Source organism: Paenibacillus sp. 01T424 (assembly GCF_056398745.1).
Genome location: NZ_JBFTPZ010000049.1, coordinates 1 through 53,016 on the forward strand (window position 1 = coordinate 1; position 53,016 = coordinate 53,016).

Annotated in this window: 47 protein-coding genes and 1 other annotated feature; of the genes, 8 read left to right on the forward strand and 39 right to left on the reverse strand. The window is 45.6% G+C overall.

Annotation, left to right across the window (positions count from 1 at the left end; genetic code table 11):
• Window positions 1-131: 131 nt before the first annotated feature.
• From AC1DPK_RS28310 to AC1DPK_RS28385, 16 genes are all read right to left on the reverse strand, one after another.
• Window positions 132-893: a Stp1/IreP family PP2C-type Ser/Thr phosphatase gene (locus tag AC1DPK_RS28310; protein ID WP_076268271.1), complete on the reverse strand. Its 762-nt coding sequence runs from the start codon at window positions 891-893 to the stop codon at window positions 132-134.
• 7 nt (window positions 894-900) lie between these two features.
• Window positions 901-1,947, reverse strand: coding sequence for a dual-specificity RNA methyltransferase RlmN (rlmN, locus tag AC1DPK_RS28315; RefSeq protein WP_076268270.1), 1,047 nt, complete (start codon window positions 1,945-1,947; stop codon window positions 901-903).
• A 101-nt stretch (window positions 1,948-2,048) separates the two neighbouring features.
• Window positions 2,049-3,563: a 16S rRNA (cytosine(967)-C(5))-methyltransferase RsmB gene (gene rsmB / locus AC1DPK_RS28320; protein WP_477512341.1), complete on the reverse strand. Its 1,515-nt coding sequence runs from the start codon at window positions 3,561-3,563 to the stop codon at window positions 2,049-2,051.
• Window positions 3,560-4,516, reverse strand: a complete 957-nt coding sequence (gene fmt / locus AC1DPK_RS28325) for a methionyl-tRNA formyltransferase (protein WP_477512342.1) — start codon at window positions 4,514-4,516, stop codon at window positions 3,560-3,562. Before fmt ends, rsmB begins: the two co-directional genes overlap by 4 nt.
• A 4-nt stretch (window positions 4,517-4,520) precedes the next feature.
• The gene (gene def, locus AC1DPK_RS28330) at window positions 4,521-5,006 is read right to left on the reverse strand and encodes a peptide deformylase (RefSeq protein ID WP_218639590.1); all 486 of its coding nucleotides are present in this window, start codon (window positions 5,004-5,006) and stop codon (window positions 4,521-4,523) included.
• 42 nt (window positions 5,007-5,048) lie between these two features.
• Entirely contained in the window at window positions 5,049-7,541 is a 2,493-nt protein-coding gene (priA, locus tag AC1DPK_RS28335; RefSeq protein WP_477512343.1) for a primosomal protein N', read from the reverse strand.
• Window positions 7,541-8,752, reverse strand: coding sequence for a bifunctional phosphopantothenoylcysteine decarboxylase/phosphopantothenate--cysteine ligase CoaBC (gene coaBC, locus AC1DPK_RS28340; protein WP_477512361.1), 1,212 nt, complete (start codon window positions 8,750-8,752; stop codon window positions 7,541-7,543). The genes priA and coaBC overlap by 1 nt, the downstream gene beginning before the upstream one ends.
• Window positions 8,753-9,008: 256 nt before the next feature.
• Window positions 9,009-9,533: a YfiT family bacillithiol transferase gene (locus AC1DPK_RS28345; RefSeq protein WP_076268265.1), complete on the reverse strand. Its 525-nt coding sequence runs from the start codon at window positions 9,531-9,533 to the stop codon at window positions 9,009-9,011.
• 111 nt (window positions 9,534-9,644) lie between these two features.
• Entirely contained in the window at window positions 9,645-10,190 is a 546-nt protein-coding gene (locus AC1DPK_RS28350; protein WP_477512344.1) for an NUDIX domain-containing protein, read from the reverse strand.
• A 24-nt stretch (window positions 10,191-10,214) separates the two neighbouring features.
• On the reverse strand, window positions 10,215-10,475 hold the full coding sequence (locus tag AC1DPK_RS28355; protein WP_477512345.1) for a hypothetical protein: 261 nt from the start codon (window positions 10,473-10,475) through the stop codon (window positions 10,215-10,217).
• Between the two features lie 267 nt (window positions 10,476-10,742).
• Window positions 10,743-10,952 (reverse strand): DNA-directed RNA polymerase subunit omega, encoded by a 210-nt coding sequence (gene rpoZ, locus AC1DPK_RS28360; protein WP_053375625.1) that lies wholly within the window; start codon window positions 10,950-10,952, stop codon window positions 10,743-10,745.
• 16 nt (window positions 10,953-10,968) lie between these two features.
• A complete protein-coding gene (gene gmk / locus AC1DPK_RS28365) occupies window positions 10,969-11,586 on the reverse strand; it encodes a guanylate kinase (protein ID WP_441886903.1) in 618 nt (205 codons plus the stop codon).
• A gap of 13 nt (window positions 11,587-11,599) precedes the next feature.
• A complete protein-coding gene (remA, locus tag AC1DPK_RS28370; RefSeq protein ID WP_005548256.1) occupies window positions 11,600-11,860 on the reverse strand; it encodes an extracellular matrix/biofilm regulator RemA in 261 nt (86 codons plus the stop codon).
• 326 nt (window positions 11,861-12,186) lie between these two features.
• Entirely contained in the window at window positions 12,187-14,076 is a 1,890-nt protein-coding gene (locus AC1DPK_RS28375; protein WP_441886910.1) for a bifunctional homocysteine S-methyltransferase/methylenetetrahydrofolate reductase, read from the reverse strand.
• A gap of 30 nt (window positions 14,077-14,106) precedes the next feature.
• The gene (gene dapF, locus AC1DPK_RS28380) at window positions 14,107-14,937 is read right to left on the reverse strand and encodes a diaminopimelate epimerase (protein ID WP_441886898.1); all 831 of its coding nucleotides are present in this window, start codon (window positions 14,935-14,937) and stop codon (window positions 14,107-14,109) included.
• 121 nt (window positions 14,938-15,058) lie between these two features.
• Complete coding sequence (locus AC1DPK_RS28385) at window positions 15,059-17,842, reverse strand: calcium-translocating P-type ATPase, SERCA-type (RefSeq protein ID WP_477512346.1); 2,784 nt, start codon at window positions 17,840-17,842, stop codon at window positions 15,059-15,061.
• A 178-nt stretch (window positions 17,843-18,020) separates the two neighbouring features.
• Between AC1DPK_RS28385 and AC1DPK_RS28390 the strand changes: the two genes are divergently transcribed.
• Entirely contained in the window at window positions 18,021-19,784 is a 1,764-nt protein-coding gene (locus tag AC1DPK_RS28390) for an Rqc2 family fibronectin-binding protein (protein ID WP_430055100.1), read from the forward strand.
• Between the two features lie 157 nt (window positions 19,785-19,941).
• Here AC1DPK_RS28390 and AC1DPK_RS28395 read toward each other — a convergent pair whose 3' ends face one another.
• The 10 genes from AC1DPK_RS28395 to AC1DPK_RS28440 all read right to left on the reverse strand — a co-directional run bounded on the left by AC1DPK_RS28395 (window position 19,942) and on the right by AC1DPK_RS28440 (window position 31,654).
• On the reverse strand, window positions 19,942-21,045 hold the full coding sequence (locus tag AC1DPK_RS28395; RefSeq protein ID WP_477512362.1) for a glycoside hydrolase family 18 protein: 1,104 nt from the start codon (window positions 21,043-21,045) through the stop codon (window positions 19,942-19,944).
• A gap of 118 nt (window positions 21,046-21,163) precedes the next feature.
• On the reverse strand, window positions 21,164-22,270 hold the full coding sequence (locus tag AC1DPK_RS28400) for an acyltransferase (RefSeq protein ID WP_477512347.1): 1,107 nt from the start codon (window positions 22,268-22,270) through the stop codon (window positions 21,164-21,166).
• A gap of 15 nt (window positions 22,271-22,285) precedes the next feature.
• Window positions 22,286-23,635 (reverse strand): glycosyltransferase family 2 protein, encoded by a 1,350-nt coding sequence (locus AC1DPK_RS28405; RefSeq protein WP_477512363.1) that lies wholly within the window; start codon window positions 23,633-23,635, stop codon window positions 22,286-22,288.
• A gap of 630 nt (window positions 23,636-24,265) precedes the next feature.
• Window positions 24,266-25,132 carry a PHP domain-containing protein gene (locus AC1DPK_RS28410; RefSeq protein WP_477512348.1) on the reverse strand — a complete coding sequence of 289 codons (867 nt, stop codon included), beginning with the start codon at window positions 25,130-25,132 and terminating at the stop codon, window positions 24,266-24,268.
• Window positions 25,123-26,034 carry a selenium metabolism-associated LysR family transcriptional regulator gene (locus tag AC1DPK_RS28415; RefSeq protein WP_477512349.1) on the reverse strand — a complete coding sequence of 304 codons (912 nt, stop codon included), beginning with the start codon at window positions 26,032-26,034 and terminating at the stop codon, window positions 25,123-25,125. Before AC1DPK_RS28415 ends, AC1DPK_RS28410 begins: the two co-directional genes overlap by 10 nt.
• Before the next feature lie 132 nt (window positions 26,035-26,166).
• Window positions 26,167-26,592 (reverse strand): hypothetical protein, encoded by a 426-nt coding sequence (locus AC1DPK_RS28420; RefSeq protein ID WP_372238996.1) that lies wholly within the window; start codon window positions 26,590-26,592, stop codon window positions 26,167-26,169.
• Between the two features lie 287 nt (window positions 26,593-26,879).
• On the reverse strand, window positions 26,880-27,143 hold the full coding sequence (locus AC1DPK_RS28425; RefSeq protein WP_053375618.1) for a YlbG family protein: 264 nt from the start codon (window positions 27,141-27,143) through the stop codon (window positions 26,880-26,882).
• A 200-nt stretch (window positions 27,144-27,343) separates the two neighbouring features.
• The gene (locus AC1DPK_RS28430) at window positions 27,344-27,838 is read right to left on the reverse strand and encodes a YlbF/YmcA family competence regulator (protein ID WP_477512350.1); all 495 of its coding nucleotides are present in this window, start codon (window positions 27,836-27,838) and stop codon (window positions 27,344-27,346) included.
• 70 nt (window positions 27,839-27,908) lie between these two features.
• Entirely contained in the window at window positions 27,909-29,954 is a 2,046-nt protein-coding gene (locus AC1DPK_RS28435) for a helicase-associated domain-containing protein (RefSeq protein ID WP_477512351.1), read from the reverse strand.
• The gene (locus AC1DPK_RS28440; RefSeq protein ID WP_477512352.1) at window positions 29,951-31,654 is read right to left on the reverse strand and encodes a DNA repair helicase XPB; all 1,704 of its coding nucleotides are present in this window, start codon (window positions 31,652-31,654) and stop codon (window positions 29,951-29,953) included. The genes AC1DPK_RS28435 and AC1DPK_RS28440 overlap by 4 nt, the downstream gene beginning before the upstream one ends.
• 197 nt (window positions 31,655-31,851) lie before the next feature.
• Between AC1DPK_RS28440 and AC1DPK_RS28445 the strand changes: the two genes are divergently transcribed.
• The gene (locus AC1DPK_RS28445) at window positions 31,852-32,697 is read left to right on the forward strand and encodes a thermonuclease family protein (protein WP_339208820.1); all 846 of its coding nucleotides are present in this window, start codon (window positions 31,852-31,854) and stop codon (window positions 32,695-32,697) included.
• A gap of 57 nt (window positions 32,698-32,754) precedes the next feature.
• Here the strand turns inward: AC1DPK_RS28445 and AC1DPK_RS28450 are convergent, their stop codons facing one another.
• Together AC1DPK_RS28450 and AC1DPK_RS28455 are read right to left on the reverse strand one after the other, a co-directional pair.
• Window positions 32,755-33,177, reverse strand: a complete 423-nt coding sequence (locus AC1DPK_RS28450) for a CBS domain-containing protein (protein WP_477512353.1) — start codon at window positions 33,175-33,177, stop codon at window positions 32,755-32,757.
• Window positions 33,178-33,266: 89 nt separating this feature from the next.
• Complete coding sequence (locus tag AC1DPK_RS28455; protein WP_477512364.1) at window positions 33,267-34,412, reverse strand: amidohydrolase; 1,146 nt, start codon at window positions 34,410-34,412, stop codon at window positions 33,267-33,269.
• A gap of 335 nt (window positions 34,413-34,747) precedes the next feature.
• On the opposite strand from AC1DPK_RS28455, the gene AC1DPK_RS28460 reads away from it, so the two are divergent.
• Window positions 34,748-35,092 (forward strand): YugN family protein, encoded by a 345-nt coding sequence (locus tag AC1DPK_RS28460; RefSeq protein WP_076268251.1) that lies wholly within the window; start codon window positions 34,748-34,750, stop codon window positions 35,090-35,092.
• 10 nt (window positions 35,093-35,102) lie between these two features.
• Window positions 35,103-36,251: a putative lipid II flippase FtsW gene (gene ftsW / locus AC1DPK_RS28465; RefSeq protein ID WP_477512354.1), complete on the forward strand. Its 1,149-nt coding sequence runs from the start codon at window positions 35,103-35,105 to the stop codon at window positions 36,249-36,251.
• A 50-nt stretch (window positions 36,252-36,301) separates the two neighbouring features.
• On the opposite strand, the gene AC1DPK_RS28470 is transcribed toward ftsW, so the two are convergent.
• Window positions 36,302-36,685, reverse strand: coding sequence for an Asp23/Gls24 family envelope stress response protein (locus AC1DPK_RS28470; protein ID WP_076268249.1), 384 nt, complete (start codon window positions 36,683-36,685; stop codon window positions 36,302-36,304).
• Between the two features lie 540 nt (window positions 36,686-37,225).
• On the opposite strand from AC1DPK_RS28470, the gene cax reads away from it, so the two are divergent.
• Window positions 37,226-38,284, forward strand: coding sequence for a calcium/proton exchanger (gene cax, locus AC1DPK_RS28475; protein ID WP_076268247.1), 1,059 nt, complete (start codon window positions 37,226-37,228; stop codon window positions 38,282-38,284).
• A gap of 30 nt (window positions 38,285-38,314) precedes the next feature.
• Here the strand turns inward: cax and AC1DPK_RS28480 are convergent, their stop codons facing one another.
• From AC1DPK_RS28480 to AC1DPK_RS28500, 5 genes are all read right to left on the reverse strand, one after another.
• Window positions 38,315-38,602 (reverse strand): Fpa/YlaN family protein, encoded by a 288-nt coding sequence (locus AC1DPK_RS28480; protein WP_054028048.1) that lies wholly within the window; start codon window positions 38,600-38,602, stop codon window positions 38,315-38,317.
• 136 nt (window positions 38,603-38,738) lie between these two features.
• Complete coding sequence (locus AC1DPK_RS28485) at window positions 38,739-38,981, reverse strand: HPr family phosphocarrier protein (RefSeq protein ID WP_076268246.1); 243 nt, start codon at window positions 38,979-38,981, stop codon at window positions 38,739-38,741.
• 138 nt (window positions 38,982-39,119) lie between these two features.
• On the reverse strand, window positions 39,120-40,235 hold the full coding sequence (locus AC1DPK_RS28490; RefSeq protein ID WP_475448907.1) for an aminopeptidase: 1,116 nt from the start codon (window positions 40,233-40,235) through the stop codon (window positions 39,120-39,122).
• A 35-nt stretch (window positions 40,236-40,270) separates the two neighbouring features.
• Complete coding sequence (locus AC1DPK_RS28495; protein ID WP_477512355.1) at window positions 40,271-41,008, reverse strand: hypothetical protein; 738 nt, start codon at window positions 41,006-41,008, stop codon at window positions 40,271-40,273.
• 123 nt (window positions 41,009-41,131) lie between these two features.
• Complete coding sequence (locus tag AC1DPK_RS28500; RefSeq protein WP_477512356.1) at window positions 41,132-43,105, reverse strand: sensor domain-containing diguanylate cyclase; 1,974 nt, start codon at window positions 43,103-43,105, stop codon at window positions 41,132-41,134.
• Between the two features lie 332 nt (window positions 43,106-43,437).
• On the opposite strand from AC1DPK_RS28500, the gene rpsD reads away from it, so the two are divergent.
• Window positions 43,438-44,040: a 30S ribosomal protein S4 gene (gene rpsD, locus AC1DPK_RS28505; RefSeq protein WP_054028044.1), complete on the forward strand. Its 603-nt coding sequence runs from the start codon at window positions 43,438-43,440 to the stop codon at window positions 44,038-44,040.
• 60 nt (window positions 44,041-44,100) lie between these two features.
• Here rpsD and AC1DPK_RS28510 read toward each other — a convergent pair whose 3' ends face one another.
• The 3 genes from AC1DPK_RS28510 to tyrS all read right to left on the reverse strand — a co-directional run bounded on the left by AC1DPK_RS28510 (window position 44,101) and on the right by tyrS (window position 47,563).
• Window positions 44,101-45,621 carry a flotillin family protein gene (locus AC1DPK_RS28510; RefSeq protein ID WP_477512357.1) on the reverse strand — a complete coding sequence of 507 codons (1,521 nt, stop codon included), beginning with the start codon at window positions 45,619-45,621 and terminating at the stop codon, window positions 44,101-44,103.
• 26 nt (window positions 45,622-45,647) lie between these two features.
• Window positions 45,648-46,178, reverse strand: a complete 531-nt coding sequence (locus AC1DPK_RS28515) for an NfeD family membrane protein (protein ID WP_477512358.1) — start codon at window positions 46,176-46,178, stop codon at window positions 45,648-45,650.
• Between the two features lie 131 nt (window positions 46,179-46,309).
• Entirely contained in the window at window positions 46,310-47,563 is a 1,254-nt protein-coding gene (gene tyrS, locus AC1DPK_RS28520; protein WP_477512365.1) for a tyrosine--tRNA ligase, read from the reverse strand.
• Window positions 47,564-47,620: 57 nt separating this feature from the next.
• Window positions 47,621-47,925 (reverse strand) — a binding site (T-box leader).
• A 121-nt stretch (window positions 47,926-48,046) separates the two neighbouring features.
• Between tyrS and AC1DPK_RS28525 the strand changes: the two genes are divergently transcribed.
• Complete coding sequence (locus AC1DPK_RS28525) at window positions 48,047-51,121, forward strand: transglycosylase domain-containing protein (protein ID WP_441886041.1); 3,075 nt, start codon at window positions 48,047-48,049, stop codon at window positions 51,119-51,121.
• A gap of 100 nt (window positions 51,122-51,221) precedes the next feature.
• Here AC1DPK_RS28525 and AC1DPK_RS28530 read toward each other — a convergent pair whose 3' ends face one another.
• The gene (locus tag AC1DPK_RS28530) at window positions 51,222-52,181 is read right to left on the reverse strand and encodes an aldo/keto reductase (RefSeq protein WP_477512359.1); all 960 of its coding nucleotides are present in this window, start codon (window positions 52,179-52,181) and stop codon (window positions 51,222-51,224) included.
• Between the two features lie 224 nt (window positions 52,182-52,405).
• Here AC1DPK_RS28530 and AC1DPK_RS28535 point away from each other — a divergent pair, with 224 nt between their 5' ends.
• A complete protein-coding gene (locus AC1DPK_RS28535; RefSeq protein WP_477512360.1) occupies window positions 52,406-52,789 on the forward strand; it encodes a VOC family protein in 384 nt (127 codons plus the stop codon).
• A gap of 95 nt (window positions 52,790-52,884) precedes the next feature.
• Here AC1DPK_RS28535 and AC1DPK_RS28540 read toward each other — a convergent pair.
• Window positions 52,885-53,016 (reverse strand): IS3 family transposase (locus AC1DPK_RS28540; protein WP_477511665.1); only part of this gene is annotated, 132 nt, incomplete at its 5' end.

The window sequence follows — 53,016 nt, forward strand, 5'->3', positions numbered from 1 at the left end:
CCGCAGCACCTTCACTGCGACTTTTCTATTAAGCAGCACATCATGCGCTTTATACACAAGCGCCATCCCGCCGCCGCCTATGCGAGTCAATATTTCATAACGTCCGCCTAAATCCTGTCCAATCATCCTTGTCACCCCTCTCGATTCGTGCCAGCTGCTTCTTGGAGAAGTACGACAGTTATATTGTCGTCCCCGCCTGCTTGCAGCGCAAGCGAAATGAGATGATCAGCTTTTGCATCCAGCTCAAGTTGATCCGTCGTGACCGTTTGCAGCATTTCCTGATCGCTCACCATATTTGATAATCCATCGCTGCACAGCAGCAGCACATCCTGTGCGGACCACTCTACCGCTTGAACATCGATTTCAACTTGAGAATCCGTACCAACTGCACGAGTCAGTACGTTGCGCCTTGGGTGGTGAGCAGCCTCCTCTGCGCTAAGCTGGCCAGACTTGACCAATTCATTCACAAGTGTATGATCATTCGTTAATTGTGTAATGACGCCCTCGGTAATCTTGTAAGCGCGACTGTCTCCCACATGGCCTATAATAGCGTTGTCCTGTTTCACTAAAGCGGCCACGATCGTAGTACCCATATTCCGATACTGCTCGTTCTGGGAAGCAAGCTCAAAGACAGCGTCGTTCGCCTGCGAAATCGCTTGTCTTATGAGCATTTTTCCTTCTTGCAGAGACAAGTCCTCTTTAGCGGCGCTTTTCTCCAGCATGCTTCGGAAAGCGTCAACTGCCCTCTGGCTTGCAACGTCTCCAGCCTGATGGCCGCCCATGCCATCAGCTACGATGGCAAGCGTTACTCCATTATTCAGTTGACTTACCCATGATTGGTCTTCATTGACATGACGAACCCGTCCAATATCACTGCGGTTTGCCGTTAACAATCAATCATCACCTCGCCTGAGACTCCATATGTTTTGCTCTTAATTGGCCGCATGCAGCTGCAATGTCATGCCCTTGTTCCCTGCGGATCGTTACACTCACTTTATTTTTCTCAAGTACACGCTGGAATTCAAAGATGTCCTCGCGCGGAGTCCGAACATAATTGCGTTCAGGAACATGGTTTACAGGAATCAAGTTAACATGGCACAACATTCCTTGCAGCACGTCTGCCAGCTCCTGCGCATGCTCAGCTTGATCATTAACACCGCCGATCAAGGCGTATTCAAATGTTATTCTCCGGCCAGTCTTCGCAATATAGTTATGGCAAGCTGCCATTACATCAGCAAAAGGAAAACGACGGTTAACCGGCATTAGCTTTGAGCGAAGCGCATCATTTGGTGCATGGATCGATAGTGCCAAGTTGATTTGTGTATTCTCCTCGGCAAACTTGTACATGCTCGGCACGATGCCGCTAGTCGAAACCGTAATGTGACGCTGACCGATGTTTAGGCCTTTCTCGTGGATCATAATACGCAAGAAAGCCATCGTTGCATCATAGTTCTCGAACGGCTCCCCAGAACCCATAATAACGATGCTGGATACACGTTCTCCGGTAGCATCAAGCATCATCTGCGCTGTAACAACCTGCGCTACGATCTCGCCTGCAGTCAAGTTGCGTTTCAAGCCGCCAAGCGTCGAAGCACAAAACGTACAGCCGATTCGGCAGCCGACCTGTGTCGTTACACAAATACTGTTGCCGTAGTTATGGCGCATAATAACAGTCTCAATCGCGTGGGCATCATGAAGTCCGAATAGAAACTTCACGGTTCCGTCCTTCGATTCAAACTTTGTAATCTCGTTAAGCGTAATAATTTGGAAGTTCTCCTCCAGCTTATCGCGAAGGGCTTTCGATAGGTTGGACATATCTTCAAAGCTCTTTACCCGCTTCACATATAACCAATCAAACAGCTGTCCGCCGCGAAATGCCGGCTCACCATTATCTGTCATCCATTGTTGAAGCTGTTCGAGCGTGTAGTCATATATGCATGGTTTCATTTCATCACACCTGTACCTTTATAGTAGGACGGCTCATAGAAGCTGAACACCGCCATCGATTTATTTTACCACAAACGCCCATGTTCAGCCATAAGCAGCGATTATGGACGCTTTACCATCCTTGCTATGAAAAATCCGTCACTGTCAAAATGCTGTGGAAGCAGCTGAGCTTGACCATTAAAATGCTCATCGATGGCTCCAGCTTTCATCAACTGATCAACGATAGCCTCTGGCCAATTGCGATCCAATTCAAATTCAGGATGCTCCTGCAGAAACCGAGCTACTTGCTGCTCATTTTCTTCCTTCTCTATCGTACATGTGCTATAAACAAGCACACCGCCAGGGCGCACTAAATCACATACAGAATGCAATAAACGCTGTTGAATGGCAGCGATATCCGATACGTCACCTGCGGTTTTGGTCCATTTGATTTCCGGTTTGCGTCTAATAACGCCGAATCCAGAGCATGGTGCGTCAAGCAACACGGCATCCATCGATTGCGGCTTGAAGCGCTCGCCTAATTTTAGAGCATCTTCGGTAATCGCTTCAACATTGCGCAGCTTCAAGCGCTCGGTTTGCGTCACAATTAAATCACGTTTATGTGCATGCAAATCATTCGCCCACACCTTGCCTTTGCCACCCATCAGTTCTGCCAAATGCGCGCTCTTTCCACCTGGTGCCGCGCAGCAATCCAGCACTTGCATGCCGGCTTTTGGCGCTACAATTTCAGCTACCAGCATGGAGCTTTCATCCTGTACCGACCAAACACCCTCGCGGAATCCGTCCGTATCAGCCAGATTGCCTCCGCGATTAATCGTAATACCTGCAGGAGCAATGACAGAAGGCTCAGCTTCATATCCTGCTGCTTTTAGAAGCTCGATCGCTTCTTCACGATTGCCCCTTAGTGTATTAGCGCGAACGCTTGTATGCGGATGCTCATTGCCCGCAGCGCAGATAGCTTCTGCCCGCTCATAACCGTATGCCGTAGCCCAGCGGCTTACTAGCCATTCTGGATAGGAATGCCGCAGCGCAATTTGCATAATTGGATCTTTATGTTTAATTTCAGCTGGCTGCAGCTCAGCTCGTCCGCGATCGATGCTGCGGAGCACGCCGTTAACCATACCTGAAATACCGGAATGTCCGCGTTTCTTTGCAATCGTAACCGCTTCATTCACAGCAGCATGTGCCGGAATGCGATCTAAGTACAATAGCTGATAAGCACTCATTCGAAGCAGCTGATGTACCCAAGGCTCAAGCTTATTCAGCCCTTTGGATACAAAGCGGCTAAGCCAGTAATCAAGCGTCACTTGTCGCTGAATCGTGCCGTAAACAAGCTCGGTAACAAGCCCGGCGTCCGCTCTCTGCAAACCTGCATCCTGCAATGTGCGATTAAGCTGCAAATTGCTGTATGCACCGGTTTGTGCGACCTTTACTAATGTATCCATTGCCAGCTCACGCGGAGATTTCACCTTGCGCGGCCCCGGCTGCTGTTGTCCATTTTGAGCAGACTGCCCGCCGGCAGCAGGTCGTTTATGACCTGCTTTCGCTCCGGATTTTCCTTTTGCTCGGTTGCTGCTATTGCGATTTGGACTTGGTTTTTGTGTACTTTCCGTCATGCTGCTCCACCATCTCCTAATCGTGTGCCCGCTTCTAAGCGAGCACCCTTAAGCCAATCTGCTGCGGTCATCGTTCTTTTTCCAGCGGGCTGAATTTCTTTCAGCACTAGTACGCCTTCACCCGTTTGAACATGAATGCCGCTGCTGTCTGCTGCAACTACGGTTCCTGGCTCAGCAGCAGCTTTAGCTGCTGTGGCTGCAGAAGGAACTCCGCAATTCCACACTTTGAATACTTCTCCGTTTAAGTACGTAAAGGCGCCGGCCATTGGCGACAATCCTCGCACCTGATTAAAGATGGCACGCGCAGGTCTTGTCCAATCAATTCGTTCATCATCGCGGGTCAAATTCGGTGCATAGGTTGCTTGCTCATGCTGCTGCGGCTCGGCTTTTACTTCTCCAGCAACGATTGCAGGAAGCGTCTTGCCAAGCAGTTCAGCACCTGCGATGCTCAGCTTCTCAAACATCGTGCCCGATGTATCCTCATCGGTAATTGGAAGCTCCACGACGCTAATCATATCGCCGGTGTCCAGTCCTTCTGCCATATACATAATCGTCACGCCAGTTGAACTCTCGCCATTAATGATCGAACGCTGTATAGGTGCGCCGCCGCGATATTTCGGCAGCAGCGAGCCATGCACGTTGATGCATCCAAGTCGAGGGATTTCCAGCAGCGCCTTCGGCAATATTTGGCCGTAGGCTGCCGTTACGATAAGATCCGGCTGCATCTCAGCAACCATTGCAACCGCCTCCGCACTGCGCATGCGCTCAGGCTGGAGCACTGGCAGTCCAAGCGACAACGCCGCTTCCTTTACAGGCGGCGGCGTCAGCGTTTTTTTGCGGCCCTTCGGCCGATCAGGCTGTGTTACAACAGCGACAACATTATATTGCTGCTCAAGGAGCAGCTTCAAAGAGGGAACGGCAAATTCTGGCGTCCCCATAAATACGATACGCATGAAGCTATTCGCCGCCTTTTCTAGCTCTTTCCGAAATGTCGTAGATGCTCTCCGCCAAATCGGTAAACAAAATGCCGTTCAAATGATCAACTTCATGCTGGAACGCGCGCGCGAAGTAACCAGATGCTTGAACAGTAAACGTCTGTCCGCTGCTGTCTTGTCCGGTTACCACAATGCGATCAGCACGCAGCACGTCGCCATTAAGATTCGGAATGCTAAGGCAGCCCTCAGGACCAAGCTGCTCTCCTTCTTGCTCTACGATGACGGGATTAACCATCTCGACCAAACCATTCTCATCGCCTACATCTACTACAATAACACGCTTCGAAATGCCGATTTGAGGCGCAGCAAGACCTACTCCCTCTGCATCGTACATCGTTTCAGCCATATCTTTTAACAGCTTTTGCAAGTTTGCATTAAATTTCGTTACTTCCTTCGCCACTTCCCGCAATACTGGATCTGGCTCTTTTACAATTATACGGATACTCATAGTATTCCCTTCCTTTACGTTCATTAAAATAGTAATAGCTATTTATAATATAACTTGTGGATCTACGTCAATACTGAATTGCACCTGGCGCTGCGGCGGACCATCCGTAAACGGGACGAGTGCCTTGCGAACAAGGGCCGAAGCATCGATACTCCCACGATATTTTATCACACATTGAAAACGGTAGCGATCTTTCATTCTTGAAATCGGCGATGCTACTGGCCCAAGCACCTCCAGCGCTCGACCAAAACCGCTGCTTAGCGAAATAAGGACGCCTTCATTTTCCGCTAATTCTCGCAGATCAGAAGCAAACCGTTCACTAATGGAAGATAGCAGCGGCAGCTGCTCATGAGACATCGTAACGAGAATCAGTCTGCAATAAGGCGGATAGCCCATTGCACTGCGATGACGCAGCTCTTCACTTACAAAAGCGGTGTAATCATGCTGCTGAGCGGTCACTACTGCATAATGCTCGGGAGCATAGGTTTGAATGACGACTTCACCTGGCAAATGATGCCTGCCTGCACGTCCCGCAACCTGTGTAAGCAATTGAAACGTTCGTTCTGCTGCGCGAAAATCAGGCAAATTTAGCGATGTATCGGCAGCAATTACGCCAACTAGAGTAACAAAAGGAAAATCAAGACCTTTCGCTACCATTTGCGTACCGAGCAGTACATCCGCTTTACGCTCGCCAAACTGCTTCAGAAGCTTTTCATGCGAATTCTTTTCTGTAGTTGTATCCACATCCATGCGAATAACACGAATGCCCGGGAACAGCTTCGAGAGCTCTTCCTCAACCCGCTGCGTTCCAGTTCCAAAATAACGAATATGCTCGCTTTGACAAGAAGGACATGTGGTTGGGGCCTGCTCGGCATGCCCGCAATAGTGGCAGCGCAGCGCCCGTGATTTCTGATGATAGGTCAATGAAATATCGCAGTGGGGACAAGCTGCAGTATAGCCGCAAGACCTACACATCACAAATGTTGAGTAACCGCGTCTATTTAGAAGCAGCACCGATTGCTCTCCGCGCTCGAGCCTATCAGCAAGCGAGCTGTGCAGCAAGCGGCTGAACATCGAGCGGTTGCCTTCCTTCAGCTCCTCGCGCATGTCGATAACGGCAACCGGCGGAAGCGGTCTGTCGCCTACACGGCTAGGCATTGGCAGCAATGCCGGCTCGCGGCCTTCGTCCCGGGCAGACAGCGGCCGGCTAGCCGCTGCAAAGGATTCCAGCGATGGCGTTGCCGAACCAAGAACGACTGCCGCTCCATGCTGCTTCGCTCTTCTGACCGCCACATCACGAGCGTGATACTTCGGACTTTCCTCCTGTTTATAGGAGGATTCATGTTCTTCATCAATTATAATAAGCCCAATTCGTTCAAATGGTGCAAAAATAGCGGAGCGTGCGCCAATGGCTACCTGAACTTGGCGGCTGCGAATTTTTCGCCACTCATCGTATCGCTCGCCATTCGAAAGCCGGCTATGCAGCACAGCAACTGCGTCGCCAAACCGTCCTTTAAAACGCTCAACCATTTGGGGCGTCAGCGAAATTTCAGGAACGAGTACAATGGCCTGCTTCTCCTGCTCCAAGCAAAATTGAATAGACTGCAAATAAACTTCCGTTTTCCCGCTTCCCGTTACACCATGCAGCAGCATCGTCTGAGGCTCGCCTGCATCAACTGCTCTAACGATACGGTCATAAACATCTTTCTGGCCTTCTGTCAGCTCTAGTGGAGTCGTTCGTTCAAATTCTCTACCCGCATAAGGATCGCGCTGCTGCTCTACCTCTCTAAGCTCAAGCAGCCCTTTCTCTGCGAGTGAACGAACACTTGCCGCAGAGCCCCCTGCCAAAGTGAGCAGCTGCTGCAGCGCCAGTGGTCCGCCATGCTCCAGCATAAAGGCAAGCACTTCACGCTGCTTAGCCGCACGAGAAGGCAAGGCTTCCATCTGTACGCGTACAGCCTCCACATTATCTGGCACATATACGGTCAGCACCTTGCGTACAGCAAGTCGATCGCGAATTGAAGTTTGTTCGACCAGCACACCTTCGCGAAGAGCAGCCTTGACGGCCTTTGCATGCTCAGGAAAACGCTCCAGCAGCACTTCAAGTTTAACAAGCTGTCCGCTGCTGCCTAGCCACTCCAGCATAGCTGGCGGCAGATCCACCATTGCTGCTTCTTCGTCTTGAATGCCAACCAGCCGTTCAGCCTTTCCCTTCAAGGCTGCCGGAATCATAGCCTGAAGCGCTGTCGTCCATGAGCAACAATATTTATCGCTCATCCATTTCGCAAGTTCAATAAGATCCGGCAATAAAGGTGGAACATGATCGAGCAGCTCTGAAATCGATTTTAATCGATTTATAGCAACATCGGTCGTCTCCGACAGTTCCGTGACAAACCCTTGCAAGACGCGGCCGCCAAAAGGAACGCCAACGCGGCTGCCGACCTCAATCCAATCTTCAAAGGCTGCAGGCACTTCATAGTCAAACGGCCGATCCGTCTGGCGGCTCGGYACGTCAACAATTACTTTAGCAATCATTAGCCGTTCCCTCCAGGAGACACTAGCCGCCCTGCAATCAACTCCAGCAAGCGATTCGCAACCTCACGCTTAGACAATAGCGGCATCTTCTCCACGAGTCCTTCTGCGCCATACACCTGCACAATATTGGTATCTCCGTTAAAGCCCGCTCCGTCCTTGCTTACATCATTAGCAACGATGAGGTCGCAATGCTTGCGGCGCAGCTTGTCCATCGCATAATGCTCGATCTGCTCCGTTTCTGCCGCAAAACCAACAAGAAACTGCTTCTGCTTGTGCTGTCCCAATGTCTCCAAAATATCCGTTGTACGCTCTAGCTCGAGTACGAGCTTCTCGCCTTTTTTCTTCATCTTCTGATCGCTTACATGTACCGCTCGATAATCGGCTACCGCTGCCGACTTCACGACAATATCCATGTCGTCATAGATGCTCGTTACAGCTTCAAGCATTTGCTGCGCGGACTCCACACGAATGACCTTCACACCTGCAGGAGGCTCTGCTGATGTACGGCCCGCAACTAAAGTTACATCAGCGCCCATCATCAGCCCCGCCTCAGCAATTGCAAAGCCCATCTTGCCTGACGAGTCATTGGTCAAATATCTTACCGGGTCCAGTCGCTCAATCGTTCCACCTGCAGTAACAAGCAATTTTTTCCCTTTTAGCTTACCGTTTTTGCTAAACCACGAGTCGATTGCAGCTACGATATCTTCCGGTTCGGCAAGGCGTCCTTTGGCAACATAGCCGCATGCGAGCTGCCCGGTGCCAGGCTCAACAAACATCACGCCGCGCGACGCCAGCAGCTCCAAATTATGGACAACGGCTGGATGCTCATACATATGTACATTCATCGCTGGCGCTATGAGTACCGGACAAGTAGCAGCAAGCAGCGTTGTGCTAAGCATATCATCAGCGTGACCTCCGGCTAGCTTTGCTATTGCATTAGCAGTAGCCGGAGCAATGACGACTAAATCCGCATGATCAGCCAAATGAATATGAGAAACTACCGCAGGATCTCTCTCATCAAACGTATCGATATATACGGGATTGCGAGATAACGTTTGCAGCGTGAGCGGCGTTATAAATTTTGTTGCCGATTCAGTCATGATGACGTTCACATTAACGCCCGCCTGCACCAGCTTGCTGCAAAGCGCTGCGCCTTTATAGGCTGCAATTCCGCCTGTGATGCCGAGTATAATTGTTTTTCCTTTTAGCATGGTGTATCTCCCGTCAAGCGCAAACAGCAAAACCCATCCTTTGGCGGCAATAGTCCGTTTCATGATGAAATATAAACTGCTTTCACAATATGTTAACATCAAATTTTATATTTCAAATGCAAACGGCAGAAGCCGCCCAATGGCAGATAAGCTCGTTACGCGATAAAATGATAAGCCGCATAATAAGTATCTAGCTTATCATGTTATAGTATTTGAAATGTGTAACTTTATTTGTCATTGATAATTACGAATTGTACTACCAATCCTTGCGTTCCCTTAAGCTTGTAATTTGGGCAACATGATGTTTGCCATGCCAAGCTACAAATCCAAGAAAATAAGCTAATCCAATTTGACTGCCCTTCTCTGGATGATAGAACATTTTTTCGAAATCTGAAGCATTCATTGAACGAAGCAGCAATACCCATCGTGCATAAATACCCTCTACAATCGCTAAGCTGATATCTGTCGATGCTTGCAGGCTGTCAGCGGTTTCTGCCCAGCGTTCCCCGTTAAAAGGCTTAATCGTCGGATTGGACTCCGTCAGGGCAAGCTTGAATCGTGTGAAACTATTCATCGATGCATCTGCCAAATGATGAACTACTTGGCGCAAGCTCCATCCGCCGCTTCGATAAGACGTATTCAACATGTCTTCATCCAAATCTGCCAAAGCTGCTCTTAGCTGTCCTGGGAGCTTCTCAATCTCTACAATCCATTGTTCACGCTGCTTAACCGTCATTCCCTCGAACGAGTACCTGCCAATTGGATAACGTAATTTGTCCATTCCGTTCCCTCCTGTTCATTCGTCCTGCACCTGCAAACACTGCTTCTATCATATCATATGCGGCAGAAAATTCTAAGTAATCCATTCACATTTCAAGCTGTAATTTATGTTTTATTTCCCTTGATTAAGCGCTGCTTTTCTTAACTGATGAGCAAGCTTGTACAGCTCGGCAATATCATATCTGCCTATTTGCTCGAACCTACCTACTGCCTCGCCAATATCCACGACATCAACGGCAATGACTTGCTCGCCGTCTGGCGGATTAAGCGGTGCCTCCACCAGATTAACCTCGCCATAGCCGACTAGCCGCACAAAATGTGGGTGCGGAATATGCGGCCTATATGGCTCATCAGCAAACGAGCGGCATTGAAAGCAGCCAAACAACGTATAAGAAACCAATTCTGCACCAAGTTCTTCTTTCACTTCACGAACAAGTGCGTCCATATGGTGCTCGTTAGGCTCTAAAGTCCCTCCGGCAAGTTCCCATCTTTCGTCATCTAGCTTCATGACTACATATTGATCGCCAACCGTAGGTATGATGCTAATATTGCTAACAGATTCTTCCGCCACTTCGTAATCAAGAGAGAAACAATTTTCAACCAAACCCCATACTATACCTTTAGATAATGTTGGAAAAGATTGCAGGCTTATGTTCATTTTGATGTTCGTCCTTATCGACTATTATTGGTTATTCATCATTTTCAGAAATTCAAAGATTCCAACTGACATGCCAATCCCTACAAGCACAATAAGAAAGCCAATAACAAAGTTCATCCATCCTGAGCGTTTGTGTCTTGGCTTAGCAACGATCCGCTTGACCTGTTCATCGAGCTTGTCTAATGACTCTTTTATTTCGCGGAGTTCCTGTTCATCTGCCATCATTCTCGCACTCACAGCCTCTCTTTGAAACGTTATGACCTGCTCAAACTCGCTTATCAACAATATGTTTGTTCTCTTTGATTTCTTTCCTCAGCATTTGGATCTCTGTATTAAGCATTTCCACTTGCTTTGTCAATTTAGACGAGTTTATCGAATCTCGGATAATAAATGACAATAGAAACAAGAAAACAACCATAATTATAATCGTAAAAAAGATGGGATCCACAGGATTGCTCCTTTCAAAAATTGTGCGCATTAAAAAAGAAAAAGGAGTGTAATACTGTCTCCAGTATACACTCCGCTGTTCTGTTTACTATAATAAAACAGATCTTAATCCTCTTTTGTTGCTAGGTTTTCCACTTGGAGAATGTCACCGTAAATTTCTTCTAGTGCCACACCAACATACTTGCGAGAGCGCGGGTTTTTAAGCTCCGACTTGTCTCCGTTGCGAAGCATGCGTGCGCGTCTTGAAGCTGCTACGACAAGCGTGTATTTACTGTCAACTTTTTTCACCATTTCATCAATGGACGGATATAACATCGTTCATTCTCCTCACTCATGCTTTCTCAATTGCGGCAACCATTCCCGAAACGTAAGGTAAATATCTTTCTCTGCGGCAATGCTCTGCAATCATGATGCTGCGAATACGATCGCATGCAGCATCTATCTCATCATTCAATACCGCATAGTCGTAGTGACCGAGCAAATTCATTTCTTCAACGGCCACAGACATGCGATTATTGATCGTATCCAATGTTTCAGTACCACGTCCGGTAATTCGCTGCTTCAGCTCATCCAAAGACGGCGGCAACAGAAATACGAAAATACCTTCGGGAAACTTTTGTTTCACCTTAAGCGCTCCCTGTACCTCGATCTCCAAAATAACGTCCTTGCCGCTCTCTAAAGTTCGTTCAACGAAATCACGCGGTGTACCGTAGTAATTACCAACATATTCAGCATGCTCCAAAAGTGCGTCACGCGCAATCATATCTTGGAACTGCTCTCTGCTTTTGAAAAAATAATTCACGCCATCTACTTCACCCTGACGCGGTAGCCTGGTCGTTGCCGACACAGAATAAACCAGCTCAGGAACCTTGTTGCGAAGAACCGAACAAACCGTTCCTTTGCCAACCCCTGAAGGGCCGGACAATACAATTAACAATCCCTTATCCATATTACTCCCCGTACTATTCGTCGTTATCGTCGTCCTTAGTGGATAATCGGTGCGCAACTGTTTCTGGCTGAACCGCCGATAAAATCACATGATCACTATCCGTAATAATTACAGCCCGTGTGCGACGACCATATGTAGCATCGATCAGCATATGTCGGTCACGCGCTTCTTGAATGATTCTTTTAATCGGAGCCGATTCAGGGCTTACGATTGATATAATGCGATTTGCAGATACAATATTACCAAATCCGATATTAATAAGTTTAATAGCCAAGCCTCGTTCCTCCTCCGCCTACGGTCTTCCCTTGTGCATCTGTCTACAAATGTTCAAATACCTTTTATATTTTATAAATGTGAATACGACAAGTTCGCGTTCTTGCCAAATACCGACAGAACTACTGCACTATTGTTGACGAAAAAAGTGTCGGACATACTTCCGTTACAGGCTTTAGAAGCCATTATAAACGATTTTAGGCAGCCTGTCCTTACCACGCTGAACATGTGCGGCATCTGTATCCATGATTCATTTTAATTGATTTTTCACGAACGAACAAGCGAAAATGCGAAAACAAGCAAAAAAAGGCTGTTTTCGCATCTATTTTATCGATTTAGTTGTGTACGCTCAGTCTTCTCCCAAACGTATTTGGTAAGCTGAACACCCATATCATAGAACATAAACGGTGTGATTAAATATATGCCATTAAAATGCGGCAAAGCAACGTCGAGCAGCTCCTTTGCAATTTGCACGCCTTCCGCTCGGCCCGCTTCCCCTTCAAGACCCGCCATGCGCTGGCGAACCTCATCAGATAGCTGGATACCAGGCACCTCGTTATGCAAATATTCGGCATTCCGTCCGCTGGCCAGCGGCATAATTCCGATAAATACAGGTACTGACAAATGCTTCGTTGATTCTGCGATTCGCTCAATTAAGCTTGGGTCATAGACAGGCTGCGTCATAATGTAATCTGCACCCGAAGTAATTTTACGTTCAAGCCGTTGGACCGCTTTGTCTAAATGCTTCACATTAGGATTAAATGCGGCGCCTACAACAAACTTCGCTTTTTGCTTAAGCGGCTTGCCTGAGAAGGCTGTTCCATCATTCAACTGCTTAATCATACGAATCATCTCGAAGGAAGTAAGGTCATAAACCGAGCTCGAATCCGGCAAATCGCCAAATCGGGCAGGATCTCCAGTTACAGCAAGCACATGATCGATATCGAGTGCATCAAGACCCATCATATGTGACTGCGTACCAATCAAGTTACGATCTCGGCAAGCGATATGCACGAGTGGACGAATGCCTACTTTCTCCTGGACAAGCGCTGCGAGTGCAATGTTGCTCATTCGCGTAACAGCCAGAGAGTTGTCAGCCATCGTAACCGCATCCGCCTTTGCTTCCTTCAAAGCAGCAGCACCAGCCATAAATTTACGAATATCCAAATCACGCGGCGGGTCAAGCTCAACAATGACGGTGTGGCGCTTCTGAACCAAATCTACAATGTTAGGCTCCTGCACCGTTTGTTTCAGTGGCGCAGCATCTACTGTATCAGCTGATTTCTCAACTGGCTTTACAACAATTCTCTCTGCTGCAGCCGAATGAACAGCTGCTTGTCCGAGCTGTGGAACGTAACCATCTAGCGCCTCGGCAATTGCCTTAATGTGCTCAGGAGTCGTACCGCAGCAGCCGCCAATCAAGCGAGCGCCGCGATCTGCAAAGCGCAAGGCTGTCTCTGCAAAATATTCAGGTCCTGCGGGATACGTATATTTGCCATCAATATAGTCGGGTATACCTGCGTTCGGATATACCGATAATGGTAAGCCAACTGGCCCCGTTATCGAGTCGATCGCTCTCATAATCCCATTCGGGCCGCTGCGGCAATTAAATCCAACCATATCAGCGCCCTCTTCTTGCAGTAAATCGAAGGCTCCCTTCATGCCATTCCCATCCTGCGTGCGGCCAACATCCTCGACTGCAAACTGGCAAATAACAGGAACATTCGACGCTGCTCTAGCAATCTTAAGGGCAAGCAGCATTTCATCAAGATCATAGAAGGTTTCCAGCAAAAGACCATCCACGCCCTCATCAAGCAGCGCATGCATTTGCCGCTGATAGGCTTCAATTACTTTAGCTGTTCGTAAATTTTTCAGCTTGCCGTCTCGAATGGAGCCAACAGCGCCTACAACATAAGCATCATTGCCGATCGCTGCACGAGCTGCGCGTACACCAGCACGGTTAATTGCATCCATTTCGTCTTCTAAGCCATATTTCGAGAGCTTCTCAAGATTGGCTGAGAACGTGTTTGTCTCAATTACGCGTGCGCCAGCTTCATAGTAGCGACGGTGAATATTTTCAATTACATCGGGACGGTTCGTATTGATTTCCTCATAAGAAACGCCGACAGGGAACCCCATCTGATATAGATAGGTTCCCATCGCGCCGTCCCCGGTCAAGATACGCTGCTGGAGCGCTTCCCTCAAATCCGGTTTCATTATATTCATACCACCCATCTTACTTTGCTCTTAAAACTCGCCGCAGAATGATACTGCAGCCGGTCCAGACATATATACATGATTATCGGATTCATTCCACTCAATCAATAGGTCGCCGCCTTTGAGTGAAACCGTTGCTGTCCGATCTGTTGCGCCAGTGAGTACAGAAGCAACTACCGTTGCGCAAGCGCCTGTACCGCAAGCTAGCGTTGGTCCTGCACCGCGCTCCCAGACGCGCATATCGGTATGCGTACGGGATTTCACCGTAACGAACTCAACATTTATTTTACGTGGAAATAACGGATGTGTCTCAAGTTTGGGACCCCAAGTGCCTAGATCAAAATTTACAGCATCATCAACATAGATGACACAGTGAGGGTTGCCCATCGATACAGCGGTAAAACGGAATTCACGACCGTCCACCTTTATCGGATGTTCAACGACTTGCTCCGCATCGATCGTTGTTGGTACACGAAGGCCATTTAGAATCGGCTCTCCCATATCTACACGAACAGATGACACTTTGCCATCTTGAACGGTAAGCTGCACTTTTTGAGCGCCTGCGCCAAGTGTTTCGATTGTAATCTCTTCTTTATCGGTTAAGCCATTATCATACACATATTTAGCGACGCAGCGAATGGCGTTGCCGCATTGCTCAGCTTCTGAACCATCAGAATTAATAATGCGCATACGGAAATCCGCGATTTCTGAAGGCAAAATATAAACGAGACCATCTGCCCCGATTCCAAAAAACCGGTTGCAAAGCTGTATAGCTAATTCCGCAACATTTTCTGGAAGCTGCTGCTCGCCTGCAATCACCACAAAGTCATTTCCCAAACCGTTCATTTTTGTAAAATTCATCTGAATGCCCTCTCCTTGCTACATCTCTAGGTATGATAAAACTATGATTAATTGCTAATAGCATACCGCAAAGCAAGGAGAAAGGCTATTCATAATTTGTATCAAGATTTGTATTTTTTCGTTATCTTGCCGCGGTTTGAGGGCCTAACGGCCATTTCGTTTTACCTTTATTTTTCTTGGAAGTGCCGAATACACTGCCAATTCCCATTAAGAAAGTAGGAATTCCCGCAGCTACAAAGACGAGACACCATTCACGGAAGTTAAGTGGAACGGTTTTGAAGATAGGCTGCAATGCATCGATATAAAGCACTCCGATCATCAACACTAGCGATGACAATACGGCAAGCACCAAATATTTATTTTGGAACGGATTACGGTGAAAAATGGAACGCGAGCTTCGGCAGTCAAATACATGGATGAGCTGTGCCATAACGAGAGTAGCGAAAGCTACCGTTTGCGCCTTCATTAGGTGCGCAGCATTGTTTGGACCGTCTTGAAGCGTAATCCAGAAAGCGCCAAGCGTACATACACCTATCAGAATGCCTCGGCTTATAATTTTCCAGCCCAGCCTGCGGGAGAAGATGCTCTCCTTTGCCGAACGAGGCTTTTGCTGCATTAAATCCTTTTCTGCCTGATCTACGCCAAGCGCCATTGCCGGCAATCCGTCCGTGACCAGATTGACCCACAAAATTTGAATCGGAACGAGCGGAAGCGGCAATCCTGCCATCATCGCAAGAAACATGACGAGTATCTCACCAACGTTTGATGCTAATAAATAACGGATAAATTTTCGGATATTTTCATATATGCCTCTTCCTTCTTCTATAGCAGCTACAATTGTCGAGAAGTTGTCATCACTCAGAACGAGCGCGGACGCTTCCTTCGATACATCCGTTCCGGTAATGCCCATCGAAATTCCGATATCCGCTGCTTTGATCGCTGGAGCATCGTTTACGCCGTCGCCTGTCATCGCAACGACATGTCCTTGGCGCTGAAGCGCTTTGACGATACGCAGTTTATGCTCTGGCGATACACGCGCGTATACATAAATATTGTCTACGAGCCGGTCGAGCTGTTCATCGGACATCGCCTCCAGCTGCTTGCCGCTCATTGCGATGCCTCCGCGCGGCATAATGCCTAGTTGACCTGCAATTGCTTCTGCTGTCAGCTGATGATCGCCGGTAATCATAACGGTCTTAATTCCCGCACGCCTGCAGTTCGTAATCGCTTCTTTCACCTCGCGGCGAGGCGGATCGATCATCCCAGTCAAGCCTACGAATACAAGCTGACTCTCTACGTCTTCTTCGGTCTCACAAGCGTCGGATGCGCGCAAATCCCGGTATGCAAGTCCCAATACACGAAGCGCGGACTGCGCCATAACCTCGCCTGCTTCAGCGCATTTGCGCTTCAGCGTTGCAGTAAACGGAACGACCTTCCCTTCCCAAAGAACATAGGAGCAATGATCCATCAGTAAATCAGGGGCGCCCTTGGTGCAAATAAGCCGCCCGCCTTGGTGCGATACAACAACTGACATCCGTTTGCGCTCCGAGTCAAATGGAAATTCCTTCTCCCGTTTATATAGCGGCTCCAATGATTTGGAAGAGGAGCCCAGCTTTRCTGAAAGCACAGCAAGCGCACCTTCAGTTGGATCTCCCTTAAGTATCCACTCTTCATGCTGCTCCTTGTTTCTGCGCTTGCCCGTATCTACAGCTTCTACCTTCGACAGCTGTGCGTTATTGCACAAGGCACTGACTTGAAGGAGACGTTTAATTGATAAATCATGCTTAATGTCAAGCGCATTGCCAGCTTCATAAATTGCACCATTTGGGACGTAGCCCTCTCCGCTCACTTCAAGCTGTCTGCCGCCAATCCAGACATGGGTAACCGTCATTTTGTTTTGTGTCAGCGTCCCTGTTTTGTCCGAGCATATAACGGATGCGCAGCCTAATGTTTCAACCGAAGGCAGCTTGCGAACGATTGCCTTCCGTTTAATCATCCGCTGTACGCCAAGAGCTAAAGCGATGGTCACAATTGCTGGCAGCCCCTCTGGAATAGCTGCTACCGCCAAGCTAACACCTGCAAGGAACATGCCATACGCTGGCTGGCCGTGCAAAATACCCGCAATAACTACCATAATCGTCAAGCCGATCGCCACAACGATTAATATTTTGCCTAACTGCTCTAAACGATGCTGCAGCGGCGTTTCCATCGATTCAGTCTGTTGAATAAGTCCTGCTATTTTGCCCATTTCCGTATCCATGCCTGTACGAATGACGACTGCTCGAGCAGTTCCCCTTGTGAGCATCGTGCCCATGAAGCCCATGTTGCGCTGATCACCCAAAGGCAAGTCTTCCTCTGCAATCGCTGCAGCGTGCTTACCAACGGGGACAGACTCCCCCGTCAAAGCGGACTCTTCCACATAGCAGCTATTGGCTTCAAGCAGCCGCACATCAGCCGGAATGCGGTCTCCGCTTTCCAAATAAATAAGATCGCCTGCCACAAGCTCCTTCGCTGGAACGGTCAGTAGCTCGCCTCCGCGTATAACCTTGGCTGTCGGGGCGGATAATTCCTTAAGCGCCCGCAATGAGCGCTCGGCTCGAAATTCCTGCACGAATCCAAGTACGGCGTTGAGAGCAATGATCGCAACAATCGTAATTGCATCTAAATATTCGCCCAGCAAGCCAGAAATCAACGTTGCACCCATTAAAACGAGTACCATAAAATCCTTAAATTGATTAAGGAACAACAAAATCGGCGAGACGCGCTTGCCCTCAGACAATTCGTTTTTTCCATTTTCTTCTAGACGTTGCGCCGCTGCCGACGTAGTCAGTCCTTGATCTGGGGAGCTGACTAATGCGTCAATCAGCTCAATTGTCCCCATTTGATGCCATTTCATTTGTTCCATGGTTTAACTCCCTCCTGTAATATGCCGAGCCAAGCAGCTAAGTTGTCGGCCCTTCGGACAGCCTTTATAGGGTAAATGTATTCGGACAGCCCTTAAAATATCCCATAAAAGACTTAAGTTTTTGGTTCAACTATGGCATGATAGAGAAAGACTTACAAAGGAAGCGAGGAACAACAACATGGCATTAGACGGCATCGTCACCCATGCAATTACGCAAGACCTACAGCGCTGTGTCGGAGCGCGTATACATAAGATTCACCAGCCTACCAATCATGAGCTTGTTTTCAGCATTCGCGGAGCCGGCACGCAGGGCAAATTGCTCTTGTCCGCCAACCCGACCTACCCAAGGGTGCACTGGACAACCGGTACGTACGTCAACCCTATGGAAGCGCCTATGTTTTGCATGCTGCTTCGGAAGCATTGCGAAGGCGGACTGATTGAATCCGTTCGTCAAGTTGGTCGGGAGCGTATCATTCATATTGAGGTTAAACATCGGGACGAGCTCGGCGATTTATCGAATAAAACGATTGTTGTGGAAATTATGGGGCGTCATAGCAACATTATTTTGATGGACCCTTCAACCGGCCTCATTCACGATGGCATCCACCATGTAACGCCAGCCATAAGCAGTCACCGCATCGTATTGCCCGGCAGCACCTATACCTCTCCGCCTGAGCAAGGCAAACTAGATCCGCTTTCGATTGTGAACGAGCAGCAGTTTTTGGACGCTTTAAGCGATACGGATGAAGCCGCTCCTCTTTACAAAAGATTAGTCGACAAGCTAAGCGGCTTTAGCCCTTTGCTCGCCAAAGAGCTGGTTCATCGAGCAGGTGCAGATGTGCTTCCAGAGGCTGAACAAGGTTCTGAGGAAAGCGTAGTGGCGGTTTGGAAGAGCTTCTCAACCTTTATGGAACAAGTAAAGCAAGACATTTATAAACCTACAATTAAAACCAACGCAGATACCGGCAAGTCCTTTTTCTCTGTCACTGAGCTTACGCATATCGATGGAGAAGAAACGGTATTTCCAGACATTAGTGCCTGCCTTGAAGGTTTCTACGGCAATAAGGCTGAACGCGATACCGTTAAGCAGCGCGCTGCTGACCTCATCCGATTCGTTCAAAATGAAAAAGCCAAAAACGTTACAAAAATTAAAAAGCTTGAGGACACGCTCGTTGAAGCGAAGGATGCTGAAAAATATCGGGTGCTTGGCGAGCTCCTTACTGCCTATATGCATCAGATGAAGCGCGGCGACACAACGATTGAGCTCGTCAACTTCTATGATGAGGAGCAAGCTGTAATAAAGATTGATCTTGATCCGCATCTTACTCCTTCTGACAACGCTCAGCGTTATTTCCGGCGTTACACGAAGCACAAAAACAGTCTATCCATCGTGGCCGAGCAAATGGAGCTCGCTCGTACAGAAATTCAATATTTTGAAACCTTGCTTCAGCAGGTCGATAACGCCTCTCTTGGCGATATAAGCGAAATTCGTGACGAGCTCGTGGAACAAGGCTATATGAAGGAACGTGGACGCCGCGGTCCAAAGAAGAAAAAAACGCTTAAACCAACCTTGCTTTGTTATACCTCTTCCGAGGGGGTAACGATGTATGTCGGCAAAAACAATACACAAAACGAATATTTGACGAACCGTCTTGCTTCACCTTCTGACACATGGCTGCACACAAAGGATATTCCTGGTTCTCATGTCGTTATAAAAGGCGGAGACTTTGGCAATGCAACACTTGAAGAAGCCGCTATGCTCTCTGCACATTATAGCCAGGCTCGCGACTCCAGCTCGATTCCAGTAGACTACACAACGATACGTCATGTACGTAAGCCTAGCGGTGCTAAGCCGGGGTTTGTTATCTATGACAATCAGAAAACATTGTTTATTACACCGGACGAGCGACGTATCAAATCGCTGGCATGTCAGCTGAAATAGACAGCTTTAGCGGTACTGCAACATACTCCGTTGCTGCCTGCATTTTCTTGATTTGCAGCATTTGGAAATTATGATCAAACAAAAGGGAACTTCTATGGATAAGAAGTTCCCTTTTGTTATATTCGTTTAAAGCTTCCTGCCTCGCTTATTCTTCTATTTAATCCTCTGTGCCTAGCTCCTTGTTCAAGTTATCCGACAAATATTGAATGATTCCATTCTCTGCATCCTGTGCATATTCCCATACCATCGCACCTGCTAGATCTTTTTGCTTGATGTATTTGACCTTTTCTCGCAAAGCTTCCTTGTCTTCATAACTAATGAAGGTACTGCCGTTAAAGAGGTAAGCTGCTTTTGCTTGATCGTCAAAATAACGCTTAAATCCATTTTTGTCCAAATAGTTATCCTCAACATTTCGATAATGAATATTTACTTTCTCGATATCGATTGGCTTACCCTTGGCAAAAAAACCATCTTCATCACTGTCCACATCTGTCCAGCCATATGAATAAGCTGGGATGCCAAGCAGCAGCTTCTTGCCATCAACTCCGTGATCTAGAAAAGCTCGCACGATCTGATCCACGCTTTGAGTCGCTTTATTCCCTTTATCTTTGTAAAGATTAGCATTAAATCCTGTCGTTTCGGACCATCTGCCAGTCAGATCGTAGCTCATGACATTGATGAAGTCGACATACTTTTCTACGGCCTTCACTTCTACATTTTTAAAATACCAATCTTGTGTACCTGCTGCAAAAGTAAGAATATACTTTTTGTTTCCTTTATGCGGCAGCAGGTTTAACTGCTCTCTTAGCTCTCGCATTAAGCTTGTGAAGTTTTTTGTATCCTTTGGACTCGCCTTTACGGTTCCCCATGCGTCAAAGGCCGGAAACTCCCAGTCAATATCGACACCATCGAGATCGAGCTCCTTGACCAAATCAATAATATTTTTCGTAAATACATATCGATTGCCGTCGAGTGAAGCGTCTGAGAAGCCATCTACGCCGTAACCCCCAACGGCAAGAACAAATTTTGTCTTCGGATTATTGGCTTTGAGCTGCATAATGTTTTGTTTGATCTGCTTGTTCCCTTCTTCTTTTTCATGAAAGAACAAGCCAGTACCGGAAATTTTGGCGAAGGCAACAAAGGCGATATCTACGCCCTGCTCCGATAATCTTACATCCTTCGGGTCGCGCCAGGCTTCGATATATACCGTTGACAACTTCCGATCCTCTGCGTTTACGCTTTGGTAGAAGTAAATGCCCATACCAACAAGAAGCACAGCCACAAGCGCTTTGGTCAAAAAATTTACTTTTAGCGCTTTCGTTCCTTTTCGCGCAGTTATCGTTTTTTTCCCTTTTACCGTCTTCTTCACATTCACCCCGCTACCCCCTTCCACCAAATAAAATATGCGTTACCCACCGATTCAAATTAAACACTTTGACAACGATATAACTAATCGAGAAAATCGCAACGATATTAAACAGAAGGCTTAATGTCGTCTCAAGGAATGTTGCATCGATAGCCACATCCCTTGAAACCATCGTATCCACCAAGAGATGGATTAAATAAATGCTGAAGCTTGCCGTAGAGACGGAGCCTATTACTTTTTTAACCTTATAATTTGTTTTCCGGCTAATCATCGTATCTTTTTCCTTAAAAAATAAAAACACGCCGACCGCCATTAAGAAGCTTGTAATGGAATAGTTGCCATAAAACATCTCGTCCAGCACCCCGCCGTATGAGGACACTACATAAGTCAATATTGGAGTTAGGAAAAAGGACAAGATGCCAAGATTAAACAATGTGTGCTTAATAACGGGACGGAGCTCGACATTAAAGAGATAGTAGCCAAGCACAAAATAACCTAAATTGCCCATAAAAAATGGAATATTCATACTAGGTACATAAAGGTGCTGATCGGTTAGGCGTAAGAAGATGTCGGATACTAACCGGTACAAGATACTGACGATAAACCATAAGATTAGAAAATATCTTAGATCCTTCTCACTGCATGAGCGTACGAGCTTGCCAATTAGCGGAACGGTCATATAAATGGCAATAATAGCGTACAAAAACCACAAATGAACGTAGTTTCCGTCTGTTACTAATTTCTTGCCAAAATCGAGTATGAACTCGTACGCGCTCATTTGGCTTTTGAGTATGTAATACTCCTTGTAATAGCCATAAATTAATGACCATGTAAGCAAAGGAATGATCAGAGGCAGTATTCTTTTCTTATAAAATCCTTTATAGGACTTCACTTCGATTCTCAAAATCATGGCACCGCTGATCATAAAAAATACCGGAACAGCAAAGCGGCAAATTGAGTTGAACACATTGCTGACCCACCATGAGGTTGTCGTAAAGTCATTCGTTCGGGTCAGCAAGGATGCAGTAATATGAAGCACGATGACGGCTACTATGGAGAGAATCCTTAATAAATCAATATACATAATTCGATTATTTTGAACATGGGCTGTGCTGCTCATAATGTCCCTCCAATATTATCTCGAACTTGCCACTGTATTTGGGCTAATGGATGCGACGCCCTTGCGTTCGACAAAACCCCATCCTTCATCATTGTCGAAATATTTGAATGTTCCAATGATGTTAATGTAGAGGAGCACAAATCGGTAAGTGAACAATTCCAACTGACTAAATCCGAACATCTTAATATAATCTAGCAACGAATAATTACTGCCATATTTTTTGCACAAATAGAGTGATATCACGATTTGAATTGCATTCACTAACATCGTGACAAGGAATAGTACAATCGCTGCCCATATGCCGCTGCCCGATGTAATGGCGTGCGCCATGTGGAAAATCGTCGTAAATGCGGTTAACGTACCAAGTACGAAGCCGTCTATTGCAAAAAACAAGCTGACGCCGATGCTGAAGCTCCGAGATAATTTCGACCAATAAATGAGGATACAATCCACAAACGCTTTCTGCCAACGAATACGCTGCTTGTAGAAGTTTTTCATATTTTCCGGACATTCGGTGTAGCATACCGCCTCCGGCGCATAGACCAGTCTTTTTTTGAGTTTATTTGCTTTCATGTACTCGTGGATTTTTAAAGTGATGTCGATATCCTCGCCAACCGTGCTTCTGAACCCGTTCACATCAAACATGAGTTCTTTGTAGAAGGCTCCGAATGCCCCTGAGATAACGACGATGGAGTTAAATAGCGATTGTGTTAATTTGCGGACGTAGAAGCTGTGGATATAACTAATGACTTGGCTCTTTATAATGCCTTTTCCTATAAATTTCTCCATAATGACGCCGTCTTGTCGTTCTGCGCCTTGTACGATTTTGACGGTTCCCCCTAGGGCAATAATGTCGCTTTCGTGAAAATATTGGTTTACGTATTTTAAGGAGTTTACTTCCAGCATACTGTCAGCATCAAGCGTAATAACAATTTCTCCATTCGCATAATCGATGCCAGCATTGAGTGAATCGGCTTTGCCGCCATTCATTTTGTCCATGACGTAGATGTTGGGAAATTTGCTTGAACGGTAAAAACCTCTAATTCTTTTATATTTCAGTTTTTGACTAGCCTTTCTGTAATCATTCCGAAGGTCCAATAGCTCTTGCAGCTTGTTAAAGGTTCRATCTTTAGAGCCGTCATTTACGATAATGATCTCATGATTCTGATAATGCAGACCCTGCATCGCATCGATGCAATTTTTGATCGTAAGCTCCTCGTTATACGCAGGAACCAGGACCGATAACGACTTCTCATCAAGCTCGTTATTGAGCTTTCGCACCTTGCTGAAGAACAACGGAATAACCGTATACAGCAGTTGAAAGATGAGAAAAACAACGGTTGTCGCATACAGCATGTACTGAATAACTATCCACTCCTTCATTTAGCAATGGCGATTACGAACCATTGCTACGTTTCTTTTTCTACTTTCAACCTATCTCATCATTATCAGAATTGTAAAATCTCACCAGTTTTCAATAAAACGAATACATCTGCTATTATCTATCGTTTTCTATCATTTGCTTCGATTTTCTTGCTAAAAGCCAAATATTTAACTTCCAATCATTTGCAGATTTTGTCGAATCGAGGGTGTTGATGGAGGAATGAGCTAATAGTCATTTTTTTTGAAAGCGTATAACCAACCTCCCTAGTGGGTTTTTTCTTGGCAGCTTCTATTAAATAAAAATCGACAAAATCTATAATTTTCACTTTGTAAATGATTTATGAAATTTACGTTTGCTCATTTTCGTCACCATTTTGTCATATTTATATTGAATTATGGTGTTTAAAACCATATTTATGATTTATTAATTCAAAATTTGCATAATAACTACAAATATCTATTCCGCCCTTTTCCAAATGCAAAAAATTCGCCCGAAACCACAAAAAAGAGGCAGTCCAAAGGTTATAAGCCCTTAAGATTGCCTCTTTCAATAACAATTCGTTTCATTGCATAGTAAAGCGTTCACTTCAAGTCCTCAGATTGCTAAGGTCATCATCCTGAAGGCTGAAGCTGCTTTAGCACATTTGCATTTACGGTACGGCTGCCCACCTCGCCATGAAATACAACGCCTTGACGCGATCCATGGAAATCCGATCCACCTGTAACGATCAGGTTGAAGTCCGCTGCAAGCTGCCCGTATCTTTGCTCTTCTTCCGGTCCATGATCCGAATGGAACACCTCGATGCCCTGCACGCCATAACGTACCAGTTCTTCGACTAAAGAATCATTGTTGTATAAACCAGGATGCGCAATAACACTTGTGCCTCCCGCTTCTCTAATCCAGTCAATCGCCTCAAATGGAGTCAATCTCGGTGGATTGACATACGCCGCGGCTCCGGCAGCCAAATAACGATCGAAAGCTTCCTTCATATTTTGAACGAAACCTTTTTGGATAAGTGCAGCAGCAATATGCGGGCGACCAATACTTACTTCGGCTGCTCGGAGCTCTTCCTTCGAGCTTTCACCATGAGCCGCAGCGATAACATCATCCATAGACAGCACAACGCCAAGCTCATTTAATTTAGTTATAATCATTTCATTCCGTTGATCTCTTAGCCCGCGCAAACTCGAAAGACGCGATAACCACTTCTCGTCGTCATTATTCGTGTAATAACCGAGAATATGAATATCCGTTCCTTCTGCCACCGTGCTCACCTCAACACCGGGAACAACCGTAATGTTTAATCGTTCGCCTTCAAGCAATGCTTCAGCTACACCAGCCACCGTATCGTGATCTGTAATAGCAATCGCAGCAAGCCCTGCCTCTTTGGCTAGCCGAACATTATCCGCGGGGCTTTGCATGCCATCAGAAGCCGTCGTGTGCGTATGCAAATCAGCAAGTCCGTTCATTAGAGCCATTGCTGCAAATCCCTCTCTCTCAAAAAACTTAGAAAAGTAACAGCTGATATTGGCAATATAGCCGATTTTAAGTATATCGAATAAAACTGTCGTTGGAACTTGGAATYCGACACTTTAATCATCCGAATTAAATCAAGCGCAACYTCATGTTTTACAGAGGAAGATGAAATAAAAGATATGCCAAGGCCTGCTTCAACAGCAGATTTGACAGCTCCTGTGCTGCCCAGCTCCATTACGATCTTCATCGATGCAGGATCTATATTTTTTTTCCTCAGCTGCTCCTCCATGACAAGTCTTGTCCCCGAGCCTTGCTCACGCAGAACAAACGGATATTCCATCGCTTCTTCCAATGTAACCGATTCTCGATCGGCTAATGGATGCGATTGCGATACGATCAATCTAAGCTCATCGCTCATTACCGCCTCCATATGCATATCGGGATGATTAACAGGAGCTTCAATTAATCCGAAATTAAGCTGATGATTCAAAATATCCTCCATAATTTGCGAGGTATTCATAACTTTCATACTAATCGAAATATGCGGATATTCCTGTCCAAAAGGACCAAGCAAGCGCGGCAGAATATATTCACCTATCGTTAAGCTCGAACCGAGCTGCAATCTTCCCTTAAGCTGCTTCGTGAATGCTGACATCGCCTGATCTGTATCACGTATAAGATCGATGCTCCTCTGCGCGTAAGGCATAAGAGCCCGTCCAGCTTCTGTAAGCTCGATTCGCTTCGTTGATCGCTGAAGCAGCTTCGTGCCAAAATAATCTTCCAGTGACTGCACTTGCATCGTAACAGCTGGCTGAGTCATATGTAATGATTGCGCTGCAGCTGAAAAACTGCCGCGTTCCGCAACCGTGCAAAATATGTGCAGTTGATGAAAATTAAGCGCCATCGTCCAATCATCCTTTCTTCTGGTGCTTATTATACTATAAACCTTGTACAGAATCTTACAACACGCACAAAAAAAGCGTGCAATCTGTTTTAGGATTGGACGCTCCACTCTTTGATATATAGGTACAAAGTCTCATTTTCTTTTTCTGCTGCTTTTGACGAGAGTCATGCGCCGTGAATGGCGAAGCCACGAATAGTAGGACTTTAGATCCCTTAGCTCGATTGTTTCTGACATGCGCCCAAGGAAAGTTACTATGATCATTTTATGTAGCGGAGTTCCGGTTATATCCGTTTCTGTCATCGAATCCGCAAATTCAGCAACAAATACGAGATCGTCGTCAATTAAATAAACGTCCTGCTCATTGCGGTAGTAAGGCTCGATGCGGCCTTGTTTCAAGCATTCCCATAAATATTCAGCTATATCTTCATAACCGGTTTTCTCACTTTCTATCCGGTCAAGCCAACGACTTTTGGCATGGTTTGTAATAACGATATCCGCTACTTTTTTGTCACCTAGATCAATATAAAACGACTCATATGTGTTCCATCTTCTCGTCATTCTATCTTTCACTTCGCAACCCACTCCTTCCAAAGAACCAGGGCTTTTATACTATGAATTTAATTCCATTCTATCACGATTGTCCGAGATTACAACAAAAAATTAAAGTCCGACCATTTTTGTAAGTTTCTGGCTATTATAATAAAAAAAAGACGTTTCTCAGTGATATTGCACACCGTGAAACGTCTTTTAGTGCATTTTTTGAAGTTTTTACCAATATTTCCTTCGTTATGCGATTGATTAGCTTTACGAACAACGTCATCAGACGAGTGTTTTCGACTAAACCTTTACAAACTATAAAATCTAGTTTTATCTTCGCTGTCTTTGCTGTACTCTGTCTTAATCTCGTTTCGATACGATCGTTCAATCTTCCGTACGTACGAGAGCTTCCCCATCTGCCGCACAGCCTCTTCAGAGCGTTCCGCATTCATATACATCACAACGTAATGCATCTTCCGCGACATATAATGAACCGTCCCGAACCTCTCCAGTGATCTTGCCGCTTTCAAATCACTTACCCAAACGATATAACCTGTTCGATCCGGTAGCATCTTTTCCCTCCTAAAAGGTTTGCGTAGCAAACCTCACTTCGTAAGCATTTACCTGGGTTTGCGGAGCAAACCTCACTTCGTAAGCATCTACTTAGGTTTGCGGAGCAAACCTCACTTCGTAAGCATTTACCTAGGTTTGCGGAGCAAACCTCACTTCGTAAGCCTATGCTTCTTCCTTGTTCGCTCTTATGGCTTCTAACTTAACCGCAACCGCCGCTTCCACAGCTGCATGAGCCGCCGCTTCCACAGCTACCGCCGCCGGCAGCTTTTTCATTGCCAGGCACTTTAATATTGTCCGAAACGGACTCCGCTATCATGCGGGATACATCATAAAGCATTTCATCGACGATCTGCTCGGCTAGCTTGAAGCGGCGAACGCTTTCAATTTCGCTTAGCTCTCGTTCGATTTGCTTCACTTTGTCTTTCGCTTCGTTGTAGTCAGGATGAAAGCGCCCGAATCGTTGGCATTCCTCAAACAGTATCTTCGCTTTATCGAACCGTTTGGTAATTTGCTTCACTTCTTCATCTTCATTCACAGCTGACTTCCAATATAAATATTCGGCAACTTCCGCCGATTGATTAATCGAATCACCTAAATCATAGGCGCAAAGCAGCAGCGACGCCATATCGAGAGAAGAAACGCCGCCTTGCGGTTGCTCCAACTGAATAGCCGTTAAACCTTCAGCAGTTGGCATTTATCCACCTCTTTCCCATTCGCTAAATTCTACACTATCATATCATATTTAATTAGCCAATAGATAGAGATTATATTGGGCTGCCTTGGCCTGGTATCACTAAGCACATCTCTTCCCACATATCAGGAGTCAGCCTGATCTGCTCTCGCTGCGGGTCATCACGCAGCAGCCCAACAACGGCCCATCCRTCGCCTTGCTGCTCAAGCTTCTCAGGCACAAACGAACGAAGCTCTCTTTCCATGCGAAGCTGGACGGGCGTTTGCCATTGCAAGGCCTTCTCGATTAATTCTTTTCTTGTCGAATGATGGTATGCACGCAGCTGCTTTGTCCACATGGATGGCACAAGCTCCATTTCTGAAAACAATAGCAGTTTTTTCCTAGCGGCTAAATCACTGAGTTCATAATGATGAAGCGGAAAAGATTCATAAATATAAGAAGGAGCGGGTATTTTTGATTCCTCCTTCGGAAGAAGCTCAAGTAAGCGCGATCCCTCTATATCGATACTAACGAATGGGTATTTATATTCGTCATTCGCAAATTCTGTCTGAACCATTTTTCGTGCGGGATATCCTGCTTTTTGCAAACATGCTCGAATCTCACTTATATGAGACTTTTCAACAATGAAATCCAAGTGACCAAGCTTCTCCATCAATAAAGGGGCTACACCAGAATCATTTTCCACTATTGCCGCCATCTCTTCACTATCGCAGCGCAGCAGCGCAACTTCTGCGAAAAAAGTACGGCTAGCACGGCTCGTCCATACTTCCAACAAAGCGATTACCGTAGAAGGCAAATGATCTCCGCCTGATGCCTGCTCAAGAAAGCTTTGAATGGAGGCTCTTGATCTTCCTTGCTCCAGCGCCCTTGTAATTGATGCTGCTTCAAGACGGTAAACAGAAACCTGCTCATCTGATTTGCGTTCAGCTATCAGCTCCAGCTCCCACCTTATCCAGAAGGGACATTCTGGCTGTACAATTAATTCCCCATTCGGTTGAACAGTAACAACTGCATCAAGCGCCTGCACCTGCATCGGAGGCTCTTTACGTAATGGAGCAGCTGCTTTCCATCTGAAAAAAAACTCATTGTCCGCTGCTTGCTGACAATCTACTAGCTCCATCCAGCCTAGATTATGCCATAAACCAAACCAGCTTGGCCTTGGTTGAGTTCGATTTATGTTTTGCTCCGGGCCTATATCGGCAACAATCCGATTCTCATGAAGCCACGTATCCACACGCTGATTAGAATACCATTCACCTGCTTGAAGACTCGTCAACGAGGCAGCCAAATGGGCGTTTCCACCTGCGGCTGGAAGCAGCAGCGCCAAGCACCAATTCATTAATTGATATTCTCTGACAGTCTCATCAAGCATTAGCCACTTTTTAAGCTGGTCATCATTCCATTTCAATGCCCCATTCACTGCTGTTAACAGCCCAAACGCAAAACCTGCTTCCAAAATGAAGGCAACCTGTACAGGATAAATATCTGAGTAGGACCATTTCAGATCAAATGATTTAAGCCAGCACTCCTCCAAATCTGCAGCCTGCAGCAGCTTAGCAACCGTCTTCTTGGGAAGCGTGCCGTTTGTCGTAAGAGATAAGCCGCTTCTCCCCAATAACGAAAAGGCACTGAGCAGCTGTCTGCCAAGCGGCCTGCAATAAGGTCGCATGACACCATTCATTAGTCTTTCCCTCTGAAGCTCAGTCAGCGCCTCAGCTTTGTATGGGAATAACATCCTCTGCCACACTGCGAAACATTCTACAGGCATAAAATACAGACTCTCTCCCCATACTTTATGTACCGTGAATAATACGCCCCATTCCTCAAGCTCTGCCAATGCGAGCTGACATTCCGCCCCTGAGAGGCTTGTGTTGTTCCGAAGAACTTTAAGGAGCCGTTCTCCGTCTGCGGGAGCAGCTGCAAAATAACGCAGCATTTCCGTCAATACTTCCGCTGCATACGGCGAGAGCATAGAAACAGCTTCTCGGATTGTCTCATCGTCTACCGCTGCTTCTCCCCATGACAGGCCTCTTTGACCAGCTTTCTGCCAAAGCGGTCCCTCCATCATATGATCCAAGCGCTCAGCGGATAACTTGCCTAGCAGCTGTTTCATTTTCATAGAGCAGCAGCCTCCTCAAGCTTGTCCTCATCATCCGGCAAGCTAAGTCTCTCGTAGTGATACCCTTGCTCCAGCATAAAAAGCTGTCTTTTCATCGCAAATTCCGTTTCCTTCGTCTGATCCGTTACAATGGTATAAAACCATGCGCAATTGTTAATCGCTTTTGGCCGCAGCAATCTCCCAATCCGCTGAGCTTCCTCTTGCCGTGAGCCAAAGCTGCCGGATAATTGAATGGCTACGGATGCATCAGGCAAATCCACTGCAAAATTAGCTACCTTGGATACGATTAACACTGATATGTCGCCTGCTTTAAAGCTGTCATAAAGCATTTGTCTCTCGAGCTGCGGCACCTCTCCCGTCAGCAAGGGAGCGCCAATAACTGCGGACAGCTCATGCAGCTGGTGCAAATACTGGCCAATAATTAAAGTCGGTTTACCTGCATGCTCCTGCAATAGCTGCTCTACAACTTTGATTTTTGCAGGATTTTCCGCAGCCAATCTGAGCTTGGAACGCGCAGAGGCCTGTGCATACAAAGCCGCTTTACTTATATGTAGTGGAACCCTAATCTCTGTGCAAGCTACTGCCGCTATATACTCGCCAGCCTCGGCTGTCTTCCATTGCATGTCGAACTGCTTCGGACCTATTAATGAATATACATCCTCAGCACAGCCATCCTCACGTACGAGTGTCGCGGTTAAGCCAAGCCGTCTTGTCGCTTGTATATCTGCAGTCATCCGGAAGACTGGAGCTGGCAGCAAATGCACCTCATCGTAAATAATTAGTCCCCAATCCCGTTCGGAGAACAGCTTCATATGGGTAAAAGGAGACTCCTTGGATTTGCGATGCGTCAAAATATTGTAAGTTGCTATCGTAACAGGGCGTACCTGCTTCAATGTGCCGCAATATTGACCTACATCCGCATCCAACAGCGACGTTTTATCCAGCAGCTCGTCTTTCCATTGTTTTACGGAGGTAGAATTAGAAGTAAGTATAAGTGTTGCTCTGCCCAAACGAGCCAATGCGGCTATGCCCACAATGGTTTTACCCGCTCCGCAAGGCAATACGATTACGCCGCTTCCGCCTTCCACTTTGCCTTCCTTATAAAAAAGCTCGACAGCAGCCTGCTGATAGTCCCTTAAATCAAACAAACGATTTCGCAGCGTATGCTTCCTCAGCTCTACCGGTAGCTCCTCGCCCACATGATAGCCTGCTAGATCAATGACAGGATATCCAAGTCGTGTCAGCTCCTGCTTCAAGGCGCCTCTACAGCCTTCATCAAGCTCCCAAGCGGCATGAAGCCGTGCTTTTACCCAGCTTGTTATTGACGGTTGTTCCGAAAGCTCATCCAAAATAGCTTGTTCTCCGTGCAGCATCAGTTTGTTCGATTCCGTAGACAACCAAAGCTTGCCATATCTGCTAATCAGTTTGCGAATCATTACCTCCGCTTGAAATGGCAGCTCGTATCTGCTGTATTCTGTTAGCCAACCTATGATTTCTTCGCCAGTAATCCCAGCTGCTGCTGCATTCCAGAGAGTCAAAGGTGTCATTCGATAAGTATGGATCGCTCCAGCTCTTCTAATTGCATCCATGAAGAGAACGAGCTTATCTCTAGCTTGCTGTGCATGTGGCTTGCGTTCATCAAGCAGAACCATTAAGTCTGATTGCACAATTAATGGCCGATCGTTTGGATGCTGCATCATTCTCCTCCTTCAAAAATTCATCAAAACGGCCTCTCAAAAAAATAGCCTAGATCTTGCTCTTCCTCACAGTATGAAGAAATTAACACCATTTTATGCTTTAAGTATCTGGACAACTGCGCGATTTTTATGTTCAAGATGTGTTATAGTAATAAGAAGATTGTATATAAACTGCAAATTGGGGTGGAGGTACCGCATCTATGAAAAGAATTATAATCATTCTCCTCATGCTCATTTGCATGCCGCTTGCCGGCTGTACGGCCATTTCCGAGCTTTCTTCGAACGTTATACAAACCAACCAATGGTATCAGGTAGCTGGCTTTATAGATGGTGATACTTTCAAAATCAAAACAGGTTCTAGTGAAACGACGATTCGACTACTTTACGTAGATACGCCGGAGACCAAGAAACAAGATAGTCCAGCCGATCCATTCGGACCCGAAGCTGCTGCCTTCACTGAGACGCTTCTGACAGAGTCGCAAGAGGTTAGGCTTACCTTCGATAAGGAGCTTAAAGATCGCTACGATCGTACGCTGGCAATCGTGGAGCTGAAGGATGGACGAATATTAAACGAGGCACTCATTGAGGAAGGTCTTGCGAAGGTACTCATCATAGAGCCTAACGTCAAGATGGAAAACGCATACAAGCAGCTGGAGCAGCAAGCTGAACAAGCGAAGCAAGGTTTATGGAGTAATGATGCCGAAATTAATCACACAAGCTTCCCTGTAAAAAAAGCGGCGCGAAGCGGCATTACGATTGAGGTGGACAAACAAGCCGAGCTTGTCACCATAACGAATACGACGGATGATGCCATTCAAATGAAAGGCTGGAAGCTGGTTAGCGTTCGAGGCAATCAAACCTATCCGTTTGGCCAATATGTCCTGAATGCACAGAAAAGAGTAGTCATTTCCTCAGCAGACGAGGTGCGTTCATCAGATGATGACCTGCTCCTTTGGGGAGCAACAAATATTTGGAACAACAAAGAATCGGACCCTGCGGAGCTCTATAACGAATACAATGAATTAGTAGCCGTATGGGAAGACTAATAACAAATAAGGCTGTCCAAGCGCGTTTAACAGCGCACTCGGACAGCCTTATTTATATTAATGAAACGTTGGAGGAGATGCTGAATACTCTTGCTCCGAAATTGAGCTAAGCGCCTCCCCGGCTTCATCGGCAAAAATATCTCGTACAGCAAGATCTCCGATTGCCAGAATCCCTACTAGCTCTCCATCATCCACAACCGGAAGTCTGCGTATCTGCTTAGATGCCATCAGCTCCGCGGCCTCATCGGGAGATGCGTCAGAAGTTATCGTAGCCACATCGGTACTCATTACCTCAGCAACTGCAGCTGAGCCAGGATGCTTCTCTGCATATCCTTTTACGACTAAATCTCGATCAGTGACTACACCTATCAGCTTCTTGCCATCTACAATTGGAATAAATCCGATATCATGTTCCTTCATTTTTACAGCAAGCTCATATACATTATCAACCAAAGTCGCTGTGACACAATCTGCCGACATAATTTGTTTTAACGTTTTCAGCTAAAATACCTCCTCGATTATAAGTTACGAGGTTTAGCATAACCTTTTTAGAACCTGAGCATCCGCTTTTACGCGGTTGAAACAACTCCGCTCGCATATTCCTCAGCCATACCAATAAGAAGTCTGGCTGCCTGCTGCATCGCTCTCTCGTCAATGTCGAATTTAGGGTGATGATGCGCATACGTCGCACCGCAGCTCTCATTGCCAGCACCAACAAACATAAAGCAGCCAGGTACTTTTTCCAAGTAATAAGAAAAATCCTCAGCAACCGTAATGGCTTCCGAACGCACAACCGCGCTTTCACCGAACAGCCTTTCGCCAACCTTGAAGAAACGCTCAGCCTCTTCTTCATCGTTTACGACGGGCGGATAACCAATCCTCATCTGGTAATCGAATTCCGCGCCATGCATTTGGCATATATGCGTGACAAGCGACTTGAGCCGGTCATGTATCATCATTCTCGTCTGCTCGTCAAACGAACGGACAGTTCCTTTTAATCTGCAACGTTCCGCAATGACGTTATTGGTCGTACCTGCTTGGAAAGAACCAATAGTCACCACTGCCGGATGCAGCGGGTTCACATTGCGGCTTACAATGGATTGGACGGATTGCACAAGCGTTGAACCAATCATAATCGCATCAATAGCTTGATGCGGCAACCCCCCATGACCGCCTCGTCCGACAATATCAATAACGAATTCATCCGCAGCAGCCATAAAGGCTCCTGGTTTGGACGACACCAAGCCATATGCGAGCGGTGTCCACAGATGAACGCCATAAATGACGTCTACTCCATCCAGTGCTCCATCCTGAATCATCGGCATTGCTCCGCCAGGTGTAACCTCTTCGGCTGGTTGGAACAACAGTCTGCGCTCACCGCAAATAGCGGATCGATTCGCCGAATAATAAGACGCAATCGCTAGAAGCGTAGATGTATGTGCATCATGACCGCATGCGTGCATAACGTTTGGCACCTTAGACGCATACTCGCATTTTTTCTCATCTTGAATAGGAAGTGCATCAATGTCAGCCCGCAGCGCTATGACCGGTCCTGGTTGATCTCCCTTAATGGTTGCAATTAGTCCATGTCCGCCAACCCCAGTCTGGACCTCTATGCCCAGCTCGCTTAATTGGGTAGCAATCCAGCTTGACGTTACACGCTCATGGAACGAAAGCTCAGGATATTGATGAAGATGTCTGCGCCAATTCATCATTTTTGGAAATAGCTGCTCTAGCTGTAGATCTACGATATCCTCTGTTTGCAAATCGCAAACCCCCTTACATTTTCAAAAAAACTACGAATCCTATCATGCCATTTAGTTTACCAGATGAACGGCTTAATTAGGAAGCAAATGCATCACTAAATCGTTAGGAATATTAGTTTTCTTCAAAATGTCACTTTTGTTCACAACAAGGGGTGGGAGTAAGGGTTGCGCTTGCTGGGGAAACATACTATCATGAGAAAAGAATGTACAACTCTGTCTTTTGAAATGGAAGCATATGCTAGTAAAGTCAGTTTTGCTTCACAAAACCTTTGGGAGGAACTACCATGATTATTGAAAATACCGGCTTAAACGGTGTTAAAAGCGAACTTGACCACTTAGACGAATCTGCTGAAAAAGTTGGTTTTGTCCGTTGGCAGTGGGAATACTATCGCGCTACATACGACTTGAAACTTGAGGATCACGCTAGCGGATCCGATTATTATTTGAGAATTACAACAAGAGCCATTGAAGGTAAGCTTGAATCACCTCATGCCGTTCTAATTATCGAATCGGTTTATATCGGACGCTCCACTTTCCCGCATGGCCTTGAGTATGAGTCCCCGATTCCACAGCCAATTATGAGTACGGCGACGCAAAGACTTCAGCAATTGAAACAATTGTTAGCGTAACGGTGCAGTCATGAAAGCCACGCAGAACGGTAGCCGTGGAAGACCGGACTTTCTGCTTCTCATTTTAACTCTTCTGCTCGTTGGCTTTGGGCTTGTAATGGTATTTAGCGCAAGCTCAAGTGTCGCTGTCGTAACAGAAGATGATGCCATGTATTTCACCAAGCGCCAGTTCATGTGGGCTGGCCTTGGCATAATGGTTATGTTATTTATGATGAATTTGCGCTATCAGGTTTTCAAACGCCTTTTCATGCTATTTTTCATTCCAGTAGTCATCATGCTCATGCTCGTTCCGTTTATTGGTAAGGAGATCAATGGTGCACATAGTTGGTTCGGGATAGGTTCACTTGGCATACAGCCAACAGAACCAGCCAAGCTGGCCATCATATTGTATCTTGGTGCTCTTATAACGAAGAAGGGCGATAATTTTCGGAGCTTCAAAAAGGGGCTGCTGCCGGTTATCATTATCGTCGGCTTCGTTTGCGGCTTGATTATGATGCAGCCCGATCTTGGTTCCACTTTAGTGCTTGCTGCATGTGCTACGGTCATGATTATGGCTGGCGGTGCGAATTTAAAGCAGGTATTTATGTCAGGAACGATTATCGGCCTCTTTCTCACCGTCATATTCAGTATCTCGATGGCGATTGATCCAAAACCTTGGAAATACCGAATTGATCGGCTTACCGTGTTTAGAGATCCGCTCAGCGATTCTCAGGATACCGGCTGGCATCTCGTGTCGTCACTGCAAGCCTTTGGTCACGGCGGTTTAACCGGTGCCGGATTCGGTGAAAGCGTCCAGAAGCTGCATTATCTGAAATATCCCTATAATGATTTTATTTTTGCAATCATTGGAGAAGAGTTAGGCTTTATTGGCAGCGCCCTCTTCTTGCTCTTTTATTTATTTTTCTTATGGCGTGGCCTTATCGTTGCACTCCGCTGTCCTGATCATTACGGCACAGTTGTTGGTGTTGGCATTGTCGGCTTGATCGCCATTCAGGCTTTTGTCAACATAGGCGGCGTTACTGCGGCAATACCGCTGACAGGCGTTACACTTCCGTTCATAAGTTATGGCGGCTCATCCCTGCTATTTTGTCTAATGTCTATCGGCGTATTGTTAAGCATATCGAGGGAAGCAAATCGTGTAGAACCTACAAAGCGCTAATGGAATCAAAAAAAGGGTGCCTCTTTTACAAAAGAGGCACCCTTCTTTATTTACTTCAATCGCTGCTGCTGAACTTCTTCCAGCTCTTCTTCTTTGAAGGCAACGCCTTCTACCTTCACATTCACTTCAACAACGTGCAATCCTGTCATATTCTCAACAGATTCACGTACATTCAGTTGAAGCTGACGACATACCTCTTGAATCGGAATGCCGTAATGAACAATAATACGAAGATCAATGGCCGCTTCCGTCGTTCCTACTTCAACTGAAACGCCTTTTTGCACGTTCTTTCCGCTCAGCCGTTTGGCGAGTCCTTCGGAAATGCCGCCCGACATTGCCGCAATGCCTGGCGTTTCAAGCGCTGCGAGTCCAGCTATCGTTGCTACTACATCATCAGAGATTCGGATAAGACCCGTTTGAAGTTCTTCTGTCATGTGACTCACTCCTCATTTTGCCATATAGGCTTATTATAGCAGACGGACAATACCACAGCAAAGCTGAGTGTTAAAAGCTTTTGTGAACAAGATGCTATTCAGGCTAAATGTTTATAAATTGATAATTCTTCCACCATTCGCGCTTGCTAGCTTTTAATTCACCGTCGTTACGAAGGAGTAAATCTTAAACATATTAATGTTGGCAAGCATAACAATTTCCTTTAGCTCCGCGTTCTCGTCTTTGTAATTGATAACGAGATACAAATGTTGATTCTTTTTCGTCCATGAAGCTTTTGAGCCAGGCATATCATTAATGATCGTTCGACCAGCCAGGCTTCTGTCGAATTCCGTAAGGTTTTTATCCTATTATCATTCTACCAACTTTCTCCAATATGTGACAATAACTTTATCTCGTCGTTTATTTTCCATGAATCAGATAAACATATCGAATGCACCTTTTAACTGGTAAAGTTTACATGCTTGCTTATTTCCGCTATAGTATTATCAGGTTTTCAGCAACTATTTGAAGAGGTGAACGCTTTGAATCAAAAATGGTTTTTCTCAGGGTTAATCCTCATGTTTGCACTTAGTGCCATCGGTCATTACGCCCACTGGGATAACACAGTCCAATTTATCATTTCAGCCATCGCGATCATCTTTGTGGCCGGTTTTCTTGGTAAAGCCACGGAGAGTGTCGCACATTATGCAGGTCAAAGGCTGGGCGGCTTCCTCAATGCAACCTTCGGAAATGCCGCAGAGCTCATCATCGCGATATTTTTGATTAAAGCGCAGCAATTCGATATGGTAAAAGCGAGCTTGACAGGGGCTATTATCGGAAATCTATTGCTCGTTTTGGGTCTTAGCATATTGCTTGGCGGGTTGAAATATAAGGAGCAGCAATTTAACGGTCGATTAGCTGATCACAATTCTACGCTCATGATCATGGCTGTCATTGGTCTTTTTGTGCCAGCTGTATTCGTTGTTTCAGAGAAGTTTTCGTTTGAGAAGGATCAGTTTCTAAGTCTTGCTGTTGCAGGAATTCTGATTTTAGCTTATATTCTGTGGCTGGTGTTCTCCATGGTTACTCACAAGGATATGCTCTCTGATGTCGTCATGAATGCAGATCATGGTGAAGAGCCAGCCTGGTCAAAAGGAAAGTCAATCTTCTTCCTCCTCCTAGCTACCGTTATGGTGGCCTTTGTGAGTGAATGGCTTGTACATACCCTTGACGCATTCAGTGCGAAATTTGGCCTGTCTGAGCTGTTTATAGGGGCATTCGTAATCGCTATTGTCGGTAACGCGGCGGAGCATAGCGCTGCTGTCATGCTGGCAATGAAAAATAAGATCGGCGCAGCTGTAGAAATCGCAATCGGCAGCAGCTTGCAAATTGCTTTATTCGTAGCGCCTGTGCTCATTCTCGTTAGTAGCTTATTTGGAAACACGATGGATATTGTATTCACGCCTATCGAATTAACTGCCATCGGCGTTTCTGTCTTTATTGCCAAATCAGTTTCGCGTGATGGACGTACGAATTGGTATGAAGGTGTGCTGCTTATTATGGTCTATGTCATCCTCGGTATTGCGTTCTACCTTGTGTAAACAAAAAAAAGAGTAGTCTCCATTTGGAGGCTACTCTTTTCTTTCCAGTGCTTCGTATAGCATAGCTAAATTCCGCTCTAATCTACTCACTATTTCCTTGCCAGCCAGCTCTGCAATGAGTCCGGCGCGAACAGCAAAGTCAACCTCTCGCGAGAATCCATACATTTGTGTATCTAGCACTTCTTCGTAAAGTGGACATTGACGAGTAGTCAAGTTTTCCATCTGAACTTCGATTAGCTTTTCTATTTTACTCGCATCTTCTTGAAGGAGACGAAGCGCTTTCTCATGCAATTGTACCGTAATTTCCGGTGAAGACATCGTTTTCCCCCCTGTGCGCGTATCCGCCGTCTTCTATACCACTATATTAGACGAAATAGAGCGATTATACAAGGTCAAAACAGAAAAGCACCTCTTCAAAAGTGAAGAGGTGCTTATTCGTTAAAAATATGATCTACTAATCCGTAATAACATTAACATTTAAGTTGTGCTTAGCAAATACAGCAGCCATTGCTGCTTTTGCTTCCTCAGCATCCGGTCCGTGTACATGAAGTTCGTACGCATGTCCGCCTACTAGTGTAGTGAAAAGTCCGAGGATGCTTTTTACATCAATATATTTGCTCTCGGCTTGCAGAACGATGGATGAAGTGAATTGGCTAGCCGTTTGGGAAATTTCTACGATTGCTGCGTTGTTGGACATGGGAGATCCCTCCAGTTAAATTAGTAAAGCTTACCTTTGTCACCATGATAACCCGAAAAGAAGCATCCAGCAAGAGGTAAAATGAAAAACGCTTTATTTTCCATTTATTACATAGGAATACGATTCGAGCGTAATTGCTTATTTGAGGTTTTCAGCATTTAACCCTTCAAGCTCTGGAATGACGAAAACGCCATCTTTGCGAATAAGTACATCATCAAAATAAATTTCGCCACCGCCGTATTCTGGGCGTTGAATAAGTACGAGATCCCAATGAACAGCGGAACGGTTGCCATTATCCGTCTCTTCATAGGCTTGACCTGGCGTAAAGTGCAAACTGCCGGCAATTTTCTCATCAAACAAAATATCATTCATGGGATGCAAAATATGCGGATTAAATCCGATTGCAAACTCACCAATATAGCGAGCGCCTTCATCCATGTCTAAAATTTCGTTCAAACGAACATTGTCATTGCTTTCTGCTTTTACGATTTTGCCGTTTTCAAATGTCAGTGAAATATTTTGGAACGTAACGCCAGAATAGACGCTAGGCGCATTGTAAGTAATCGTACCTTGCACCGAATCGCGAACCGGAGCTGAGAACACTTCTCCATCGGGAATATTTCGGTGGCCAGAACATTTTTTCGCTCCGATATTCTTAATCGAGAAGCTTAAATCCGTGCCTGGCGATACAATCCGCACACGATCTGTTTCACTCATCAGCTTCTGAAGCGGGTTCATCGCTGCGTCCATTTTGGCATAATCCAAGTTACATACATCAAAATAGAAGTCTTCGAAATCTTCCGTACTCATATTGGCCAGCTGAGCCATGGATGGGCTAGGATAACGCAAAACGACCCATTTTGTTTTTTTAACGCGCTGTTCGGAGTGCACTGGATTTCTATAAATTTGATCGTATAGGCGCATGTTCGCATCAGGAATTCCAGCAAATTCATTCACATTGTCTCCTGAGCGTACAGCGATATATCCTTGCATATTTTTCATCCGCTCCAAATCAAGCGACGACCAAAGCTCCATTTGCTCCTTCGTAGCATGCTTCAGCAAAGTACGAAGAACAGAACGATCACTCGATTCTACAAACGGCCTTCCGCCCCGCCTTGCAACCTCTTCTATTAAACACTTGGTTAGCTCGCGTTCTGAACCAACCATGTCAATTAGCACATTCTCCCCTGCTTGAACATCGATAGAATATTCGACTAAATTTCGCGCTAGCTTTTGCAATCTTGGATCACGCATGTAAAATTCCTCTCCTTCTAACTTTCGATCATAAACTAATCCATCGTAACACGTTTATGCATCTGCTGAACAGTGTTGCTCAACGCACCGTTAAAGGATTGAAACCTTACTGTCGTGTATCTTGATTCAGAAAATGGACGTTTGTTATAGGTGTACTGAAAGGATGTTTTCTCTTCCATCTTCAGCGGAAGCAGCTTCGTGCGGTCGATAACGAGCTCATACTCCGTGGCCGCCTGCATGGTCGAAAGCATGGCATCAAGCTGGCTGCGCGATCGTGCCAATTCCTCCATCCATTCTTGGTGAAAAGGCTTATCTTTGGAAGGCATGTTTGCTCCAAGCTGATCTAGCTGCTGCCGCAAACGCTGTTCCCATTTCTCCTTTGAATCCTTTGCATTCTCAGTAATCAACAGCGTTACGGTTTTCTCATCGTTGCTGCCGTTTACGATCCGAACCTCATCATTGGACTGATTCAACGTCTCAAGCACCTTTACTGGATTCCAATGCATCGTTTCCTGACTATTCGTCTGCAATGTCAACTGCTGATGATCCACGACCTTGCCTTCGAACACTTCCGGTTTAAAAGCTAGACCACCGTCTGTCTTTATGCTCATCGACCCTGTAAAATAATATTGATCCGTTGCGGCAAGCCCCGAATAAGACAAAGACAGCCATTCCTCAGGTGAACGATGTTTACCCACATTTCCGCATCCGGCAATCGAGAGCATGAATACAAGCGTGACCACAATTACGCTAATTGCTTTCTCTTTTTTCATATGCTTACCTCCCGTCCAACATGTTCTATAGTAGCGTCCCTAACCTGCAAGCTCATTATTCCAAATAGGAACAAAAAAAAGGATGCTGCAATCAGCATCCTTCTCTTTATAATGTTCATGATTTTAGTTTTGACCAACAATGATGCAATTTCTTCCATTATGCTTAGCTTCATAAAGTGCCATATCTGCACGATAAAATAAAGACTCAACGCTAATTTTCTCATCCTCAAACTTCCATTCGGATACGCCGCAGGATACGGTTACGACAGGATCCGTTTCCATCTCCACATGTACCCGTATTCGTTCGGCGATGCGGTACGCTTGCTCAGCCCGAATGCCTGGCAAGTAAATCGCGAGCTCTTCACCGCCCCAGCGCGCGGCAATATCTCCTTGCCTGATCGATCCTCTAATAATATTGCTCACCTGTATGAGTATACGATCACCAACTTGATGTCCATACGTATCATTGATGCGTTTAAACAAATCGATATCTACAAGAATAAGTGAGCCGAATGGATCTTTGCGCTGACGGTTTTGAATTTGTTCATTTAAATAGTGGCGAGCATGCAAGCCAGTTAAGTTATCAGTTATAACCATCCGGCGCACTTCAGCGTGCAATGAAGCATTCGTTACAGCAAGTCCAATGTGCGTGCTCATCACTTGAAGTAATTTATAATTATCGTAGGAGAAGAAATTTGGCGCTTTGTGTGTAATCAAAATAACACCAACGACCTCTCCATCAACCATTATGGGTGAGGCGATAAGCGATCTTGAACCAGTATTATCCATTAGCTTGGACGTTACAACACGAGTATGCCAGTAATCGGATATGATCATTGGCTCCTTGGTTCGATAAACCATTCCGCAGAACCCGTAATCGGGCAAAAACTGCTCGCTCGTCAGGGATGGAAAATTACTGGACATGACGATGAATTGATTTTTTTCTTTGTTAAGCTGCAAAACACAGCAATAATCCGCATCAAATATCGTTAAAAGCTCAGTGGTAGCAAATTGAAAAATTTCTTTGAGCCTAAGCGACTGGTTTAATCGTTTCGTAAGCTCATTAATTAGTCGCAGCTCATTAATAAGCAGATTAGATTGCTCATACAGCTTCGCATTCTCGAAGGCTGATCCCGCAGTATCCGCCAGCTGCAGGAAGGCAGGCAAGTCTGCTTCATCCCATTTGCCTGGACCTATATACAAACAAAGCACACCATACGCGGCTTGTTTGCCGTTCATTGGAACAGCCAGCCTAAGCGTACCATCTCTGTCATGCTCCGTAACCGATTTGCCATTCAAAAAAGCCTTGGTGACGAGATCATGCTCCAAGTTTTTGAAAACAAGCGGCTTTACACGCGGATCACCGTTTAAGTGGTCCTGTGACAAATACAAATGAACTTCCGAGTTTGGATAAAGCTGTTCCAGGCTGCTAAGCAATTCCGATAGCACCGATGCAACATCGATTTGATCATAAAGCCGTTTGGCTGCTTGAAACAATGAATCTCTTCTACTTGCTTCCTGCTCAGCCCGCTGCTGCTGCAAAAGCAAATCCTTTACATAAAGCTGTTCAAACTTATGGTAAAAGCAGCTGCGAAAATGCAATGAGCACATTTGAAGCTGCGCGATGTCCTTCTGATGACCAATTGGAGACACATAAGCAAGAATACAAAAAACAGCACCATCGCCTCGCCTATGAATAGGCACTGCTGCTGTAAATAGATCATCTGCTTCATTATGGCAAGATAAACCGCTGCTTATAACGCTTTGGACAACCTTTGCAAGCGCAGCATCGCGTTTCTCGCAAGCCTCAGCGTCATAAAGACCTTCAGATGAGATCTCTTCCGCTTCATTATTGAATATCACAAATTCACCAGCCTCAAATGAGGCTAATCCTGATGTTTCACTTACCCACTGATTGAAACTGTCTTGGAACAATGGTGATAGCAAGGGCTTGTCCGCATCGCTAATATCTTCGCTGATGAACCAAATCGGTTGTGACTCTGCTGATGTATCCACAATTGTTGATGTTTTACGATATGCAAAATTGCTATTCATTCGATCAACCATGCAGCCCCAACCCTTCCATCTGTCAACCAAGGTGATGAGCTTCCTATTTTCACTTAATATTACAATCATCATACTCCATTTTTGAGAAATTTGCACTACTATGTATTTAAAATATAGGTCTTTCGATGTGTTTCAAACATCATTAAATTTCCTTAGTGAACCTTGACAACAGCTATCTATTTCATATATTATTTATTGATGAATAGATGGGCGTACGGTTTTGTGTCACCCTCATGAAATACGTTCACTATAGGCCAGCGGCTGACTAGCCTATCAGGGACGAGCTTGCTCGAACATTGAACGTATTCGGCGAAACACAACCCCATTCACAAATTTATTTGATGAAGGAGTTAATATTACGTATGTCACGTTATACAGGACCTAAATTTAAACTAAGCCGTCGCCTTGGAATCTCTTTGAGCGGAACGGGTAAAGAACTTGCAAAACGCGCTTTTCCACCAGGTCAACACGGCCCTAACCAACGCAGAAAAATGAGCGGTTACGGCGTTCAATTGCAAGAGAAACAAAAGCTTCGTCACATGTACGGTTTGAACGAAAAACAATTCCGCAACTTGTTTGACAAAGCGGCAAAAATGAAAGGTAAAGCCGGTGAAAACTTCATGGGCCTCCTTGAAAGCCGTCTTGACAATCTCGTTTACCGTCTTGGCCTTTCCAACTCCCGTGCAGGAGCTCGTCAGTTGGTATCACATGGTCACGTAACTGTAAACGGCAAGAAAGTGGATATCGCTTCTTACAGCGTTTCTCTTGGCGATGTAATCGGTTTGCGCGAGCGCAGCCGCAGCCTTAGAACAATTAAAGAAGCTATGGAAGGTCGTCATCACCTTCCGAACTACTTGGAGTTCAACGATCAAGCAATGGAAGGTAAATTCCTTCGTCTGCCTGACCGCGGTGAGCTTTCCCAAGATATCGACGAGAAACAAATCGTCGAATTCTACAGCCGTTAATAAACAAAAAAACCTTGAACCATTTGGTTCAAGGTTTTTTTCTGTTTACACTGCCTTACTTTATTGTTCAGGAAGCTTAATTACAGCAGGAGCAGCAATATCAACCGGCTTGCTAGGCACTGCAGGTAGATTACCGCCTCTATTCGTTAGTCCTTTAATGATTGCATTCACGTCGATTCCCGATACGCTCTTCAGCATCTCCGGAGCAGTAGACATTAATGAAGTCACATAATTGCTTATACGAGCCGCCCCTTCGCCATTCCCTGTATCAACGACAGTAAGCTTATCAATGTTGCCGATAGGATCGGCAATTTTGCCAGCCAGCTCAGGAAGCATTTTTACGATAATATCAAGGATTGCAGCTTCTCCAAATTTCTCAAAAGCTTCAGCTAGCTTTTCTTTCGCTTCCGCTTCTGCTAAACCGCGAAGACGAATAACGTCTGCCTCCGCTGTACCTTTCGCTCTCTCTGCTTCTGCAACAGCTAAACCATCCAAACGTTTCTGGGTAGCATGTGCCTTGGCTTCCGCTTCAATACGGTATTGCAGAGCATCAGCTTCATTAAGAAGCTTCGCCTTGTTCGCTTCCGCCGCTTGTACAACTGCGTAACGGTCTGCATCGGCTTTTTTCTTCACTTCTGCATCATACTGCTTCTCACGACGCAATATTTCTTTTCCTTCCAGATCGATCTCACGTTCTTTACGTACGAGTTCAACCTTCATTTGCTCTTCGACTACGTTTTGCTTAGCACGTGCTTCATGAATCGAATAAGCCTGATCCGCTTCTGCTCTTGCTGTATCTTGATCACGTTTAAATGTCGCGACCTTCATTTCCTTTTCTTTCTCTGCTTCCGCAATGTTGGTATCGCGCACTAGCTCAGCCTTTTGACCGGCCTCAGCAGCGAGTGCTTTCTGAATTCTAGCATCCCGAATCGCTTCAGCTTCCGCAATCTCAGCATCTCTTTTGACTGCAGCAATTCGCGGTTTACCTAGCGCGTCCAAATATCCATGTTTATCGCGCAAATCCTTGATCGTGAAGGAAACGATTTGAAGACCCATCTTCTTCAAATCCTTAGCTGCAACCCCTTGCACCTCTTGCGCAAATTTATCGCGGTTGCGATATACCTCTTCAACTGTCATTGAGCCAAGAATTGCGCGCAAATGTCCTTCCAATACTTCCTGCGCTTCACCCTTGAGCGCTTCGGTAGGCTTGCCTAGAAACTGCTCTGCCGCCGTCGCCACATCTTCAACCGCACCGCCAATTTTAATGATCGCTACACCGTCTGCCATGACTGGTACGCCTTGCTCTGTGTATACCTCCGGCGTCGATACATCCAGCTTATGGGACAATAGCGATAGAAACTCAGCCTTCTGGAATATCGGCAGAATAAACGCGCCTCCGCCTCTAATGATTTTCACTTTACGCCCAGATTCATCCGTGCTCGCATTTCGGGAGCCTAGAAATGATCCCGTTACGAGCATCGCTTCGTCTGGACTAACTGTTTTGTAGCGCGCCCAGAAGGCAAGACCTAATATAACAAAAACGCCAACTACAATAGCTGGTATAACATAAATATCTTCCATTGAATTTCCCCCTTATGCTGCTTTAATTAAGATAGATTTACTTCCGATACATACAAAGTGCTGTCCCTTACCTCAACAACGACAACCTTGGAGCCGCTTGTAATTTCAACGCCTTCAAAGCTAGCTGCAATTTGATTCGTAAATCCAGCTCCCACCTTAACCATCACTTCACCATAGCCCTTCGCAGAAATGGGGACCAGCACCTCCCCGAGCTTACCCGACAAATCATTAAGCGAAAAAGCGATCGAATTCTCGCTTTGCTCCATCGGCTTAATGTAGAGAAAGAAAACAGCTACTGCAGCTGTAAGTGCGATGAATAAGGCAATCACCACGATGGCTGTTGAACTAAAGGCAGTGTAGCGTCCGAGTAGGATCCCTGCTCCGCCAAAAGTGGTTATCCCGCCTACTAGCGCAGTCGGCGACAGCCATGAATGACCATCTAAGGATAAAAAATCGAGTGCTCCATCGAGTGCTTGCCCGATCAAATCCCCAAAAATAATACTTACGAGCGCATAAAGGATTCCTCCGACTAGACAAGACATAAATAGCGTCTCCAACTCTCTCCTCCTCCCTTAGTATCCATAACCTGTTAATGCTTCCGTTATTTAATACGTTGAAAACGCTCTTTTGTTTCTAAAAAAATAGAACTTGTTGAATTTTATCATTTCAACAAGCTCTATTATTCCAATTATGTTAATTTAATTTTTATAAATTTACGTTTTCCAACTTGAAGCACGTCGCCATCCTTAGGAGAAATATCCGTATTAATATCAGTTATCTTCTCTTCATTTAGACGAACAGCTCCTTGCTGAACACTTCTTCTCGCTTCACTGCTCGTTGGCAGCAATTCAAGCATAGTGAGCAGCTTCACGATGCGAATTTGGCCATCTTCCAATTGTTCCGCAGCAATCGATACCTCTTCGATATCATCAGGTAGCGCACGTTGTTGAAATACGGTAATAAAATGATTTTCTGACGCTTTCGCTGCCTCTTCGCCATGGTACATTCGTACAAATGTCGCTGCAAGCTGCATCTTCGCATCACGTGGATGTACAGATCCATCTGCCAGTCCAGCTTTCAATGCCGCAAGCTCCTCGTTGCTTAAATCGGTAGCAAGCTCGTAATATTTGAGCATAAGCTCATCGGGAATCGACATCGATTTGCCGTAGATTTGGTTTGGCTCTTCATCTATACCGATGTAATTGCCCAAGCTTTTGCTCATTTTATTTACGCCGTCCAACCCTTCGATCAAAGGAGTCGTAATTACAATTTGGCCTGGTTTATTATATTCCTTCTGCAAGGTTCTGCCCATTAACAGGTTAAATGTCTGATCCGTGCCTCCTAGCTCCACATCGGAATCAAGAGCTATGGAATCGTACCCCTGCATCAGCGGGTAGAAAAACTCATGAATGCTGATCGGCAAGCCGCTTGTGTACCGCTTTGTGAAATCATCACGCTCCATCATGCGTGCAACCGTTACTTTCCCGGCTAGATTTACAACATCCGCAAAGTTAAGCGGTGCAAGCCATTGCGAGTTGTAGTAGAGCTTTGTTTGCTGTGGATCTAATATTTTGTAAATTTGTTTTTGGTATGTTTCCGCATTCCGCTTCACATCTTCTTCCGTCAACTGCTTCCTCGTTTCCGATTTGCCCGTTGGATCACCAATTCTGCCTGTAAAATCACCGATAATCAGCTGAATCTGATGACCGAGTTCCTGAAATTGACGAAGCTTGTGAAGAACAACCGTATGGCCGATATGAATGTCTGGCGCTGAAGGATCAAGTCCTAGCTTTACATTTAATGGCTTTCCTGTTGCGACAGCATTCGCTATTTTATTTTTCAAATCATCCTCAGGTACAATCTCCACAACACCGCGGCGAATGACAGCCAGCTGACGCTCGACCTCACTTTTCTGCTCGCCACTTAAACTTTCCCACTTCACCATAGAACTTTTCCTCCTTTGTATGCGTCTATATAGACATAAAAAATCCTTCCAGCCCCAAGGGACGAGAAGGATTAGCTCGCGGTACCACCCTCGTTAGAGTACTCCTGCCTTTTTTCACATAAAAAAGAGGTACTCTCACTTCGTTGTTGATAACGGAGACGGGCTCCGAAGTGAACTACTACGGCTGATTCGACTGCCCCACAGGCTTTTTTGCCAAAATGTGCAGAGGATTGTCAGTATACGGTTCCTTCACTTAGCTCCAGGCGGTAATTCAACAAGCGGCGCATACCGGTTTCCACCACCCACCGGCTCTCTGAAAGTACGATTCGCTGTCTACTCATGCCCTTCAAAGCATTGATTAGATAAAACATTATTGAATTTATACCATAGCCATGCTGTGAAGTCAATGCAAGGAAAGAATGCGTTACTTTAGCGATTTATGTTATAATAGGTGTGCTATTTGGAGGAGGAGTCATAGAAATGCAAGAAGATCGTCAACCTGCGCCAAACAAAAGAAGCAAATGGCGTACATTTGGAATCGTAACTTTTATAACAGCTAAATGGATGGTATATTTCGGAATCTTCATCGGATTGCTTGCCGGTGGAGCAGTAACTGGTTATGTGGCCGCACTTGTGAAGGACGAAACCGTAAGACCTCGATCTGTTATTGTAGAGAAGATCGGCGAAAATGCCATCACTGGATTTGTTTACTTCAATGATGATTCACTTGTCGGACAGCTAAGAACGTCAGAGGACCGAATGATTATTACATATGATGATTTACCGCCGCAGGTTATTACTGCCGTACTTGGCATTGAGGACAATAACTTTTTGGAGCATCACGGCGTAGACATTAACGGCCTTGGACGTGCAGTAAAGCAAAAGCTTCTAAATGAAGATACGCAAACGGGCGGAAGTACGCTTACTCAGCAGCTTGCGCGACGTGTATTTCTAAGTTTGGACAAAACAGATAGCCGTAAAATTAAAGAAATATTTTTATCGCTGCGAATGGAACGTTATTTAACGAAAGAAGAAATTTTAGCAGCTTATTTGAATAAGGTTCCGTTCGGAAATGGTTCCAGCGGGTATAATTTGTTCGGCATTAAAGCAGCTGCCAAAGGGATATTTGATATTTCGGATCTAAACCAGCTGAATATCGCGCAGTCTGCCTATTTGGCAGGTCTACCGCAAAGGCCTTCTGCCTATACAGCGTTCACAGGTAAAGGTCAATTCAATGAGGCGGGCTTTGAACTCGCGCTTGGACGTCAAAAAACAGTTTTGAAGCGAATGTTCGAGACTGGGCGGATTACTCAGCAAGAGTACGACGAAGCGTCCAAATTCGATATTAGGAAAACGCTGGCTAAGCCAAAAGAAAAAGCCTATACAACCTATCCTTATCTCATGCTTGAAGCAGAACGTCAAGCAGCGGAAATTATGCTCATGGCGCAGGATTCTACTTTAACAAAAGCAGACCTTCGCAAAAAAGAAAATGCTCCGCTTATTGAGGAAGCTCGCGATCATTTGCTGCGCGGCGGCTACCATGTCTATACAACTATCGACAAGGATGTCTACCAGCTCATGCGTGAGATTGGCACTAATGATGAGAATTTCACGCCATACAGCGAGAAAAAAGGGCTGGAGCAGATTGCAGCGATCATGCTCGATCACAAAACTGGCGCTATCGTGGGAATGCTTGAAGGCCGAGACTTCTATGAGGAGCAATTAAACTATGCCACTCAGATGACAAGGCAGCCAGGATCAACGATGAAAACATTGGCGGCTTACCTTCCAGCTATTGAAATGGGGATCATTCAGCCCGCGAGCATAATTGACGATGCTCCAATTGTCCTGAAAGATGGCCAGAAGGGTTTCCATATCCCAATGAACGTAAACCGTAAGTTCGCGGGTCTAGTAACGGCGCGTGAGGCATTAAACCGTTCCTTGAACTTGCCTGCTCTGAAAATTTTCAATGAGGAAGTCAAAATTGAAAATGCTTGGGAGTTCGTTAAAAAGCTAGGCATTACAACGCTGCAGCCGCAAGATGCTTATGCACAAACCGGTGTAATTGGCGGTCTAAGCATCGGCGTATCGGTTGAAGAGCTTACGAATGCATACGGCTCGATTCCGAACAAAGGCGTTTTCAATGATGCTTATATGATTCAAAAAATTACAGATGCAAACGGAAAGATTGTATATGAACACAAACAGGAACCAACACGAGTGTTCTCGGAGCAGAGTGCCTTCTTGATGACGGATATGCTGTCGACTGTTATTTCAAGCAAAAGCGGATCTGCTAACAAATTGAAATCACAATTCGATAAATACGGTGAAATTCCTATTGCCGGTAAAACAGGATCCACTCAAAGCTACGGTGACGTGTGGTTTATGGGCTTCTCGCCAGATATTACGCTAGGCGTGTGGGCCGGTTATGAGGAACAAGTCAACTCCCTATCCGAGGTCGGCAAAACGCGTGCTCGTTCCATCTGGGCACTCATTATGAATAAGATGGCCGAGAAGAAGCCGGAAGTTTTTGTAACTAAAGAATTTGAACGTCCATCCGGCATTGTCAAAGCTACGGTGTCAAGCGCAAGCGGCTTGCTTCCAAGTCAATTAACGAAGCAAGCAGGCATGCTTGTTACTGACTGGTTTAACAAGAAGGATATACCTAAGAAAACAGATGACGCGCTCGTGAAGATGGCTTATATTTCCTTCAATGGCGTTAACTATGTTCCGAACCCAGCTACTCCTAGCGATATGATTAAGGAACAAATCGTTATTAAACGTAAAAAACCACTGGATGTTCTTATGGATGAAATTAAGGCAGCACAGCAGAAACTTCCGGCTAGCAGTCGTCGTCCACTTGATATTTACCTTCCTGCTGATGCAGAAAACAACGCGCCGTCTAAACCAGACCCTCGCGTTGATGATGGAGCAGCTCCACCGCCTCCGGCAAGCGTTAAGCTGCAATCGTCGGATGGCGTGCTTATATTGACATTTAATGATAGTACTGCTGCTGATGTCGTTGGTTACCGCGTGTACCGTTCGGTTAATCAAGGGCCTTATGAGAAGCAAGGGGAATCCATTGTTGTCGGTGCAGACAAACGTATGAAGGTTTATGCATCCAATGCTCAAAACTACACTTATTACGTAACAGCAGTTGATGTAGTCGGCAAAGAGTCAGCACCTAGTCAAATAGTACAATATGGCAGCACACCGAGTACCCCTCCACCGACAACAGGTGGAGACAACTCAAGCGGAAATGGAAGTGGAAATGGTTCTGGCACAACAACAGCACCTTCCACACCTACTGGCTTGCAGGCTGCGAAAACAGATCTAAGCGTACGATTAACTTGGGCGGCTAACAGTGTGTCAGACCAAGTAACGCAATATAATATTTACTACAGTGCAAACAACGATGGTCAATATTCCAAGATCGGATCGACCTTGGAAACAAGCTTTGAGTATGTTGCGCCGCTTATCACAGGTTCCTTCTATATAACCTCTGAAAACGCGAAAGGCGAGTCATCACCATCCTCCAAGCAAACGATCAGCTAGAGGTAAATGAAATAGGCAGCAGCCTCTCACGGGGCTACTGCCTTTTCTTTTGGGAATTTACTATTTAGAAAATGAATATAAGAGCAGCATTCTATGTTTATCAAATGACATAAGATGAATCCGTTTCAAACAAACGGCTTATTTGCTCATAATCTTCTCTGGATAGACGCCATTTGGTTGCAGCCGTATTTTCCTCCAGCTGCTTAACCGTCTTCGCACCAGCGATCACGCTCGTTATTTCCTGCTTATACAATAACCAGTTGATAGCTACCTGGCTTAATGGTTTCTCGATGGCTCTAGCAATTCCAGTAAAGGTTTCGATGATGACAATGTTTTTTATAAATTGTTTATCCGAAAATAAAGGATTAAGCTGCGCGCGAACATCCGTTTTGGGCAGCCTTGTCAAATAATTAAATTTCCCCGTCAACAACCCCTGAGCTAGCGGACTATAAGGAATAAAACCGATTTTTTGCTGCTTCGCATAGGGTAACGCTGCATGTTCAACATCGCGCTGGAACAAGTTATAGGGCAGCTGCAAAGATACAATATTGCTAACGGATTGTGCTGCAACTAATTGCTGAACGTTAAAGTTTGAAACGCCGATATTTCTGATTTTTCCTTCAACGACGAGTTGATTTAACGTTTCAAACGTCTCTTCAATCGGTGTTTTGCCGCTGGGATCGGGAAAATGTACTTGATACAAATCAATATAGTCCGTATTTAATCGCCGCAGGCTCTCCTCTACCTCACGAATTATATTTGCTTTGGATACATTTATACTAAACTGCCCTTGATCGTTCCAGATGAGGCCAGCTTTTGTTGCGATAATGACATGCTCCCTTACGGGCTGCAGCACTTTACCAAGCACTTTCTCGGAATGTCCCAGCCCATAGGATGGAGCGGTGTCATAGAAGGTGATCCCCTGTTCATACGCACGACGAATGACAGCCTCAATCTCGTTATCATCGACTTCTCCCCAGCCTGCTTTCCCAGCAGCCCAAGCTCCGAACCCGATAACGGATGGATAAAGCTCGCTATTGCCTAATTTTCTCTTATCCAACAAGCGAACCTCCTTTACTTAATTATTCCTACCTGATTACTCGGAACTAACATAATTATAATTGTGTCTGCATGAAAGTCAACCCATTTTTTTCAAAATGAACCAGCTGCTTAACTACCGCTCGACAATTATGACTTGACAACTGTTTTCCATCTCCTTATGATAAAAAGCATTCATTATTGCGATAAAATTCCATATTCCCGATTAGGAAGGAAATAAAAACAATGACTAAAAGACGTATTGATCATGTTGGCGTTATGGTAAAAGATATTAATGCTTCTATTTCTTTTTATACTGAAATTATTGGCTTTGAGCTTAAAGGAAGAACGCCTCATACGAATGGAATTATTGAGCTTGCCTTTCTTGGCTTTGGCGGTTCCGATGAAACCGAATTAGAATTAATTCAAGGCTATAATGACAACCTTCCAAGTGAAGGCAAGGTGCATCATTTTGCAGTGACAGTAACGGATGTCCATGCGGAATTTGAACGTTTAAAGCAGCTTGAAGTAACCTTTATCGATGAGGGCATCACTGTACTTCCGAACGGATACCAGTACTTTTTTGTAAGCGGACCTGACGGTGAGCGAATCGAGTTATTTCAGCGGTAATGAATGCTCGAATAAAACACGAAAAAGAGGATGGCCCCTGATCTGATCAGGTAAACTGACCCCTTAGACAAGGACACTTTGAAAAGAAAAGAGCACTAAGCCACACTTAAGAGATGATTCCTGTACTGAACAGGAGTCATCCTTTTTTGTTTCCACTGATATCTATGATGATTGTAATAACGAATATAGCGATTAATTTCTCGTTCTAATTCAGCCAAGGTTGTACA

Excerpts from the sequence above, each read along its gene's own strand:
- rlmN (WP_076268270.1), bottom strand. The coding sequence starts at position 1,947 with ATGAAACCATGCATATATGACTACACGCTCGAACAGCTTCAACAATGG.
- rsmB (WP_477512341.1), bottom strand. The coding sequence starts at position 3,563 with ATGACGGAAAGTACACAAAAACCAAGTCCAAATCGCAATAGCAGCAAC.
- fmt (WP_477512342.1), bottom strand. The coding sequence starts at position 4,516 with ATGCGTATCGTATTTATGGGGACGCCAGAATTTGCCGTTCCCTCTTTG.
- def (WP_218639590.1), bottom strand. The coding sequence starts at position 5,006 with ATGAGTATCCGTATAATTGTAAAAGAGCCAGATCCAGTATTGCGGGAA.
- coaBC (WP_477512361.1), bottom strand. The coding sequence starts at position 8,752 with ATGCTAAAAGGAAAAACAATTATACTCGGCATCACAGGCGGAATTGCA.
- AC1DPK_RS28345 (WP_076268265.1), bottom strand. The coding sequence starts at position 9,533 with ATGGACAAATTACGTTATCCAATTGGCAGGTACTCGTTCGAGGGAATG.
- AC1DPK_RS28350 (WP_477512344.1), bottom strand. The coding sequence starts at position 10,190 with ATGAACATAAGCCTGCAATCTTTTCCAACATTATCTAAAGGTATAGTA.
- rpoZ (WP_053375625.1), bottom strand. The coding sequence starts at position 10,952 with ATGTTATATCCGTCCATTGATGAAATGGTGAAAAAAGTTGACAGTAAA.
- gmk (WP_441886903.1), bottom strand. The coding sequence starts at position 11,586 with ATGGATAAGGGATTGTTAATTGTATTGTCCGGCCCTTCAGGGGTTGGC.
- AC1DPK_RS28375 (WP_441886910.1), bottom strand. The coding sequence starts at position 14,076 with ATGAAACCGGATTTGAGGGAAGCGCTCCAGCAGCGTATCTTGACCGGG.
- dapF (WP_441886898.1), bottom strand. The coding sequence starts at position 14,937 with ATGAATTTTACAAAAATGAACGGTTTGGGAAATGACTTTGTGGTGATT.
- AC1DPK_RS28390 (WP_430055100.1), top strand. The coding sequence starts at position 18,021 with ATGGCATTAGACGGCATCGTCACCCATGCAATTACGCAAGACCTACAG.
- AC1DPK_RS28395 (WP_477512362.1), bottom strand. The coding sequence starts at position 21,045 with ATGGGCATTTACTTCTACCAAAGCGTAAACGCAGAGGATCGGAAGTTG.
- AC1DPK_RS28400 (WP_477512347.1), bottom strand. The coding sequence starts at position 22,270 with ATGAGCAGCACAGCCCATGTTCAAAATAATCGAATTATGTATATTGAT.
- AC1DPK_RS28410 (WP_477512348.1), bottom strand. The coding sequence starts at position 25,132 with ATGGCTCTAATGAACGGACTTGCTGATTTGCATACGCACACGACGGCT.
- AC1DPK_RS28420 (WP_372238996.1), bottom strand. The coding sequence starts at position 26,592 with ATGACGAGAAGATGGAACACATATGAGTCGTTTTATATTGATCTAGGT.
- AC1DPK_RS28425 (WP_053375618.1), bottom strand. The coding sequence starts at position 27,143 with ATGCTACCGGATCGAACAGGTTATATCGTTTGGGTAAGTGATTTGAAA.
- AC1DPK_RS28430 (WP_477512350.1), bottom strand. The coding sequence starts at position 27,838 with ATGCCAACTGCTGAAGGTTTAACGGCTATTCAGTTGGAGCAACCGCAA.
- AC1DPK_RS28440 (WP_477512352.1), bottom strand. The coding sequence starts at position 31,654 with ATGATGCAGCATCCAAACGATCGGCCATTAATTGTGCAATCAGACTTA.
- AC1DPK_RS28445 (WP_339208820.1), top strand. The coding sequence starts at position 31,852 with ATGAAAAGAATTATAATCATTCTCCTCATGCTCATTTGCATGCCGCTT.
- AC1DPK_RS28450 (WP_477512353.1), bottom strand. The coding sequence starts at position 33,177 with ATGTCGGCAGATTGTGTCACAGCGACTTTGGTTGATAATGTATATGAG.
- AC1DPK_RS28455 (WP_477512364.1), bottom strand. The coding sequence starts at position 34,412 with ATGATGAATTGGCGCAGACATCTTCATCAATATCCTGAGCTTTCGTTC.
- AC1DPK_RS28460 (WP_076268251.1), top strand. The coding sequence starts at position 34,748 with ATGATTATTGAAAATACCGGCTTAAACGGTGTTAAAAGCGAACTTGAC.
- ftsW (WP_477512354.1), top strand. The coding sequence starts at position 35,103 with ATGAAAGCCACGCAGAACGGTAGCCGTGGAAGACCGGACTTTCTGCTT.
- AC1DPK_RS28470 (WP_076268249.1), bottom strand. The coding sequence starts at position 36,685 with ATGACAGAAGAACTTCAAACGGGTCTTATCCGAATCTCTGATGATGTA.
- AC1DPK_RS28480 (WP_054028048.1), bottom strand. The coding sequence starts at position 38,602 with ATGTCTTCACCGGAAATTACGGTACAATTGCATGAGAAAGCGCTTCGT.
- AC1DPK_RS28485 (WP_076268246.1), bottom strand. The coding sequence starts at position 38,981 with ATGTCCAACAACGCAGCAATCGTAGAAATTTCCCAAACGGCTAGCCAA.
- AC1DPK_RS28490 (WP_475448907.1), bottom strand. The coding sequence starts at position 40,235 with ATGCGTGATCCAAGATTGCAAAAGCTAGCGCGAAATTTAGTCGAATAT.
- AC1DPK_RS28495 (WP_477512355.1), bottom strand. The coding sequence starts at position 41,008 with ATGAAAAAAGAGAAAGCAATTAGCGTAATTGTGGTCACGCTTGTATTC.
- rpsD (WP_054028044.1), top strand. The coding sequence starts at position 43,438 with ATGTCACGTTATACAGGACCTAAATTTAAACTAAGCCGTCGCCTTGGA.
- AC1DPK_RS28510 (WP_477512357.1), bottom strand. The coding sequence starts at position 45,621 with ATGGAAGATATTTATGTTATACCAGCTATTGTAGTTGGCGTTTTTGTT.
- AC1DPK_RS28525 (WP_441886041.1), top strand. The coding sequence starts at position 48,047 with ATGCAAGAAGATCGTCAACCTGCGCCAAACAAAAGAAGCAAATGGCGT.
- AC1DPK_RS28535 (WP_477512360.1), top strand. The coding sequence starts at position 52,406 with ATGACTAAAAGACGTATTGATCATGTTGGCGTTATGGTAAAAGATATT.